The following is a 54,544-nucleotide window of genomic DNA, read 5'->3' on the forward strand; positions in this document are numbered from 1 at the left end:
TTGGCGGCGTTGGCGCTTGCGCCGTGTCCGGTCAGGAGGTTCTGCTTGGCGGCGGTCGCCGGACTATCGCCGTCCAAAGCAGCCGCGACCGAGGTCGCGAGAGCGGAAGCTTGCTGGGCGGTGGTCTGCGTCGGCGTCTGGCCAGGCGTGGGCTGAGGTGTCTGCGCAGCGGTCTGCGCGGGCTGCTGGCCTGGTTGCGCTGTCGGCATGGGGCCGGCGCCGGCGGCGGGTTGGCCGGCCTGCGCGTCGGCGGTCCACAGGGGCGCGCGGCCCTGAACTGCCGGAGCCGCCTCGGGGAATTGGGCCAGCAAGGCCAGAATGGTGCGCGCCGTCGTGCCCAGCGTGGTCGGGGCTGAGGCGGTGGTGTCGCTGCTGGTGACCAGGCCGCGGGCAGCCAGCGCCAGCGCTGCCGCGGTTTTGGGGTCGACGACAGTATTCTGGCGGTCGCCGCGGGCGCCGCCAGTCTGTATGCCTTGCCGCGGGTCGCGCGTCGAGCCGTCCGAGGCGCCGGGCTTTTCCAGGTTGCCGGGCTGGCTGACCGCGTCGGGCCGGGCGCCGGAGACTTGATTGGCGCTGGCGGCGGACATCGTCGTGCCTAGCACGGCGTCCAGCCGCTGCACCAGGACGTTGCCGAGTGCGGCGGGACCTACGCTCATTCTTCAGGCGCCTGGTAGCCGTAGGCGGACAGTAGAGTCTGCTGGCGCTTCATGCGTCCCAGCAAATCGCCCAGACGGGCTAATTGCGGCAGCGCCAGGTCACGAGTGAGCGCGTCGTTCTCCAGGATGCGCACGAGGAGGTCATACTTCATGGCGCGTCCGGCCTCGTCCAGCGGCGCGCTGGCCTCAGCCAATCGCAAGCGTTCAACTTGTTCACAGTACAACTGCCCATGGACCATCGCGGCATCCCAGTCGCCCGACTGAGCGGCCGAAAGCATGTCTGCCGTAATGAGGGCGATCTCCTGATAGTGGTCCAGGATAGGGTGGGTGTACTGGGTCAGGGACGTCATGGAAATCTCGGGCGATCGATGGCTGGCTAAATTCGTGTTTCGTGCCATCAAGGCTGTATCCCGCCGACAGGCCGGTCTATGGATGTCTGCCAAGCCTCGGCCAGGTCTGCTAGGAGGCGGTCGGCTATGTCGAGCTGTTCGGCATCCACCTTCAGGTTCGCCGTCAACAGCGTGCGGATGATGTAGTCATAGAGGCGTGCGAGGTTTCCTGCAATCTCTCCGCCTGCTTCCATGTTCAGTCCGGTCTTCAGCCCTTCGTCGACAATCTTGATTGCTTTCGAGATCGCTGTTCCACGTTCCGTCGTTCTGCCCTCTTGCATGTGAAGGCGCGCCTGTCCGATAGCTGCTCGGGCGCCCATATACAGCAGAGAAATCAGCCGTTCAGGGCTGGCGCCTAGAACTTGTGTCTCCAGGCCTATGTCGGTATATGAACGAACAGAATGGAAGCCGGTTGGGCGGCGCGCGGCGTAGGTCATCAATGCATCTTCTTGAGGTTACTTGGACTTGGCCAAAGCCGCGAACTGTTGTGTCAGGTAGTTGGCCGTAACGGTCTGCTGCGACACAAACTTATCCAATGCGACGAACTGGGTGCGCATCGCGTCCATCGCTGCGACGCTGGTCGCTTTTGCGCGCTCCAGCTGGTCTTGCACGTCTTTAATCGACCTGCTCAGACCTTCCGTGCTGGCCTTGATGGAGCCTTTGTCGCCCAGAATGCCCTTGATGGCGGAGTCAAACTTGGCTGCAAGGCCGTCGGTCGATGCCATCAGGCGTTGAATGTCGGCAGGATTTTCGGCCAGCGCCTTGTCGAGCTTGGTTTGGTCCACCTTCAGTTGACCCGTCTTCGGATCGCTCGAAAAACCCAGGTCTCCCAGCGACCGCAAGGAGCCTTCGCCGGTGACGACCATCAGGGCACTGGACAACGCGGATTGAATGCCGCGCGTGGTGCCATCGCCGGTCAGAGCCTGGTTGGTCTGAGCCTTGGTATCAAATGCCGTCAGTTTGGTGATGGTGTTCTGTAGTGCGTTGTAGGCGTTGACGAAGTCCTGGATAGCCTTGTTCGCCGTCGCTGGGTCGTTTTCCACCTTGAGCGTAACGGACTTGCCGACTTCCGTCTGGGCGGTCAGATTGAGGGTGATGCCGTCAATGGCATTGGAGACATTGTTGCTTCCGCTGGTGACCGTAATCCCGTTGATTTCAAGCTTTGCGTCCACCCCGGCAGTCTGCTGCGTCATTCTGGGGCCTGGGTCGCTAGAGTTTGCGCTGTAGCTCAGTAGGCTCTTGAGTTGCGCATCGCCAGATACGTTGATGGAGGCGACCGCGCCTTTGGAGCCGGACGCCTTTGCGCTGAGCATCAGATAGTTGTTGCCGTTGCCATCGCTAATGATGGTTGCCCGAACGCCGGCCTTGTCGTTGGCGTTGATCGCTTTGGCAATGCCATCCAGGGACGTATCGGCGCTGAGATCCACCTTGGAGGTCGTGCCATCCGCAAGGGTGATGTCAATCGAACCCATCGTGCCATTGGAGGCCTTGCGATCGGTAACGGCGCCAGATCGCAGGGTTTGAGTACTGGCGAGATTTTGCACTTTCAGTGTGTATTCACCCACCGTAGCGCCGTCGCCAGAAACGCTGGCGGTCACGCCGTCTCCGACCACATTGGTCTTTACTGCGCCCAATGTTGACGATTTCCCCAGCGCCGCGGCGGCTTTCTGCAAGGCTTCCACCGCGCTTTGTACCTGCCCGAACGCACTGACGCGAGCCTCATAGCTCGCCTGACGATTCGTGTACAAGCTCAGTTTTTTGTCCTCGGCCGCCTGTAGATCCGTCAGGATCTTTTCGAGGGGCAAGCCGGTGGTCGAGCCGAGGTTGGTGATAGAAGCCATGTGAAATTCCTTTCTAGCGATGCGATTCTGTCAAAAATATGGTGCCGGCGATTGGCCGGGTAAGGGCATAAGGCGGGCCTAATTCGACGCTTCCGGATACATGCTCGCTTCGGGGAGCATTTGAGTCGATTACGGGGCCGGATCAGGCAGAGGTCTTGATGCCGTTTCCTTGCATGTTCACGATCATTTTGGCGATTTTCAGCAATGTTTCACTGGGAATCGTGCGTATGACATCGCCTGATTCCGCATCCACCACAGACACAACGACCTGATGCACGTTCGGGTCTATTTCGAACTTCAGCTGTGTGGACCAGGCTTTCATCTGGTCGTTGATTTCGTCCAGAGCCTTGTCCAGGGGTAGCTTCTGCGAGTCGGACTGATCCGACGTCGCGTTGTCCGAAGCCCCGCTGTTCGTTGCGGCGGCCGTGGGCACGACGCTCACGGCGGGGTCCGGCGCGAGCGGCGCGGGGGCGACCGGCGCTGGCGCAAACGAGGCAGGGGCTATGGGGGTTACGGCCATGATCACTCCAACGGCGATGTGGGCGTCTCGGAGGAACGCGCTGTTTTCAGGGAATTCTCAGCTACGATAACGGCAGGCCCGCAGGGAACTTTAGCCACCGGCGAGCCAGATGTTTCACGTGCTAAACAGTTCGGATCGGGTAATGAGTGTCAAGACGGCGCTGAGAGTTATCGAAATCATCGAAACCTATGCGCGCGAAAAGCGCGCGCTGCCGCTATCGGAGCTGGCCCGGCTGCTGGATGTGCCGGTATCGAGTTGCCTGGCCCTGATCCGTACCCTTACGGGCCTCGGCTATCTGTATGAAACCGGCCGGCGCCAGGGTTACTACCCGACCGGCCGGCTGCTGGCCATGGCGCAGCGCATCGCCCGCGCCGATCCGGTGCTGGATCGGGTCTATCCGAGCCTCACGGAATTAAGGGACGCTACGCGCGAAACGATTGTTTTCGCCAAATTGAGCCAGGAAGGCCGAGTCGTCTACCTGGACGTGCTGGATTCTCCGCATACCATCAGATACGCGCCGGTTGCAGGTGAATTCAAAGACGTTCATGCAAATTCGCTGGGAAAAGCGTTGCTGTCGCTGCTGGATGCGCCAGCCCGCGACGCCATGCTTGTGGGCATGGTCATGACCCGCCACAACGAGCGCACCCTGGTCACGCGCGAGGCGCTGCTCGCGGACCTGGAATTGTCGCGCCAGCGCGGCTGGTTCATGAACAGCGGCGAGTCCATTGCGGACGTGGGCGCGATCGCTTGGCCGGTCACCCTGTCCGGCGAACACTATGCGATTTCGGTGGGCGGGCCGATCTACCGGATCGAGCCGCAGCAGGAAGCCTACGCGCGCATCCTGCGCTCGGCCTGCACGGCGCTGGAGCAGCAGGCCTGACAGGCAGGCCTGGCCGCTGATCAAACGCCGCCGTTCAGTAGGACTTGGGCAGGCCCAGCACTTTTTCCGCGATGAAGCACATGATCAGTTGCGGGCTGACCGGCGCAATGCGGGGAATGAAGCTCTCGCGCAGCAACCGCTCCACGTGGTATTCCTTGGCGTAGCCCATGCCGCCCAGGGTCATGACCGCGGTCTGGCAGGCGTTGTAGCCGGCCTCGGCCGCCAGGTACTTGGCCGAGTTGGCGTAGGGGCCGCAGGGCTTGCCCGCGTCATACAGGCTGGCGGCCTTGAACACCATCAGGTCGGCGGCTTCCAGCTGCATCCAGGCCTGTGCCAGCGGATGCTGGATGCCCTGGTTCTGGCCGATGGGGCGGCCGAACACGGTACGCTCGCCAGCGTATTTCACCGCCCGATCCAGTGCGGCGCGGCCGATACCCACCGCCTCGGCCGCGATCAGGATGCGCTCGGGGTTCAGTCCGTGCAGGATGTATTCGAATCCCCGGCCTTCCTCACCGATTCGGTCGGCCACCGGGATGCGCAGGCCGTCGATGAACAGCATGTTCGAGTCCACCGCCTTGCGGCCCATCTTCTCGATTTCGCGGACTTCTACCTTGTTGCGGTCCAGGTCCGTATAGAACAGCGACAGGCCCTGGGTGGGCTTTGCCACCTCGGACAGCGGGGTGGTGCGCGCCAGCAGCAGCATCTTGTGCGCGACCTGGGCGGTCGAGATCCAGATCTTGCGGCCATGCACCACGTACTCGTCGCCCTGGCGCACGGCGCGGGTGCTGAGCTTGGTGGTGTCCAGCCCGGCGTCGGGTTCGGTGACCGCGAAGCAGGCCTTCTCGCGGCCGGCGATCAGGGGTTCCAACCAGCGGCGGCGCTGCTCGTCGCTGCCGAACACCACGACCGGGTTCAGGCCGAAGATGTTCATATGGACGGCCGAGGCGCCGGTGAAGCCGGCGCCGGAGGCCGCAATGGTCTGCATCATCAGTGCGGCTTCGGTCATGCCCAGGCCGGCGCCGCCATACTCCTGGGGCATGGCGATGCCCAGCCAGCCGTCGCGCGCCAGATCGGCGTGCAGAGGTTCAGGAAAGCCGCCTTCGCGGTCGCGCTCCAGCCAGTATTCGTCCGGATAGCGCTCGCAGATGCGGGCCACGGCGTCCCGCAGCGCCAACTGGTCGGGGGTGAATTCAAAGTCCATCAGTGGTTTTCATCCTGGGTGATGCCGCGGGCCGCCATGGCGTCGATCCGGGCGGGGTCATAGCCGGCCTCGGCCAGCACTTCGCGGCTGTGCTGGCCCAGCCTGGGGGCGGGGCGGCGTAGGGAGGTGGGGGTGCTTTCGTATCTGCCCAGGGGAGCCGTCGTGCGGATCGGGCCTTCGCTGGGGTGGTCCATGGTCCGGATGAAGTTGGTCGCGGCCAGGTGCTCGTCCTGCAGCAGGTCGTCCACGGAATAGAGCGGCGAGGCGGGAATGTCCGCCCGCGCCAGGCCTTCCAGCCATTCCTCGCTGCGGCGGGTGGCGACGACCTCGGCGACAAAGGCGTAGACCTCGCCGATGTGGGCGGCGCGTGCGCCGTGGGAGCTGAAGCGCGGGTCCCGCGACAATTCGGGCCGGCCGATCAGGTCGAAGAAGTTGCGCCAGTGCTTATCGTTGTAGATCAGCAAGCTGATATAGCCGTCGGCCGTGGCGTAGGGGCGGCGGTGCGGCGCCAACAGGCGCGCGTAACCGGTGGGGCCGAGCGGGGGATCGAAGGTGGCGCCGCCAAGATGGTCGCCCAGCACCAGGTGGGCCATGCCTTCGAACATGGGGATTTCCACTTGCTGGCCTAGCCCCGCGCCGCGGGCGTGCAGCACTGCGGACACCAGCGCGATGCCCACGTGCAGCCCGACCGCCCGGTCGGCCAGGGTCAGCGGCGCGTAGCGCGGCACGTCCCCGCTTTGCTGCGCGGAGAGGGCGGCGATGCCGGTCTGGCCCTGGATCAGGTCGTCGTAGGCGGGGCGCCCGGCGTAGGGGCCGGCCTCGCCGTAACCGTAGGCGCCCAGGTAGACGATGCGCGGATTGCGCGCCGCCACCGCCTCGTAGGACAGGCCCAGCCGGGCCATCGCCTGCGGACGGATGTTGTAGAGCAGGGCGTCGCAGCTTTCGGCCAGTGTCAGGCAGGCCTCCAACCCCTCCGGCGTCTTCAGGTCCAGCACGACGGAGCGCTTATTGCGGTTCAGATGTAGATAGATATGCCCCATGCCGGGGTTGCGCATGGGGCCGACGGCCCGCATGTTGTCGCCGGCCGGCGGTTCCACCTTGATGACGTCGGCGCCCAGGTCGGCCAGGACCTGGGTGGCATAGGGGCCCATCACCACCGTGCTCAGGTCCAGGATGCGCACGCCCGCCAACGGGCCGGAGGCCTGCGTGCCAGATTGCGGTGATGCGCTCATTGCTGTTCTATCCCCGCGTCGCGGATCAGTTTGCCCCACAGGTCCAACTGGGCGCCGACGAACTGTGAGAACGCTTGTGGCGTGCTGGAAAAGGCGTCAAAACCGAGGCCGGCCAAGCGCTTTTTCACGTCCGGCTTGGCCACCACCTGATTGATTGCGGCATTCAGCTTGGCCACGATTTCCGGCGGCATGCCGGCCGGGCCGAAGTAGCCGTTCCATGAGTTCAGGTCGAAATCCTGCACGCCGGACTCGGCCATGGAAGGCAGGTCCGGGACAATGGCGCTGCGTTCGGCGGTCGACACGGCCAGCGCCCGCAGCTGGCCCGATTGCACGAAGGGCAGGCCGGAAGCCAGGTCGGTGAACATGAAATCGACCTGCCCGCCGACCACGTCGGTCAGCCCTTGCGGCGTGCCCTTGTAGGGAACGTGCAGGATGTCGATCTTGGCGCGGTTGGCCAGCGTGGCGCCGGCGACGATGCCGGTGCTGTTGCCGCTGGCGTAGGTAATGCGGCCCGGATGCTGGCGCGCGTCGGCGACCAGTTCGCCCACCGTTTTCCAGGGACGCTTCGGATTCACCACCAGGATGAAGGGCAGGTTGCCGCCGCGGGCGATGGCGGTGAAGTCCTTGACCGGATCGTAGGGCACGTTCTTCATCAGCCAGGGCGCCGCCGAATGCGAGGTGTTGGTGGTGACGAACAACGTGTAGCCATCGGGCTTGGCGCGAGCGACGTAATTGGCCGCGATGGTGGCGTTGGCCCCGGGCTTGTTCTCCACCACGACCTGCTGGCCCAGTATGTTGCCGAGCTCGGCCCCGAAGATGCGGCCCACGGCGTCGGTGCCGGATCCGGCGGGAAAGGGGACGATCAGGGTGATGGGTTTGGTGGGGTAATCAGCGGCGTGCGCGGCGGGGCCGGCAGCCAGCGCCGCGCCGCCGATAAGGGCGGCGCCCAGCAGGCTTAGAGGTTTCATGGATTTGTCTCCTGTGTGCTTCGGATCCCGGCGCGGTTTCTGCGTCCGCTGCCCGGGGCTGCGCCGCGTCAAGCGGCTGGGGGTGGCGCCGGAAAGCCGCGTATCACGCGGTCTGGGGATTCTTCATAGGGGGGCGTGTAGATCACCAGCAGGCGGGCGGGCTCGTCGCTGGTGACGGTGAAGACATGCGGAATGTCCGGGGGGAAGTAGCAGCAGTCTCCCGGACTCATGTCGGCCCATTCGTCCTGCACCTGCGCGCGCGCCGTCCCGGACAGCAGGTAGCAGACTTGCTCGATGCCAGGGTGGGCGTGCGGCAGGGCGCCCTTGCCTTTGTCGATTACGCCCAGCAGCACTTCCACGCCTCGGGAGCCCACGGTGTCCGGACCGATCAGGCGGCGGTTCAGGGTGCCGGTGTGGTTGGCGGGGTGATAGCCGGGCACGTCGGCCTCGCGCACCAGCCAGGCTGGGGTCTTGCTCTGCGTCATTTTTGGTCCGTTAAAATTTCCATACGTGAAATTATTTTTATGTATGAGAAAAATATCGGCAAGCAGTTTTTCGATCCGGATACCTTGCCGCTCCCTGGGGGATTAGGGAAAACACCGTGCGCGGACTGCTAAAATCGAACGCTGACTTCACTTCCGGCTTTGTCATGTCTTCTGCCCGCACGCCCGACGTTTCTGCCACCCTGTCCGATTGGCTGCAGTATCTGGAGTCGATCCACGCCACCGCCATCGACATGGGCCTGGACCGGGTGCGCGAGGTCGCTGGGCGCATGGGGCTGGAGCTGTCCGGCGTGAAGTTCGTCGTCGGCGGCACCAATGGCAAGGGCTCCACCTGTGCCATGCTGGAAGCGATCCTGCTGGCGGCCGGCTACAAGGTCGGGCTGTACACCTCCCCGCACCTGATTGATTTCAACGAACGCGCCCGCATCAATGGCCAGATCGCCACGGACGAGGCGCTGATCGCCCAGTTCCAGGCGGTCGAGGCAGCGCGCGGCGACGTTTCGCTGACCTATTTCGAATTCACCACGCTGGCGATCCTGCGTCTGTTCTCGCAGTCGAAGCTGGACGCCGTGGTGCTGGAAGTCGGCCTGGGCGGGCGGCTGGATGCCGTCAACATCGTCGACGCCGACTGCTCCATCGTCACCAGCGTGGATCTGGACCACACCGACTGGCTGGGCGATACGCGCGAAAAAATCGGTTTCGAGAAAGCCCATATCTACCGCAGCGGCCGGCCGGCAATCTGCAGCGACCCCGTGCCCCCGCAATCGCTGCTGGATCACGTTGAGAATATCGGCGCCGATCTGTGGCTGTTCGGCCGTGACTACAACTATTCCGGCGACCGCCAGCAATGGGCCTACGGCGGGCGTGAACAGCGCCGCAATTCGCTGGCCTATCCGGCGCTGCGCGGCGCCAACCAGTTGTTGAATGCATCGGCCGCGCTGGCGGCGCTGGAGTCGGTGCGCGACCGTCTGCCGGTGCCGCAGCAGGCCGTGCGCCTGGGGCTGTTGCAGGCGTCGCTGCCAGGCCGTTTCCAGATCCTGCCGGGCCAGCCCGCGGTCATCCTGGACGTGGCGCATAACCCGCATGCCGCAGCGGTACTGGCGCAGAACCTGGACAACATGGGGTTCCATCCGTACACCCATGCGGTGTTCGGCATGCTGAACGACAAGGACCTGGCCGGCGTCGTCGCCAAGCTCGGGACGCGCATCGACAACTGGTACTGCGCCGGCTTGCCGGGGCCGCGCGGTACGCCTGGCGAAGCGCTGGCGGAGCAAGTCGCCGCGGCGCTGCCGCCCGCGCCTGCAGACGGCGAAAAACCGGGCATCTCCGTGTATGCGGATCCTGCCCAGGCCTTCGCGGCTGCGCGCGAACGGGCAGGGGAGAATGATAGAATCGTGGTGTCCGGCTCGTTTCTCACCGTAGCCTCGGTTTTGCAGGCTCTGGGTCGCAAGGCATAGGCAGCAGCGGGTCAGTCGCGTCCGGCGGCCCGCCGCCATATCGCCGCAAGGAATTCTCCTCCATGGGTTTTTTCAAACGCAAAGATCCTGCCGACCAGGCGCAGCCCTCCAAGCGGGCGGCAGTGCCCAGCGAGGTGCAGGCTGCGGAGCTGCGCGGCCGCGCGCGGCGCAGGCTGGCAGGCGCTGTCGCGCTGGTATTGGCAGCCGTCATCATCCTGCCCATGGTGCTGGATTCGCAGCCCACGCCGGTCGACGACAACATTCCCATCAGGGTGCCGGAACGCAACACGCCGTTCCAGCCGCAAGTGAGCGAACCGCAGGTCGCCACGCCGCAGACGCCCGCGCCGGGCAGCGCTGCGTCGACGGATCCTTCGGCCATCCCTACACCGCCTCCGGTCACGTCCGTACAACCGCCCGCGACGGCAACCCCGACGACGCCCCCGGCGACACAGCCCACGACGCCGCCGGTGACCGCAGCCGTTACGCCGCCCAAGCCCGAGGCCAAGCCGGCCACGCCGCCCAAACCCGAACCCAAGCCGGCGCCCAAGCCCGATACCCGCTCGGATGACGGCGCGCGCGCCCTGGCCCTGCTGGAAGGACGCCAGGCGCCCGCCGCGTCGGCGCCCGCGCCCAAGCCGGCCGCGAAAGGTAATTTCGTATTGCAGATCGCCGCCTACACCACGTCCGAGGACGCCCAGTCGCGGCGCGGCAAGCTGCACCAGGCCGGCGTGACCAACGCATTCGTTGAACAAGCCACCATCAATGGCAAGCAGCAGTACCGTCTGCGGGTGGGGCCGTTCCCCTCGCGCGAGGCGGCGCAGGCGGCCCAGGCGCGGTTGCGCACCCTGGGCTATGACAATGGTTTCATCGCCGCCCAATAGTGACCGGTTTCGACTTCGTCGTGCTGGCCATCCTGGTGGTTTCGGGTGTGCTGGGCCTGGTGCGCGGCCTGCTCAAAGAGGTGCTGTCGCTGGTCGCCTATCTGCTGGCCTTTGTGGCCGCGATATGGTGGGGCCCCACGGTCTATGCCTGGTTGGAGCCCTATATTGAAACAACGCTGCTGCGCATGGGAGTTTCGTACGCGGCAGTGTTCATCATCGTGCTGCTCGGCGTGGGGTTGGTCAATATGACGCTTGCCGCCTTGATCCGCAGTACAGGACTGAGTCCCGCCGACCACGGCCTGGGCGGGATGTTCGGGCTGGCCCGTGGCCTGTTGATCGTGCTGGCGCTGGTCGCCGCCGCAGGCTACACGCCGCTGCCGGAAGAGCCGTGGTGGAAGGACGCCATGTTTTCGCATTCGGCCATCGAGGCCATCAAACATATCAAGACGTGGCTGCCGCCGTCCCTGGCGACGTGGCTGCCGTATTGATTAGCTTTAAATCAACCAGGAAAGCTCACCATGTGTGGAATCGTAGGGGTCATCGGGCGCGGGCCGGTCAACCAGCTGCTCTATGACAGCTTGCTGCTGTTGCAGCATCGCGGGCAGGACGCCGCGGGCATCGCGACGTCGCAAGGCAACCAATTCAATATGTACAAGGCGCACGGCCTGGTGCGCGACGTCTTCCGCACGCGCAACATGCGCGCGCTGCCGGGTACGTCGGGCGTCGGCCAGGTCCGCTATCCCACCGCGGGCTCCAGCGCCAGCGAGGAAGAGGCCCAGCCGTTCTACGTCAACGCGCCGTTCGGCATCATGTTCGCCCACAACGGCAACCTGACCAACTGGCGCGAGCTGCGCGAATCGCTTTACCGCGTGGACCGCCGCCACATCAACACCAACTCCGATTCCGAAGTCCTGCTGAACGTCCTGGCGCACGAGCTGCAATCGTCGGCCAACGGCGTGTCGCTGGATGACGATGCCATTTTCCGCGCCGTGTCGGCCCTGCATAAGCGCGTGCGCGGCGCCTATGCCGTGGTGGCGCAGATCTCCGGCTACGGCTTGCTGGCCTTCCGCGATCCCAACGGCATCCGTCCGCTGTGCATCGGCCGCCAGGAAACCGAAGAGGGCGTGGAGTGGATGGTGGCCTCGGAATCCGTGGCGCTGGAAGGCAGCGGTTTCGCCTTCGTACGCGACGTCGAGCCGGGCGAAGCAGTGTTCGTCGATCTGGACGGCCGCTTCGTCAGCCGCCAGTGCGCCGACAACCCCCAACTGGTGCCCTGCATTTTCGAATACGTGTACTTCGCGCGTCCGGATTCGCTGATCGACGGCGTGTCGGTGTACGACGCCCGCCTGCGCATGGGCGAATACCTGGCCGACAAGGTGGCGCGCAACATGCGCCTGGGCGACATCGACGTGGTCATGCCGATTCCGGATTCTTCGCGTCCCGCCGCCATGCAGCTGGCCGCCCGCCTGAACCTGGACTACCGCGAAGGCCTGATCAAGAACCGCTACGTGGGCCGCACCTTCATCATGCCGGGCCAGGCCGTGCGCCGCAAATCGGTGCGCCAAAAGCTCAATGCCATTGGCATGGAGTTCAAGGGCAAGAACGTGCTGCTGGTGGACGACTCCATCGTGCGCGGCACCACCAGCCGCGAGATCGTGGACATGGCCCGCGCCGCCGGCGCCAACAAGGTGTACTTCGCCTCGGCCGCGCCTCCGGTGCGGTTCCCGAACGTCTACGGCATCGACATGCCCACGCAGAGCGAACTGATCGCCACCGGCCGCAACGACGAGGAAATCGCCCGCGCCATCGGCGCCGACTCGCTGGTCTACCAGGACCTGCACGACATGCAGCAGTCGGTGCGGGACATCAATCCCAAGCTGTCGCGCTTCGAGGCTTCGTGCTTTGACGGTGAGTACGTCACGGGCGACATCACCGCCGAGTACCTGGCTCGGCTGGGTCAGTCCCGCGCCGAACCCGGCGAGGAAGGCGGCGCCAGCGGCTTGCAGTTCAACATGGGCTACGCGGCCAGCGACGCCTGACGCGTCTGCCTGCTGGCAAGAAAAATGCCGTCCTTCGGGACGGCATTTTTTATTGCTGGGCACTTGCCCTGGGAAATCAGGCCGCGCCCTTCCACAAGGTTTCGCGTGTGGCTTCCAGATGTGTCAGATATAGCCGCAAGTCGAATTCGTATTGGTGGTACTGCGGCTCCATGCGCAGGCACAGGTTGTAGAAGGCTTTGTTATGGTCCTTCTCCTTCAGGTGAGCCAGCTCATGCACCGTGATCATCTTCAGGAATTCCGCCGGCACGGTCTTGAATAGCGTCGCCACCCGGATTTCATGCTTGGCCTTGAGCTTTCCGCCCTGCACCCGTGAGATATAGGTGTGCTGGCCCAGCGCATGCTGGATCACGTGGATCTTGCTGTCGAAGGCGACCTTGTTGATCTGGTCGCCGTTGCGCAGGTAGGCGTTCTTCAGGTCCGTCACGTATTGATAGAGCGCCCGGTCGGTGCGGACGTCGTGCGGTCCGGACGGGTAGCGCGCCAGCAGCGCCGCGCCCAGCTTGCCTTGGTCGAGCAGCTTCTGGGCCTGGGTGAGCAGGGATTCCGGATATCCGGTCAGGTATTTCAGGGTGGACATGATCAAGACGAGGGCGCCGGCGGGGGCGCGGTCAGGCTTCCCGGCGTTTGGCCGCCGCCCGCGAGGCCGCGGGCGGCATCGGGATGGGGCAGTTACTGCGACCCGCCGCGCCGGAACACGACCGGCAGCGCCATGAAGAAAATGATGACGAAGAGCGCCAGGCTCCACAAGGCGTACTCGATGCCCAGCACCGGCACTTTGGCGTCCATGCAGGTGGCATAGATGCCGAACAACGGCGGCACGGCGCTTTCCAGGCCGATGCCGGTCATGAAGCGGTCGGCGAAGGTCTGGTCGCAGGAGAGCATGTTGGCGGCCACGCTGTACTGGTACCAGGCGGCGGCAATGCCGCTCAGGGACAGCAGTGCGGCGAGCGCGCCGCACAGGCGCGTCAGGGCGCGTCCGCCGCCGAATCCACCGACCAGCGCGACGACGCCGATCACCAGGTAGATCAGGCGCTGCATGACGCACCAGGCGCAGGGCGGCATGTCGAAGACGTGCTGCGAAACCAGGGCGAGGCCGACGGCGCCGAAGCAGAAGAGGGCGATCAGGCGGAGCAGGCGTTCTGAGCGAGAAGTCATTGTTGCTTTGCAAGGGTTGGAAAAGGGGCCGGACGCGGCGTCCGGCCAGGCTTAGGCCTTGGGAATCGGAATTGGTTGCATCACTTGCTGCAGCACGCCCAGCAGCAATTCGCGCGAACCTTCCCAGAAGATCTGCACGCCCAGGCACAGCATGATGAATGCCGACAGGCGCATGAACACGGCGGTGCCATTGTCGCCCAGGCGGTGCAGCATCTGCGCGGCAAAGCGCAGGCAGATGTAGAGCGTTACCGACACGACGATAATGCCTGGGATGGAGCCGCCCAGGCGCACCAGGCTCAGCACGTGGTTCTGGTCGCGCAGCGACACCCCCACGGTGATGGCGGCGGCGATGGAGCCTGGGCCGCAGCTGATGGGAAAGGTCAGGGGATAGAACGCCCGCGCCTTGGCCATTTCGGGGGTGAAGGACTCGGCCATGCGCGCCACGCGCTCAGTGTCGGCGTCGGGCGAATTCACCAGCCGCCAGGCGCTGGCGATCACGAGCATGCCGCCGCCGACCCGCACGATGGACAGGGAAATGCCGAAGAAACTGAGCAGCACGTTGCCCGCCACCATGGCCACGATCAGCATCAAGCAGACATTGATGGCCACGCGCTTGGCCAGCACCATGCGGGTGGAAGACGACGCCCCTTCGGTCAGCGACAAGAAAATCGGCGCGATCGCGGGCGGGTTCAGGAACGGCAGCAGGGTGGCCAGCGCGAAAAAGAAGCTGGTGCCGAAAACGCGCAGATAATCGTTTAGCTCCATGGGGAGGGTATCGCCTGGCCGAAAACCGGGATTGTATGCGGTCCCGGCGGCGCTGGCGATGCCAGGGGCCTGCCGCGCTCAGGCGGCGCGCTGTTGCGTTTCCTCGCCCGCCAGGGCGTCCAGGATGTCGCGCTCGAATTGCATCTGGCTGCGCGGGCGCGCCAGCGCCGATCCATCGACGATGAACACGTCCTCGACGCGGTCGCCCAGCGTCATGATCTTGGCCATCAGCAGGTTCACCTCGTGGCGGGCGAAGACGCGCGCCAGGGCGTGCAGCAGGCCAGGACGGTCGGTGGCGGTTACCGACAGGCGCCAGGAGGTGCTGCGCTCGTCGGGCTGCAATTCGGCCTGCGGCATGACCGGGAACACGCGCGACACGCGCGACTGGCGGCCCCGCCCGTAGTAGCCGCCACGGGCGGGCTGCTGCTGGGCGGCGGCATGCGGATCTTTCAGGCGTTCGGCGAGTTCATGCTCGACCAGGGTGGCCTGCGCTCGCAGGTCGCTGGCGCCTTCCGGCAGCAGCACGATGAAGCTGTCCAGCGCCCAGCCGTGGCGCGTGGTGTGGATGCGGGCATCCTGAATGGAGAGCGACTTGGCGTCGAAGTAGCCGCAAATCGCCACGAACAGATCGGGCGCGTCGCGGGTGTACACCATGACCTGCAGGCTTTCCCCTTGTTCGATGGGGCGGGCCTTGACGACCGCCTGGGCTGGAGCGACCTGGTGGTACAGATGGCGCGTGTGCCAGGCAATGTCCGAGGCGTCGTGGCGCAGGAAGTACGCCACGTCCAGCTGGTTCCAGAAGGCTTCGCGGGCGTCGTCGCGCAGGCCCGCCAGGCGGGTAAGGCGGGCGGCCTCTTCCTTGCGTTCGGTCAGGACGGTGTGGGCGTCGGCGTGGGCGCCGCCGAGTGCGGCCAGCGTCAGCTTGTACAGGTCTTCAAGCAGCTTGCCCTTCCAGGCGTTCCAGACCTTGGGGCTGGTGCCGCGGATATCGGCCACCGTCAGCAGATACAGAGCGGTCAAGTGGCGCTCGTCCTTCACGGTGGCGGCGAAGTCCTGCACCACGGCCGGGTCGGACAGGTCGCGCTTCTGCGCCACGGCCGACATCAGCAGATGCTGGCGGACCAGGAATTCCACCAGCTTGGTGTCCTCGGGCTCCATGCCGTGTTCTTGCGCGAACTTGCGCACTTCGCGCGCGCCCAGTTCGGAATGATCGCCGCCGCGGCCCTTGGCGATGTCGTGGAACAGCGCCGCCACATACAGCAGCCAGTGCCGGTCCAGGCCGGCGATCAGCTGGCTGGCCAGCGGATACTCCTGGGCATGTTCCGGCATGGTGAAGCGTCGCAGGTTGCGCACCACCGCCAGCGTGTGCTGATCCACTGTGTAGGCGTGGAACAGGTCATGCTGCATCTGGCCGACGATGCGGCGGAACACCGGCAGGTAGCGCGGCAGGATGTTCAGCATGGTCATGCGCCGCAACTCATGCACGATGCCGCGCGGCTGCTGCAGGATCTGCAGGAACAGCTTGCGGTTGACCGGGTTGCGGCGGAACTGCGCGTCGATGCGGTGGCGCGAATGCCAGATGGCGCGCAGCGTCCGCGCCGACATGCCGGTCAGTTCCGGATGCTGCTGCATCACCAGGAAGGCGCGCAGCAGCAGGGTGGGATTGCGTTCGAAGCCGTCGTCGCGAATGATGTCCAGGCGGTCGCGCAGATTGCGGAAATCGTCGTCGATGTCGCGCGCGTCGCTGTCCGGGCGCGGGAACAGCCGTTCCTCGATGTTCTGCACCAAAATGCCGTTCAGCTGCGTCACCAGCCGCGCCGCCCAGTAGTAGCGCTGCATCAACAGCTCGCTGCCGCGGCGGGTGGCGGTGGCGTGAATGCCGTAGACCTCGGCCAGGGCCGGCTGCAGGTCGAACAGCACGCGGTCCTCGCGCCGGTTCGCCAGCAGGTGCAATTCGATGCGCAGACGCTTGAAAGCCTGTTCGGCCTTGCGCAGGTCGCGCGCTTCCGATGAGGTCAGCAGGCCGGCCTGCGCCACGGAACGCCAGCTATTGCCGAAGCCCGCCGCGCGCGCCATCCACAGAATGACCTGCAGGTCGCGCAGGCCGCCGGGAGATTCCTTGCAGTTCGGTTCCAGCGCGTAAGGTGTGTCGTGGTAGCGGGCGTGGCGCTGCTGCATTTCGACCCGCTTGGCGCGGAAGAAGGCGCGCGGGTCCAGGCGGGACTTGGTCGCGGCTTCGAATTGCTTCATCAGCGTGCGGCTGCCGGCCAGCCAGCGGGACTCCAGCAGGGCCGTTTCCACGGTGATGTCGGCGTCGGCCTCGCGTTCGCAGTCCTCGATGGTGCGCACGCTGTGGCCGGGTTCCAGGCCCAGGTCCCAGAGCGAAGCCACCAGCTTTTCGATGGCGGACTCATCGTCGGGCGTGGGAGCGTGCGGCAGCAGGATCAGCAGATCGACATCGGAATGCGGGTAAAGCTCGCCCCGGCCATAGCCGCCCACGGCCGCCAGCGTGGCACCGGCAGGCAGCGGGCAGTGCTTCACCAGGTCGCGCAGGGCGGCGTCGACGATGCGGCGCTGCTCGGACAGCAGGGTGTCCGGCCGCAGGTGCGTGCGGAACTGCGCCACCGCGGTCCGCCGGGCTTCCTGGATGCGTTCGCGCAGGGCGCTGAGGGATGCGGCGGTCATGGTGGCTGGAGCAGGTGCGTCAGAGTGCGGGGATGATGATGGGTTCGGTAATGAAGGCCGGCGGCTGGGGCATGCCCGGCGACAGGGTCAGGACTTCATAGCCGGTTTCGGTGACACAGACAGCATGCTCCCATTGCGCCGACAGGCTGTGGTCGCGGGTGACCACCGTCCAACCGTCGGACAACTGACGGATCTCGCGGCGTCCGGCGTTGATCATGGGCTCGATGGTGAACAGCATGCCCGTGGTCAGCTTCACGCCGGTGCCAGGCTTGCCATAGTGCAGCACCTGCGGGTCTTCATGGAAGCGCTGGCCGATGCCATGGCCGCAGAATTCGCGCACCACCGAAAAGCCGTTGGCCTCGGCATGCTTCTGGATCGCGTTGCCGATGTCGCCCAACGTGGCCCCGTTTTTCACCTGCTGGATGCCTTTCCACATGCATTCGAAGGTGATTTCGGTCAGGCGGCGCGACAATATGGACTGCTCGCCCACCGCGTACATCCGGCTGGTGTCGCCGAACCAGCCGTCCTTGATGATGGTGACGTCGATGTTCAGCGCGTCCCCGTTTTTCAGCACCTTGTCGCCAGGGATGCCATGGCAGACTTGGTGGTTGACCGAAGTACAGATGGCGCCGGGGAAGGGCGGGTAACCCGGGGGCGCATAGCCCACGGTGGCGGACTTCACGCCCAGCTCATCGGTCAGGTATTCCAGGCAGAGACGGTCCAGTTCCCCGGTGGTGACGCCAGGCTTGACATGAGGGGTGATGAAATCGAGGACTTTGGCCGCGTCCTGGCAGGCGGCGCGCATCTTGGCTAGGTCGGCCTGATTGGTAATAGTGCCCATGGAGTCGCTTCGCGATGTCTCGCTTGAATGTCTGCTTGAAAGAATAGTAGAATTATAGGCTTCCCTAAAATTTTGGGGAGCAATCGGGTTACGGCAAAGGCTGAACCCGGCGGGTGTTGGCAGCGGCTTGGTCGCAGGTCAGGCACACCCGGCAGGCACTAGCGGCGGTCCATTCATAGTGATCGGCGGCAGGCTCTGAAGTTTCACCGCAAGCGAAGGTTGTGGAGCGAAATCGGGCAGGTCGTGGATCTTACGAGCGGGGCGCCTGCTGGAGCCAAGTCGGGTTGGGCGTGGCTGGCGGCGTGCAGATGCGGGCGCAAGCTGGGACGCGGCGTGCTTGTAAGCCCGGTCATGTTTTAGAGCGGCGATGCAGGCTCAGGGTTTGGACTCGGTATGGATGTCGGCTTAAGTTCTTGAAAACGTTCGCGTTTTCTTAAGAAATGCCCCGATGGTCTGATGCGCGATCGAACTGAAGCCGGGGCGTAAAGCCCCACGCTTGAACGCGAAGAGCTGGATTTTCCAGAGCTGGATTTCGCCGCCAACAAAACAGGTCCGGGTGCGCTTTCGGGAAACCGCCGGAAACTTCCAGGAAATTCCTGGTGGGTCTGGACAAGCGCCTGCAAGCATGCGGTGCAAGGTTCTTGGTCGTGGCGGCCGTCTGGGTTTATCGCGGCAGCGTAGTAGAAGGCGCCCCAGGCGTCGTAGTTATTGCGGCAGTGATCGGTCGGCCCGGTTAAAATTTTGTCATCCCGCATTTGCGGGAAATCGCGCGCAACACCACCCAGGGTGTCAGCCAGAGGCTGATGCAGGTGCGGCGCAAGAAATCAACCCTTGGAGAAAGTTATGTCTTTGATGCGCGAAATGCTGGAAGCGGGTGTCCACTTCGGTCACCAGACCCGCTACTGGAACCCCAAGATGGCCCCTTACATCTTCGGCCATCGCAACAAGATTCACATCATCAACCTCGAAAAGACGGTTGATAAGTACCAGGAAGCCACCAAGTTCGTGAAGCAGCTGGCTGCTCGCGGCGGCAACATCCTGTTCGTCGGCACCAAGCGCGCTGCGCGCGAGCTGGTCGCCACCGAAGCCGCCCGTTGCGGCATGCCCTTCGTCGACGCCCGCTGGCTCGGCGGCATGCTGACCAACTTCAAGACGGTCAAGACCTCGGTCAAGCGGCTGAAGGACATGGAAGTCGTGGTCGCCGAAGGCGGCGCCGAGCGCATGATCAAGAAGGAAGGCCTGCTGTTCCAACGCGAACTGGACAAGTTGAACAAGTCGATCGGCGGCATCAAGGACATGAACGGTCTGCCTGACGCCATTTTCGTGATCGACGTCGGCTACCACAAGATCGCCATCGCCGAAGCCAAGACGCTGGGCATTCCCGTGGTCGCCGTGGTTGACACCAACCACTCGCCCGACGGCATCGACTACGTCATCCCCGGCAACGACGACTCGGCCAAGGCCATCGCGCTGTACGCCAAGGGCATCGCCGACGCCGTGCTGGAAGGCCGCGAACAGAACCTGAACGGTCTGGTCGAAGAGCTGGGCGAAGGTCAGGAAGAGTTCGTCGAAGTGCAGGACAACCAGGCCTAAGCCTGTTGTCATGTCCGGCGGTTAGCGTCTGGGAGCGGTTCCGAATGCGGGTCCGCTCCCGCCTCGCCGGCAATGCGAAGGTGGGCTCCCATCTTCCTGATCCGCTAGTCGCGGATGTCCCATCGAATCAAACCACTGTCCCGGCCTGCCGGGGCATGTTCTAGCAAATTGGAGCAAACATGGCTGAAATTACCGCTGCCCTGGTCAAGGAACTGCGCGAAAAGACCGACGCCCCCATGATGGAGTGCAAGAAGGCCTTGACGGAAGCCGAGGGCGACCTGGCCCGCGCCGAGGAAATCCTGCGCGTCAAGCTGGGCAACAAGGCCAGCAAGGCTGCCGCCCGCGTCACCGCTGAAGGCCTGATCGGTCTGTTCATCTCCGCCGACGCCAAGAAGGGCGCCGTCATCGAAATCAACTGCGAAACCGACTTCGTTGCCAAGAACGACGACTTCGTCGGCTTCGTGAACAAGCTGGCCGAGCTGGTTGCCACGCAGAACCCCGCCACGGTGGAAGCCCTGTCGGCGCTGCCCTACGGCGACGGCACGGTCGAAACCACCCGCACCGCCCTGATCGGCAAGATCGGCGAAAACATCTCGATCCGCCGCTTCGAGCGCATCGAGACCCCGAACGCCCTGGCCAGCTATGTGCACGGCGGCAAGATCGGCGTGCTGGTCGAATACACCGGCGCGGAAGAAGTGGGCAAGGACCTGGCGATGCACATCGCCGCCACCAAGCCCAAGGCGCTGAACGCCGACGGCGTGAACCCCGCCGACATCGCTGCCGAACGCTCGGTCGCCGAACAGAAGGCCGCCGAATCCGGCAAGCCGGCTGAAATCGTCGCCAAGATGGTCGAAGGCTCGGTCGCGAAGTTCCTGAAGGAAGTCACCCTGCTGTCGCAGCCGTTCGTCAAGAGCGACAAGCACAGCGTTGAGCAGATGCTCAAGGAAAAGGGCGCTTCGATCAGCAAGTTCGTGCTGTTCGTTGTCGGCGAAGGTATCGAGAAGAAGACCAGCGATTTCGCCGCTGAGGTCGCCGCCGCCGCCGCTGGCCGCGCCTGACCCCAGGGTAGTGCTTAAGGGCCGGCGCTAGATTAAATTCTAGTCCGGCCTATTTCTTGTCTTACACTTTCGTCGGATTGTTCTTCGGGATATCACCTATGAGCAGCAGAGCATACAAACGGGTTCTTCTCAAACTTTCCGGCGAGGCGCTGATGGGCGACGATGCATTCGGCATCAACCGCTCCACCATCGTCCGCATGACCGATGAGGTCGCCGAAGTCGCCGCCACGGGCGTCGAATTGGCTATCGTCATCGGCGGGGGCAACATTTTCCGTGGCGTCGCCCCGGGCGCGCAGGGCATGGACCGCGCGACCGCCGACTACATGGGCATGATGGCCACCATCATGAACGCGCTTGCGCTGCAAGACGCGCTCAAGCACAAGGGTGTCGACACCCGCGTGCAATCGGCCTTGAACATCGACCAGGTCGTCGAGCCGTACATCCGCCCGAAGGCGCTGCGCTACCTCGAAGAGGGCAAGGTCGTCATCTTCGCGGCAGGCACCGGCAACCCCTTCTTCACCACGGACACGGCCGCTGCGTTGCGCGGCGCCGAGATCGGGGCGGAGATCGTGCTGAAGGCCACCAAGGTCGACGGCATCTACAGCGCGGATCCCAACAAGGATCCCACCGCCACGCGTTACTCGCGCATCAGCTTCGACGAAGCGATCGTCCGCCGGCTGGAAGTCATGGACGCCACGGCCTTTGCGCTGTGCCGTGACCAGAAGCTGCCGATCAAAGTGTTTTCGATCAATAAGTCCGGCGCCCTCAAGCGGGTCGTCAGCGGCGAAGACGAAGGCACCTTGGTACACGTCTAAAGAAAAGGAAACGCCATGAGCGTCGCAGAAATCCGCAAATCCGCCGAAGCCAGGATGGCCAAGTCGCTTGACACGCTCAAGACCAACCTGGCCAAGATCCGCACGGGCCGCGCCCATACCGGCATCCTGGACCACGTGCAGGTCGAGTACTACGGTTCGCCCGTGCCGATCAGCCAGGTCGGCAACGTGAACCTCGTGGACGCGCGCACCATCAGCGTGCAGCCCTACGAGAAGAGCATGGCCGCCGCCATTGAAAAGGCGATCCGCGAATCGGACCTGGGCCTGAACCCCATGTCGATGGGCGACACCATCCGCGTGCCGATGCCCGCCCTGACCGAAGAGCGCCGCCGCGACCTGACCAAGGTGGTCCGTAGCGAAGGCGAGGACGCCAAGGTGGCCGTGCGCAACCTGCGCCGCGAAGCCAATGAAGCGCTGAAGAAGCTGGTCAAGGACAAGGAAATCTCCGAGGACGACGAGCGTCGTTCGCAGGATGACGTCCAGAAGCTGACCGACCGCAGCGTGGCCGAGATCGACAAGATGGTCACGCAAAAAGAAGCGGAAATCATGACCGTATAATTCCTGGATGCCGCCAGGGTGATAGGCTAGGCCGTATCGCCCTGGCGACCAGGATTTCCTGCCTGAGCGCCGTCCTGTCCATTGGTCCGCAGCGTTGCTGCGTAACGATGGAACGACGGCGCAGGCTTTTCTTCATGTAGTTCCGTTTTCGCCGTTTCACCGCGCGCAGCTCCAGACCAATGGCAACCAGTTCGACCCAGGCGGTTCCCGCTACCCGCGACATTCCCGAGCACGTGGCCATCATTATGGATGGCAATGGCCGGTGGGCGACGAGGCGGCTGCTGCCGCGCACCGCGGGCCACGCCAAAGGCGTGCAGGCGGTGCGGCGCGTCGTCGAGGCCTGCGGCCGCGCCGGCGTGCGCTATCTGACGTTGTTCGCCTTCAGTTCCGAGAACTGGCGGCGTCCCGCCGAGGAAGTGTCACTGCTGATGCGCCTGTTCGTGCAAGCGCTGGAGCGCGAGATCGGCAAGCTGGACGAGCAGGGCGTGCGCTTGCACGTCATTGGCGACCTGTCCGCCTTCGAGCCCCGCCTGCAAGAGCTGATCTTCGCCGCTCAGGAACGCACGGCGCACAACGACCGCCTGCACCTGACGGTTGCCGCCAACTATGGCGGACGCTGGGACATTCTGCAGGCGACCCGCGCCATGCTGGCCGCCGAACCGGGTTTGGCCTCGCAGCCCCAACTGGTGGACGAGGAACGCCTGTCCCGGCACCTGTCCATGGCTTGGGCCCCCGAGCCCGACCTGTTCATCCGCACTGGCGGCGAACAGCGCATTTCCAATTTCCTGATCTGGCAGATGGCTTACGCGGAGTTCTACTTCACGGACCGCTACTGGCCGGATTTCGGCGCCGCAGAACTCGCGGCCGCTTTTGACTGGTATCGCACGCGCGAACGCCGTTTCGGCCGCACCAGCGCGCAACTCAGCCAAGACGGCGCGCAATAAGCGGACGACCAGCGCGTCTTTCCAGGGCAGTACACGAGGAGACCGTCATATGTTGGGCCAGCGTATCGTTACCGCAGTCGTTCTGTTGGCCATTCTGGCTGCCGCAATGATCAGCGCGAACCCCTGGTGGTTCGTTGCCTTGTTGGCGCTGGCTGCCGCCTGCGCCAACTGGGAGTGGCTGCGCCTGACGCTGCCGCAGCCGCCATCCCCCTTTATCGCCGTAGGCGTTGCCGTCCTGCTGTTCGCCGGCATGCTGGCCTTGACCTCCGCCTGGTTGGCGGGTGGCGGCACGGGCATCGCCGATCCCGCCTGGGTGTTGCGCTATCTGGTGCCGGCGGTGGCGGCGGTCTGGCTGTTCGGCGGTCTGGCGGCGGTAGTACGCGGCCGCTCCGACGCGCCTCCCGCCAGCTTGGGCTGGTCGGCTTTCTCCGTGCCTGCCGCATTCGCCGCCTGGGCCGTGCTGGCGCAGATGTTCGTGGCCCATGGCCCCGGTTTCGTGGTGTCGCTGCTGGCGCTGGTCTGGGTCGCCGATATCGCCGCATATTTTGCCGGCAGAGCGTTCGGCAAGCGTAAACTGGCGCCGCGGGTCAGCCCGGGCAAGACGATCGCAGGCGCGGTCGCCGGCGTATTGGGGGCGGTGGTCTGGATCGGTCTTTCCAGCCTCTGGGAGGGCACTTACGGGCACGCGCTGGTCGAGCGCTGGAGCTTCTGGCTGGCCCTGCCCATCGCTGCACTGCTGGGCGTGGTGTCGATCGTGGGAGACCTGTTCGAGTCGCTGCTCAAGCGGCGCGCCGGCCGCAAGGATTCCAGCACGCTGCTGCCGGGCCACGGTGGGGTCTATGACCGCATTGACGCGATTCTCCCGGTCGCGCCGTTTGCGCTACTTTTGTCTGGAGTGTTGTTTTGACGGCTTTTCAACGCGTCGTCGTGCTGGGATCGACCGGTTCGATCGGTGAAAGCACGCTGGATGTGATCGCCCGCCACCCCGAGCGGCTGGCGGTGTATGCCTTGTCGGCCTACAGCCAGATGGCGCGCCTGGCGGAGCAGGCGCAGGCCAGCCGCGCAGCAGTCGTGGTGGTGCCCGACGCGGCGGCCCGCAAGAAGTTCGCCGCGGCCTGGGCGGGCGGGCGGCCCATGCCGGAGATCCGGGTGGGCGCGCAGGCCTTGGCGGATACCGCCGCCGATCCCCAATGCGACTCGGTCATGGCGGCCATCGTAGGCGCCGCGGGCCTGCCCGCCGCCCTGGCGGCCGCCCGCAGCGGCAAGCGCGTGCTGCTGGCCAACAAGGAAGCGCTGGTGGCGGCTGGCTCGCTCTTCATGCAGGCCATACGCGATAACGGCGCCGAACTGCTGCCTATCGACAGTGAACATAACGCTATTTTCCAATGCCTGCCCCATGGTGGGCGTGCTACGGCGCCGGAAAGCCCGGCGCCGGGCGTGCGCCGCCTGCTCCTGACTGCTTCCGGCGGCCCGTTCCGCGGGCGCGACCTGGAAGATCTGCACGAAGTGACCCCGGCCCAGGCCTGCGCCCACCCCAACTGGAGCATGGGCCGCAAGATTTCGGTGGATTCCGCCACCATGCTCAACAAGGGCCTCGAGGTGATCGAGGCGCATTGGCTGTTTGCCATGCCCGCCGACCGTATCGAAGTGGTGGTGCACCCCCAAAGCGTGGTGCATTCCATGGTGGAGTACGACGACGGGTCGGTGCTGGCACAGCTCGGCCAGCCGGATATGCGCACCCCCATCGCCTACGGCCTGGGATTTCCTGAACGCCTGGACAGTGGCGTCGGTCCGCTGGATCTGACTCGCCTGGGGCGGCTGGACTTCGAGAAGCCCGATCTGGCGCGTTTCCCATGCCTGGCGCATTCCTTCGCGGCGCTGCGGGCCGGGCAGGGGGCCTGCGTGACCCTGAATGCCGCCAACGAGATCGCCGTGGAGGCTTTCCTGGGCGGGCGCCTGCCGTACACCTGGATTCCGCGGGTTATCGAGGCTTCCTTGGAGTGGCAGGCACGGCAAGCATCTGTTACGCTCAACAGTCTTGACGACGTGCTCGCCCTTGACTCCGACGCGCGCGTCTTCGCGGGCAGCCTGGGCCTGGCCTGATACAGGTCATCGTCGTCGCTCGCCAGCCTCTGATTTTCTAGATTTCTCCGACCTCGATGCTTTTCACCCTGTTGGCCTTTGCGGTTGCGCTTGGCTCCCTGATCATCTTCCATGAACTGGGGCACTATTGGGTGGCCCGCCTGTGCGGCGTGAAAGTGTTGCGCTTCTCGGTGGGGTTCGGCAAGGTCATCCTGCGTCGCACCGACCGCCACGGCACGGAATGGGCTGTCTCGGCCCTGCCGCTGGGCGGCTACGTCAAGATGCAGGACGATCCTCCTGCTGGCGCGAGCCCGGCGGAAGTCGCGGGCGCTTTCAACAGCAAGCCCGTCGGCCAACGCATTGCCATCGTGGCCGCTGGCCCCATTTTCAACCTGATACTCGCGGTGTTCCTGTACGCCGGCCTCAACATGGCCGGCACCGAAGAGCCCGTGGCCGTCATCGCCCAGCCCGCCGCTGGCACGCCGGCGGCGCAGGCGGGCCTGCTCTCGGGCGACCACATCCTTGCCATCGACGGCGAAGAAGTCGCCTCCTGGTCGGACGCGCGCTGGCGTCTGATGGACGTCATGGCCACTGGCGGCAGCGCCCGGATCGAGGTCAAGACCCCCGCGGGCGCGGTGCAGCAGCGTGAACTGATCCTGCCGTCCAACAGCATGGACCCGGCGGGCGGCGACCCGTTGGCGGCGGCCGGCGTGCGGCTGGCCCAGCCCAAGCCCGCCGTGCGCGTCGTCAACGATGGCGGCGAAGGGCAGGCGGCCGGCTTGCGCGCAGGCGACCTGGTGCTGGCCGTGAATGGCGTGCTCACGCCGGATACCGGGGCCCTGGTCCGGCAGATCCAGGAAAGCGCCGGCAAGACCCTGGCGCTCACGCTGGCGCGCGACGGCGCCAATATTTCGCTGAACGTCACGCCGCGCGCCGAGACCGTCAACGGCCAGGTGATCGGCCGACTGGGCGTCCAGCTGGGCGGCGACATCCCCATGGTGACTGTGCGCTACGGCGTGTTAGAGAGCCTGTGGAAAGGCGCGGTCCGCACCTGGGACACGGCCTGGTTCTCCCTGCGCATGATGGGCCGCATGGTGACGGGCGACGTTTCCTGGCGCAATGTCAGCGGCCCGGTGACCATCGCGGATTACGCCGGCCAGACCGCCAGAATCGGAATTGTTGCGTATATCGCCTATATCGCCTTGATCAGCATCAGCCTGGGCGTACTAAATTTGCTGCCTATTCCCATGCTGGACGGTGGCCATCTGCTGTACTATCTCGTCGAAATTGTGCGGGGTAGCCCGCCGCCAGCAAGGTGGATCGATATCGGACAGCGCGCCGGCATAGGTTTATTGGCAAGCCTGATGGGGCTTGCGCTGTTCAATGATTTCACGCGTTTGTTCACTTGAACGCGATTTAGCATAAAATCCCCCGCCATTTGCACGACCGAGGATACTCAAGGATGTCTTTTCGCCGGATGTTTCATCACAAAAAGGGTGTACTGCCGGGTTTGATCGCCGCACTGCTGGTTCCGGCCATCGCCCACGCCTTCGACCCTTTTGTCGTGCGGGATATCCGCGTAGAGGGTATTCAACGGACTGACGCCGGCACCGTCTTCGGCTATCTCCCCGTCAAGGTGGGCGAAAAGTTCACCGAAGAAGAAGCCACCGAAGCCATCCGCCGCTTGTACGGCACCGGCTTTTTCACCGACGTGCAGATCCAGACGGACAACAATGTCGTCGTGGTGGTCGTGCAGGAACGTCCCACGATCGCGTCGGTGAACTTCAATGGCATGCGCGAGTTCGACTCCAAGGCCATTACCACCTCGCTGGCGCAAGTGGGCTTCGCCGAAGGCCGCATCTTCGACCGCTCCATGCTCGAGCGCGCCGAATACGAACTGAAGCAGCAGTACCTGTCCAAGGGCAAGTACGGCATCGAAGTGACTTCCACCGTGACCCCGCTGCCCCGCAATCGCGTGGGCGTGAGCTTCGACGTGTTCGAAGGCTCGGTCGCGCGCATCCAGGAAATCCGCTTCGTCGGCAACAAGGCCTTCTCCGAAAGCGATCTGCTCGACGAATTCAAGCTGACCACGCCGGGCTGGCTGACCTGGTACACCGATACCGACAAGTACTCGCGTGAAAAGCTCGAGGGCGACCTGGAGCGTCTGCGCTCGTTCTACCTGGATCAGGGCTATCTGGAATTTTCGGTCGAGCCGCCCCAGGTCACGATTTCGCCGGACCGCAAGGACATCCGCATCACGATTACTGTCCACGAAGGCGAGCCCTACAAGGTGCGCAGCGTGAAGCTGGCCGGCAATCTGCTGGGCCTGGACAAGGAAATCAACGCGCTGGTCGAAATCAAGCCGGAAGAGACGTTCTCGGCCGCCAAGGCCAACGGCTCGGCCAAGGCCATTACCGACTACCTGGGCGAACTGGGCTATGCCTTCGCCAACGTCAACCCGAACCCGCAGCTGGATCGCGCCAAGCATGAGGCCGACCTGACGTTCTACGTCGACCCCAGCCGCCGCGTGTACGTGCGCCGCATCCAGATCGGCGGCAATACCCGCACGCGCGACGAAGTGGTGCGCCGCGAAATGCGCCAGCAGGAAGCTGCCTGGTACGACGCCAAGGACATCAAGACCTCGCGCGACCGCGTCGACCGCCTGGGCTATTTCAGCGACGTCAACGTCAAGACCGATCCGGTTCCGGGCTCTCCCGACCAGGTCGACGTCAACGTGGACGTCAAGGAAAAGCCCACCGGCATGATCAACCTGGGCGTGGGTTACGGCTCGTCCGAAAAGGCCATTCTGTCGGCCGGTATCAGCGAAGACAACGTCTTCGGCAGCGGCACCAACCTGACCCTGCAGCTGAACACCAGCAAGACCAACCGTGCCATCGTGCTGTCGCACACCGATCCGTACTGGACCAAGGACGGCATCAGCCGCACCACGTCCGCCTACTATCGCGTGACCGAGCCCTGGAACAACAACGACGGCGACTACCGCGTCAAGGCCATGGGCCTGGGCATGAACTTCGGCGTGCCGATCTCGGAATACGACCGCATCATGCTGGGTGCGAACGTCGAACGCAACCAGATCGACCTGTTCAACAACTCGCCGGCGGCCTATGAGAAGTTCGTCAGGGACTACGGCGATGCGACCAACTCGGTGATCTTCACCACCGGTTGGACGAAGGACACGCGCGACAGCGGCTTGGCCCCGACCAAGGGCGGCTACACCCGCCTGAAGGCCGATCTGTCGACCATCGATCTGCAGTACACGATGTTGACGGCGCAGCAGCAGTACTTCGTGCCGCTGGGCGGCTCCTATACCCTCGCCTTGAATGGCATGGTCGATTGGGGGCAGGGCTACGGCAGCAAGGATTACCCGATCATCAAGAACGTCTATGCCGGCGGTATCGGCACGGTGCGCGGCTACGAAGGCTCGTCGCTGGGTCCGCGCGATTCGAAGACGGGCGACTACCTGGGCGGCACGCGGCGCGTCATCGCCAACGCGCAGCTCTATCTGCCGTTCCCGGGCGCGTCGAAGGACCGCACGCTGCGCTGGTTCATTTTCTCGGACGCCGGCCAGGTATCGGCGGGCAGCGGCCAGAGCTGCACCGGCGGCAAGCCCGGCAGCGAGGTCGAGGATCCGTGCGGCTGGAGGTTCTCGGCCGGTATCGGCCTGTCGTGGCAGTCGCCGATGGGGCCGTTGCAGTTGTCCTACGCCCGTCCGCTCAATTCGAAGTCGGGCGACGACAAGCAGAGTTTCCAGTTCCAGATCGGAACGGGTTTCTAAGCGCGTCGTTACGCTTGAAAACAAGGGGGAGGGGCGCTCAGCCGGCTCCCTTGCTGTTTAGTGGCACAATACACACTTTGGCTTTGCCTTACTGGAAGGTGAGATTTTCATGATGTCTGATTCCGCACTTAAATCCTCGAATTCGCTGCGCGCCAAGCGCCGCGGCAAGCTGGGCGGCTCGATTGCCCTGGTAGGTGCGCTCATTCTCGGTTCGGCTGCAGCGATTCCCGCGCAGGCCCAAGGCACGAAGATCGGTTTCGTCAATACCGAGCGGATCCTGCGCGAGTCGGGTCCGGCCAAGGCAGCGCAAAGCAAGATCGAAGCCGAATTCAAGAAGCGCGACGACGAGCTCCAGCGCCTGAATAACAGCCTGCGTTCGCAAGCCGAGAAGTTCGACAAGGACGCTCCCGTTCTGTCCGAGTCCGACCGCGTCAAGCGCCAGCGCGAACTGTCCAACCTGGATACCGACCTGCAGCGCAAGCGCCGCGAGTTCCAGGAAGACTTCAACCGCCGCCGCAACGAAGAGTTCTCCGGCATCGTGACGAAGGCCAATGACGCCATCAAGCGCATCGCCGAACAGGAAAGCTACGACCTGATCATTCAGGACGCCGTCACGGTCAACCCGCGCATCGACATCACCGACAAGGTGATCCAGAGCCTGGGCAAGTAAGCAGCACCTGTCAAGCTATGCCGGTTTTACTGGATCTTGCCCGCGCGCCAACGCTGGAAACACTGTTGAGCGCCGCCAACACCCAGGGAATGGACTGGCGTATCAGTGCGGTTCCAGGTGCAGACCCCATGCGGGTCTGCGGCATCGGAACCCTGTCATCGGCGGGTCGGCAGGAAATCGCTTTCCTGGCCAACCCCCGCTACCAGAGTCAGCTAGGCGCCACGCAAGCAGGGGCGGTCATCGTCTCGCCCGACGTGGCCCAGGCTCTGGAAGCCGAAGGCCACGCCCGGCCGCCGTTCGCGCTGGTCGTCTGTCAGCATCCCTATCTGCTTTACGCCCGTTTGGCGCAGTGGTTCGACGCCGCCAGGCGCCCCGCGCTGCCCGCGTCCACGCATCCCTCCGCGGTTGTCGCCGCTGACGCCATCATCGAAGAGGGCGTGCGTATCGGCCCGAATTGCGTTGTCGAATCCGGCGCCCGCATCGGCCGCGATACCGTGCTCGGACCTGGCTGCGTCATCGGCGCCGGCTCGTCCGTTGGACCCGGCAGCCGCCTGTACGCCCATGTCACCCTGTATGACGGGGTGAAAGTGGGCGCGCGCGCGATCATCCATAGCGGCGCCGTGCTGGGCGCGGACGGCTTCGGCTTTGCGCCGGACCCGACGCTGGGCAAGGGCGCCTGGGGCAAGATTCCCCAGCTCGGCGGCGTGACCGTCGGTGACGACGTCGAGATCGGCGCCAACACCACCGTCGACCGCGGGGCGCTGGAGGACACCGTCCTGTCCGATGGCGTGAAGCTGGACAACCAGATCATGGTCGCCCACAACTGCCGGATCGGCGCGCATACCGCCGTTGCGGCTTGCGTCGGCGTGGCCGGGTCGACCACCATCGGCGAGCGCTGCACCATCGGCGGTGCGGCCATGCTGTCGGGACACCTGACGCTGGGCGACGATGTGCATATTTCCGGAGGCACAGCGGTGACCTCCAGCATTTCGAAGCCTGGCCGCTATACCGGGGTCTTCCCGTATGCGGAACATGGCGAATGGCAGCGCAACGCCGCCGTGATACAACAGTTGGCGCAGTTGCGCCGGCGCGTGCGGACGCTGGAAAAAGACTAGGGCGCATTGCCGCCCCTGGCGCGTCCGCGCCGCACGATTACTTTACTTCGCAGGAAAGCATAGAAAAATGGAACTCGACATCAAGGGGATCATGGAGAGACTGCCGCATCGTTATCCGATGCTGCTGATTGACCGCGTCGTCGAAATGGTGCCCGGCAAGTCCATCGTGGCCATCAAGAACGTCTCGATCAATGAACCGTTTTTCAACGGCCATTTCCCGCACCACCCGGTGATGCCGGGCGTGCTCATCGTGGAAGCCATGGCTCAGGCCTCCGCCCTGTTCTCGTTTACGGACGAGAACGGCGGCCTGAAGTGCGAAGGTTCCAAGACCGCGTATTACCTGGTCGGCATCGACGGCGCGCGTTTCCGCCGTCCCGTGGTGCCGGGCGACCAGTTGCGCATCGAGGTGGAAGCCGAACGCCTGAGCCGCAGCATCTGTAAGTACCAAGCGCGCGCGACGGTGGACGGCCAGGAAGTCGCCTCGGCCAAGCTGATGTGCGCGATTCGCAGCCTGGAAGAGTAAATGGCAGGAAACATTCACCCCACCGCCGTCGTTGATCCGGCGGCCAAGCTCGACCCGACCGTCGTCGTGGGTGCGTTCGCGACCATCGGTCCCAATGTGACCATCGGCGCGGGCACCGAGATCGGCCCGTACTGCATGGTGGACGGGGTGACGACCATCGGCCGCGACAACCGCTTCTACCGCTATTGCTCGGTCGGCGGCATGCCGCAGGACAAGAAGTACCAGGGCGAGCCTACGCGCCTGGAAATCGGCGACCGCAACACCTTCCGGGAATTCGTCACGCTCAACACGGGTACCGTGCAGGACGGCGGGGTCACGACGATAGCCGACGACAACTGGGTCATGGCGTACGTGCACGTGGCGCACGACTGCCACATTGGCAGCAACACCATTCTGGCCAATTCGGTGCAGCTGGGCGGCCACGTCCACGTCGGCGATTGGGCCATCGTGGGCGGCCTGACCGGTGTGCACCAGTTTGCGCGCATTGGCGCGCACAGCATGACGGGCGGCAACAGCTCCCTCATGCAGGACACGCCGCCTTTCGTGCTGGCCGCGGGCAATCCTTGCCGCCCGGTGGGCGTCAACGTCGAAGGCCTCAAGCGCCGCGGCTTCACGCCCGCCGCCATTTCGGCCCTGCGCGACGCCTACAAGCTCATTTACCGCCGAGGCCTGTCGCTGGACGCGGCGCGCGCCGAAATGCGTGCCCGCCAGCAGGCGGAGCCCGAGGTCGCCCCGCATCTGCAAACCCTGCTGGACTTCCTGGACGTCGCGAGCCGCGGCATCATCCGTCCATGAGCACGCGGATCGGCATGGTGGCCGGCGAGCCTTCGGGCGACTTGCTGGCCGGTCGCATCATTGCCGGTCTGCAAGCGCGCGACGCCGGCATCCGCTGCGAGGGCATAGGCGGGCCGCAGATGCAGGCGCGCGGCTTCGATGCCTGGCATCCCATGCACGCCTTGACCGTGTTCGGCTATGTCGACGCGCTCAAGCGCCTGCCCAGCCTGCTTGGCACCTATCGGAACGTCAAGCAGCGCTGGCTGGCGGAGCCGCCCGCCGTATTCGTCGGCATCGACGCGCCGGACTTCAACCTGCGCCTGGAGCACCAATTGCGCCAGGCAGGCACGCCCACGGTGCATTTCGTCGGACCGTCGATCTGGGCCTGGCGCTACGAGCGCATCCACAAGATCCGCGAGTCGGTGTCGCACATGCTGGTGCTGTTCCCGTTCGAGGAAGAGATCTACCGCAAGGAAGGCATTCCGGTCACTTACGTGGGTCACCCGCTGGCCGGGGCCGTGCCCATGCAGCCGGACCGCGCCGCGGCGCGCGAGCGTCTGGGCATCGATCAGAACGCCCGCGTGCTGGCGATCCTGCCGGGTAGCCGTTCGTCCGAGATCCGTCTGTTGGCGCCGCGTTTCCTGCAGGCTGCCCAGATCCTGCTGAAGAAAGATCCGGCGCTGCAATGCGTGGTGCCCATGGTCAATGACCAGCGGCGCGCGGAGTTCCAGGCCATCCTGGCCCAGTACCCCGTGCCAGGGCTGCGCTGCGTCACCGCGAACGATCTGCACGGCGAGGGCGGAGAGCGCCAGGCGCCGGTGGCGTGGACCGTCATGGAGGCCGCCACGGCGGTGCTGGTGGCCAGCGGCACCGCCACGCTGGAAACGGCTCTGTATAAGCGTCCCATGGTGATTTCCTACGTGCTGTCGCCCTGGATGCGCCGCATCATGGCCTGGAAGTCCGGCCAGCAGCGGCCCTACCTGCCCTGGGTCGGCTTGCCGAACGTGCTGCTGCGCGATTTCGCCGTGCCGGAACTGCTGCAGGACGACGCAACCCCCGAAAAGCTCGCGGAAGCGACCTGGACGTCCCTGACCGACGACGCGGGCCGGACGCGCATCGAGGCGCGCTTTACGGCTCTGCATCAGGAGCTGCTGCGCGACACGCCCGCGCTGGCCGCCCAGGCGATCCTGGAGGTGGCAGGTGGAGCAGCCTGAGCTGTTCGCGGCGCCAGAGCAGCCAGCCATGGTCACGGCGGGCGTCGACGAGGCGGGCCGCGGCCCGCTGGCGGGCGCCGTCTACGCGGCTGCCGTCATCTTGAATCCGGCGCGGCCCATCGCCGGCCTGGCGGATTCCAAGGTGCTCAAGGCGGCCACGCGCGAGGCGCTGGCGCTTGAAATCCAGGAATTCTCGCTGGCCTGGTGCATCGCCAGCGCCAGCGTCGCCGAGATCGACAGCATGAACATCCTGCGCGCCACGATGCTCGCGATGCAGCGTGCCGTGCAGGGCTTGTCCACGATGCCGCAACTGGCGCTGGTGGACGGCAACCAGGCTCCCAAGCTGGGCTGCACGGTGCAGACCGTCATCAAAGGCGATGCCCTAGTGCCCGCGATTTCCGCGGCCTCGATCCTCGCCAAGACGGCGCGCGACGCGGACCTGCTGCGTCTGCATGCCCTGTATCCCCAGTACGCCTTCGACCAGCACAAGGGCTATGGCACCGCGCTGCATCTGGAGATGCTGCGCGAGCACGGCCCCTGCGCCGAACACCGGCGCAGCTTCGCTCCCATCAAGGCCTTTAGCCTGAGCTTATGAAGCACATCAGTTCCCGCGACAATCCCGCGGTCAAGGCGCTGGCCAAGCTCGCCGTCACGGCGGGCAAGCGCGGCGCGCCGGTGCTGCTGGAGGGCGTGCACCTGTGCCAGGCCTGGCTGCAGCATCACGGCGCGCCCGATCAGGCGATCTTCGACGTGGAACGCTTGTCCCAGCCCGATATCGCGGCGCTGGCGGCCGCCGTGCCGGACCGCGACTGCCTGGCCCTGGACGCGCGCCTGATGCAGTCCCTGGCAGCCGTCGAAAGCGGGCAGGGCGTGGCTTTTCAGGTGACGCCGCCGGTCCTGGACCTGCCCGATGCCGTGGATGAGAACTGCGTGCTGTTCGACCGCATCCAGGATCCCGGCAACGTCGGCACGCTGCTGCGCACCTGCGCGGCGGCGGGCGTGAAGCGCGTCTTCCTGGCGACGGGCACCGCCGCCGCCTGGTCTCCCAAGGTGCTGCGCAGCGGCCAGGGCGCCCATTTCGCGCTGGCTATCCACGAGCATGTCGATCTGGCCGCCTTGCTGCCCCGGCTGCAGATACCGCTGGTGGCGACCGCGCTGGACGGGGCGCGCGACCTGTACGAAGGCGTGCTGCCGCAACGCTGCGCCTGGGTGTTCGGCCATGAGGGCCAGGGCGTGGCCGCGGAACTGCTTGCCGCCGCGCGCCTCAAGGTGCGCATACCGCACGACATGGCGGCGGTGGAATCGCTCAATGTAGGCGCCGCAGCCGCGATCTGCCTCTTCGAGCAGCGGCGCCAAGCCTTGCGCGGCACTCCGGGCTGAAGGCCGAGCAACCCGGCGTTTCGCCGTTTTTCCGCCGATTGAAGGCACCGTCCCCTCTTTATACTGCCCCGTTTGCCTGAACGAGGTGGCCTTGAGCCGCTCGGCCGGGCGCGACCGGATCAAGGACGGGACATGAAAAGCTGGATCAAATCGAGTCTTGCCGCGCTGGGCGTGGCGCTGTTGCTAGCCGCTTGCGCCGGCCCCCGGTATGGCGACGTGGCGGACCGCATTCCGGCGCTGGAAGCTGCCGAAGGCCGGATCTACTTCTACCAGCCCGCGACGCCCAACGGCGACAAAGTCGCGCAGCCCGCAATCCTGGTCGATGGCCGCAAGGTCGGGCGTTCCAAATCCGGCCGCTTTTTCTTCGTGGACCGCGCGCCAGGCGAGTTGGAAGTCATTACCGCCACCGACCGCAAGGAGCGCAAGGATGCACTCAAGGTCCCCTTGGCCGCGGGGCAGACCCAGTACCTGCGGGTGGATATCGCGGGCGGGCGGCAGGTCCTGCGGCTGGAGGCCTCCGCTGACGAAGCCCTGCAGGCCATGAAGGACCTGCGTTATTGGGGCGCAGGCCGGCGCGAGCGCGAGCCGCTGCGCTACGAGTAAAATTACAATATGTATGTTTTAGATTTATATATATACCTGTTCGCACCGGGCCGTAGCGTTGATGGCCTGCGAGGCAGGCAAACCGGAGAAGACGGAATGAAGCGCAGGTTCAAGTTGGTGGCTGCCGCCGTGCTGGGCGCGGCCCTGTTGGCGGGTTGCAGCGGTCCTCGGTACAAGGAGGTTGCCAGTTCCATTCCCATGATGGTGCCGGAAACGGGCCGCATCTACTTTTACCAGCCGCCGGCGCCGGTTGGCGTGGTGTCGGCCCAGCCGTACCTGCGCGTGAACGGCCTGAAGGTCGGCCGCTCCAAGCCGGGTAGCTTCTTCTATGTGAACCGGCCTGCTGGCCAGTACGTGGTCGACACTTTGCGCGACGACGAGAAACTGTCGTTCACGCTGGCCCCGGGCCAGACCCGCTACGTGCGCTTGAGCATCGAAGGCGTAAGTGGCAATTCGTCCAACATGGGCCGCCAGGACATGCGCCTGGAAGAGTCGGAGGCAACCGCCCAGCGGGAAATGGGGCCGCTGCAATATTGGGGCGCCGGGTCGCGCGAGCGCGTCAAGCTGCGCCCCTGATCTGGGCCATGTTTTAAAGGAGGGCGCGCCATCGGCGCGCCCTTGCCATTTTCAGCCCCGGTCCAGACCCACTTCCTGCAACACCGTCGTGGCGATTTCCTCGATCGATTTGGTGGTGCTGGACAGCCAGGAAATGCCCTCCCGGCGCATCATGCGCTCGGCCTCGGCCACTTCGTAGCGGCACTGTTCCAACTGCGCATAGCGGCTGTTGGGGCGGCGCTCGTTGCGGACTTCGGCCAGGCGTTCGGGCTGGATCGACAGGCCGAACAGCTTGCCGCGGTGCGGGGCGATGGTCGAGGGCAGGGTGCCGCGCTCGAAATCGTCCGGCGTGAGTGGGAAGTTGGCCGCCTTGATGGCGTACTGCATGGCCAGGTACAGGCTGGTGGGCGTCTTGCCGCAGCGGGACACGCCGACCAGGATCACGTCCGCCTGGTCCAGCTGGTTCACGAACTGGCCGTCGTCATGCGCCAGGCTGAAATTGATGGCGTCGATGCGGTTGCGGTACTTTTCCGAATTGGCCTGCATGTGCGAGCGGCCGATGGAGTGGCTGGACTTCAGGCCCAGGGCCTGCTCGATATGGCTGACGAAGGTGCCGAACAGGTCCAGGAAAACCCCGTTCGCCTGACGAACGCGCGCCAGGATGTCGGGATTGACCAGGGTGCTGAACACGATAGGGGGAACGCCAGCCTCCAGGGCGCTGCGGTCGATCCGCATGGCCACTTCCGCAGCCTTTTCCAGCGTGTCGACAAAAGGCAGGCGGACAGGCTTGAAATTGACCTCTTCAAACTGCGAAAGCACTGACTGGCTGAAGGTTTCTGCGGTGATGCCGGTACTGTCGGAAACGATGTATACCGTGCGTACGATCGGGGTAGATGTCATGTGTAAAAAATTCCAACCAGGCAGATAGCCGGATGCACTCCACCGAGTACAATCAGGCCCCTATAAGTCACCCCAAGGGCGGTCCAAGGCCAGTTTGGTCAGCGCGTAAATTGGGGCTGTGATCCGGTTGTGATCCAGCTTCCTGATGCATTGACCAAACTCGCTTTCATTCCATTGTAAAAGGTGACTTCAATGTCGTATGTTGTTTTGTTCGAGCAGCTCCGCATGACGGATGTGGACTCGGTAGGAGGCAAGAACGCATCACTAGGCGAAATGATCAGCCAGCTGTCTGGCGCGGGCGTCCGCGTACCGGGCGGCTTTGCCACGACCGCTGACGCCTTCCGCGACTTCCTCAAGGCCTCTGGCCTGGACAAGCGCATCGCCGAACGCCTGACCACGCTGAACCCCGAAGACGTGCGCGAACTGGCCAACGCCGGCTCGCAGATCCGCCAATGGATCATCGACGCGCCGTTCTCGTCCGAATTCGAATCGCAGATCCGTACCGCCTTCGCCAAGCTCGACGCTGACGGCAAGGGCTCGTTCGCCGTGCGCTCCTCCGCCACCGCCGAAGATCTGCCCGACGCCTCGTTCGCCGGCCAGCAGGAAACCTTCCTCAACGTCGTCGGCATCGATGACGTGCTGGACAAGATCCGCCACGTGTTCGCGTCGCTGTACAACGACCGCGCCATTTCCTATCGCGTGCACAAGGGCTACGCGCACGCCGACGTCGCGCTGTCGGCCGGCATCCAACGCATGGTGCGCTCCGACAAGGGCAGCGCCGGCGTCATGTTCACCATCGACACCGAATCCGGCTTCCAGGACGTGGTGTTCATCACCTCGTCCTATGGCCTGGGCGAAACCGTGGTGCAGGGCGCGGTCAATCCCGACGAGTTCTACGTCTTCAAGCCGACGCTGGCCCAGGGCCACTATCCGATCGTGGGCCGCCGCATCGGCTCCAAGCTGATCAAGATGGAGTTCGACCCCGAGCGCCCCGAAGGCCGTGCCGTGCGCACGGTCGACGTGCCGGTGTCCGAGCGCAACCGCTACTCGCTGACCGACGACGAGGTCAACGAGCTGGCCCGCTACGCCGTCATCATCGAGAAGCACTACCAGCGCCCGATGGACATCGAGTGGGGCCGTGACGGCATCGACGGCAAGATCTACATCCTGCAGGCGCGCCCGGAAACGGTGAAGTCGCAGCAGGGCGTCAACGACGTGCAGCAGCGCTACCGCCTGAAGGCCACCGGCCAGGTCCTGATCACCGGCCGCGCGATCGGCCAGAAGATCGGCGCGGGTCCGGTGCGCGTGGTCGGCGACATCTCCGACATGGACAAGGTCCAGCCGGGCGACGTGCTGGTCACCGACATGACGGATCCCAACTGGGAACCCGTGATGAAGCGCGCCTCCGCCATCGTCACCAACCGCGGCGGCCGCACCTGCCACGCGGCGATCATCGCGCGCGAGCTGGGCATTCCGGCGGTCGTGGGCTGCGGCAACGCGACCGACCTGCTGAAGGAAGGCCAGGCCGTGACCGTGTCTTGCGCCGAGGGCGACGAAGGCCGCATCTATGACGGCTTGATCGAAACCGAAGTGGAAGAAGTGCGCCGCGGCGACATGCCCCCCATCGATCTGAAGATCATGATGAACGTGGGCAACCCGCAACTGGCCTTCGACTTCGCCCAGATCCCGAACGGCGGCGTGGGCCTGGCGCGCCTGGAATTCATCATCAATAACAACATCGGCATCCACCCCAAGGCGGTGCTGGACTACCCGAACGTCGACGGCGAACTGAAGAAGGCCGTGGAATCGGCCGCCCGCGGCCATGCCAGCCCGCGTGCCTTCTTCGTCGAGAAGATGGCCGAAGGCGTGGCGACCATCGCGGCCGCTTTCTACCCCAAGCCCGTCATTGTGCGCATGTCGGACTTCAAGTCCAACGAGTACCGCAAGCTGGTCGGCGGTTCGCGCTACGAGCCCGAGGAAGAGAATCCCATGCTGGGCTTCCGCGGCGCGTCGCGCTACATCGCCGAGGACTTCGCCGAGTGCTTCCGCATGGAATGCGAAGCGCTGAAGAAGGTGCGCGATGAAATGGGCCTGACCAACGTCGAAATCATGGTGCCTTTCGTGCGCACCCTGGGCCAGGCGTCCAAGGTGGTGGACCTGCTCGCCAAGCACGGCCTGGCGCGCGGCGAGAACGGCCTGAAGCTCATCATGATGTGCGAAGTGCCGTCCAACGCCATCCTGGCCGACGAGTTCCTGCAGTACTTCGACGGCTTCTCGATCGGCTCGAACGACATGACCCAGCTGACGCTGGGCCTGGACCGCGATTCCGGCATGGAGTTGCTGGCTGCCGACTTCGACGAACGCGACGAGGCCGTGAAGTTCATGCTGCGCCGCGCGATCAAGGCTTGCCTGGCCGCCAACAAGTACGTGGGCATCTGCGGCCAAGGCCCCAGCGACCATCCGGACTTCGCGCAATGGCTGAAGGACGAGGGCATCCTGTCGATGTCGCTCAACCCGGATACCGTTGTCGATACCTGGCAGCGCCTCGCCAAGAACTGATCGGCTTGCTGATGTGAAAACCCCGCGTCCGAGAGGACGCGGGGTTTTTTTATTCGGGTTTTTGCTGGCTCACATGGGGCTTGGCAAGCCCGAGTCCGGGTAGGACAATCTTTGCCATTACCGGCTTGCGCAGTCCGCCGGATCCGTAAATGCTGAATTTGGCCGTGGCAATGCCACGAAAAGGGGAAAGCATGAAAACGGCATCTGTAGTTGCTGCGCTTTGCCTGGGAGCGTCGCTGCTGGGGGACTCTGCCTTGGCAGCCGATGTTTCAGGGGGCGCGACCATCGTGCCCATTGCTGGCGGCCTGCCGGCGGGATCTTTCGATATCAAGACCGATGCGGCGTCAATCTTCCTGGAGCGTGCCGTCCTGTTCAAGGAAAACGGATGGTTCACCAAGGACAAAGAGGTGGCCATTACGGCGAAGATGAGCATAAATTCCAGGAAACGGAATAGTTCATCCACGACGCTGACCATTAGCCGCGTCTACAAATTCGACGTTAAGACCTATGACGATGGACGGGTCGAAATCCCGATCAAGAGTCTCCCTCTGTTGGATACTTTCAACTTGAGCGGGGAAGATTATCTGGTGACCAGCATCGTGATGGATCTCTTTCTCAGCAAGAAAAAGGAAAAGACCGATTTCACCAAGACGCTGGAAACCGTTATTGAGGTCAGCAAGAGAATCCCCATTCCTGTCAATCCGTACGCGGAGTACGCATCTGTCTTCGGCGATTCATTCAGTCAAGTCGTCGAGCGCGCAATTCAGGAGGGAGCGGATACGGTGCCGTTCGCGAGTTTCGGGTTGCGCTTTCTGCAGGGAAGCACATCCGCTGCCTATACTGAAAAACCGGGTATTCATGCCATCGTGATTGCGGGCAAGGCGCAGGAGCCGGGGGTGCTGCCGCTGGAAAAACTCGACGGCAAGAGCCTGGCTTACGACGAGATCGCCGGATTGTCCTACGCAGGAAATCGGGTCAAGAACAATCACATCATCGTCAGGGTCACGGCCAGCACCGACCCCTGGAAATCCCTGGCGTCTTCCAAAGACACATTGGAACGGCTGTATGCCGAAGGCAAAGGCGCGCTCGATTTTTCGAAAGCGCAGGGCATATCGGCACCGAACCTGGCGGCGATCATCAAGCGCCAGGACGCGTCGGACACTTTCATACTGTCCTCGGCCGAGACGGCGCAGTTTGAATCCGCGATCAAGGAATTCAACAACATTCGTGCATCTTCGGTGTTTCAGTTTTGACGACTGTCGCCAAGGATGCCGAGGGCGCTGGCAGGCTTCATGCCGCCAGCGCTTCGCGCGCGATCAATTCGCGCTTGCGGTCTATGCCCCAGCGGTAGCCGGCCAGCGAGCCGTCGGTGCGGACCACGCGGTGGCAGGGAATGGCCAGCGCGATGTTGTTGGTGGCGCAGGCGCGCGCCACGGCCCGCACGGCGCGCGGCGAGCCTATGCGTTCGGCGATGTCGGTGTAGGTGGCGGTCTCGCCCACGGGGATCTCGCGCAGCGCTTGCCACACTTGGCGCTGGAAGGCCGTGCCGCGCACGTCCAGCGGCAGGTCCAGGCCGCGCGAGGGGTCTTCGACGAAGCCGACCACGGCCGCGACCCAGCCTTCGAATTGCGCGTCGGCGCCGATCAGGCGGGCGGCCTTGAAGCGGTCCTGCAGGTTGCGCACCAGTTGCTCGGGATCTTCATGCAGGGCGATTTCGCAGATGCCGGTGTCGCTGGCCGCCACCAGCAGCGCGCCCAGCGAGCATTGCGCCACCGCGAAGCGGATTTCCACGCCCTGGCCGTTCTTGCGGAAGGCGGTGGGCGTCATGCCCAGGATGGCGGGGGCGGCTTCGTAGAAGCGGCCGCTGGAATTGAAGCCCGCGTCATACATGGCGTCCGTGACGCTGGCGCTTTGCTTGAGCTGCTGCCGGGTACGGCCGGCGCGCAGGGCGTCGGCGTAGGCCTTGGGGGTGATGCCGGTGGCCGCCTTGAAGACGCGGTGGAAATGGAAGCGGCTCATGCCGGCCTGCTCGGCCAACGTGGACAGATCCGGCGGCTGCTCGGCTTCCAGGGCGCGGCAGGCGCGTTCGATGGCGGCGGCGTGCTGTTTGCTCAGGGCGGCGGCTTGGTTCATGGAAAAGCTCCTGTTGCGCGTGGATTTGCGCGCTTGGACCCATCGTCTCAAAAGCCTGCCGCCGCCGCACTCCGTATATTGCGCGGCGGCCGCGCGGGGCGGCTACGCGGGCGCGTAGGCGTCGAGGAAGCGCCGCAACAGGCCGCCGGCCACGGGGGTGGCGCGGACATTGGCGGACAGCCCCGGGACGTCCAGGTTTTCAGCCGCGTAGCGGCGGCCGAAGCGTTCCAGGTGGGCGCGGATGAAGTCGGGACCGAATTCGGGATGGAACTGGGTCGAGAACACGTTGCGGCCGATGCGGATCATCTGGTGCTCGTCCAGGTCCGACCGCGCCAGTACGGCGGCGCCGGGGGGCGGTTGCAGCACGGTCTGCGCGTGCAGCATCTGGGCGGGAAAGGTGGGCGGCAGTCCCGCCAGCAGCTTGTCGCCGGCGGCGGGCGGCAGCAGTTCGACCGTCTGGGTGCCGACCTCGCGTCCGGCGGGGTTGTAGCCGACCTTGCCGCCCAGCGCGTAGGCCAGGAGCTGGTGGCCGTAGCACACGCCGAACATGGGCAGGCCGGCCGCGGCGGCTTCGCGCAGCCAGGCGGCGGTGTCCTCGCTCCAGGGTTCCTTGTCGGTCACCATGGCGGGCGAGCCCGTGATCAGGGCGGCGCGATAGCGGGCGGGGGCCTGCGGCCGCTTGCCTTCGTGCACGGGCACGATTTCCATGGCCTCGGCGCTCAGGCCGGCGGCCTGCGCGAGTTGTTCGGCATAGCCGCCGAACTGGCTTTTGAGCGTATCGTCCGGATCGCCGGTATGCAGGATCAGGACGGGTAGAGCGGAGGGTATTGCAGCGGTCATTGGAGGCTTGTGCGTAAAGGATGCGGGCGCCGGGTTCCACAGGGATTTCCACCGCCAGCGCACATCATAATCCAGCGCTCCGGTCCGCGACTCAAGCGCCTTTCCCGTTCCGTCCCGGAAATACGTACAATTCCGCTCACATACTCATCCTTTCGGGCGAACAAAGACTATGTGGATCTGGCTGGGACTGGCCGCGCTGGCCCTGATCGGGGAACTGGCGACGGGGACTTTCTATCTGCTGCTGGTGGCCCTGGGCCTGGCGGCAGGCGGCGTGGCCGCATGGTTGGGCGCGGGCCTGGAGTGGCAACTGGTGGGCTGCGGCATCGTGCTGCTGCTGGGCCTGCTGGTCCTGCGCAAGACCCGCGTGCTGAAAAAGCGCGAGGTCGATTCCGCCCGCAATGCCGATGTGAACCTGGACATCGGCCAGACCGTGTCGGTCGAGGCCTGGTCGGACCAGGGCACCGCGCGCGTCTGGTACCGCGGCGCGCACTGGCAGGCGGAGCTGGCCCAGGGCCAGGCGCCGGTGGCTGGCGAACAAACCATCATCGAAATGCGCGGCTCGATTCTGGTGCTGGCCCCCAGGGGCACGCCGGGATCGGCCTGATCAGCGCCGACCCGCCGCGGGCGGGGCCGGCAGCGGGCGTCCGTGTTTTCGGGCTATTCCCGCGAGTGTATTTACCAGAAGGAGAGGCTCCGAATCATGATGATCGATACATCCACCATCGTCCTGCTTGTCATCGTCGCGTTGGCGATACTGATAGTCATCAAGGCCATCGCCATCGTGCCCCAGCAGCACGCCTGGGTGGTCGAGCGCCTGGGCAAGTTCGACCGGGTCTTGTCGCCCGGCGCGGGCTTTGTCATCCCGTTCATCGAGCGCGTGTCGTACAAGCATTCGCTCAAGGAAATCCCGCTGGACGTGCCCAGCCAGGTTTGCATCACGCGCGACAACACGCAGCTGCAGGTCGACGGCGTGCTGTACTTCCAGGTGACCGACCCGATGCGCGCCTCCTACGGTTCGTCGAACTACATCTCGGCCATCACGCAGCTGGCGCAGACGACCCTGCGTTCGGTCATCGGCAAGATGGAGCTGGACCGCACCTTCGAAGAGCGCGATTCCATCAACAGCAACATCGTCGCTTCGCTGGACGAGGCGGCGCTGAACTGGGGCGTGAAGGTGCTGCGCTACGAGATCAAGGACTTGACCCCGCCCAACGAGATCTTGCGTTCGATGCAGGCCCAGATCACCGCCGAGCGTGAAAAACGCGCCCTGATCGCGGCCTCCGAAGGCCGCCGCCAGGAGCAGATCAACATCGCCACCGGCGAGCGCGAAGCCGCGATTGCCCGTTCCGAAGGCGAAAAGCAGGCGCAGATCAACCAGGCGCAGGGCGAGGCCGCTGCGGTGTTGGCGATTGCCGAGGCCACCGCCAAGGCCATCACCCAGGTGGCCGACGCCGTGCGCCAGCCCGGCGGCATGGAAGCCGTGAACCTGAAGGTCGCCGAGCGCTACGTCGAGGCGTTCGGCAACGTCGCCAAGGAAGGCAACACGCTGATTCTGCCGGCGAACCTGGCGGATGTGGGCGGCATGATTGCTTCCGCCATGACCATCGTGAAGTCCACCCGCAACAGCTGATAACCGCGTCTGGCGGCGCCTGGCGATGATCGCTCCCGTGAACTTGCTTTTGATAGCGGCATTGGCGGGAGTGCTTGCGCTGTGCGTGCTGGGGTCCCTGGCCCGCAGCGGCATGGCGGGCATCAAGGAGGCGATACGCGCCAACCTGCTGACGCTGGCAGCGTTCGGGCTCTATGCCTTCCAGGTCACCGAGGCGCCGTTGTGGGTGTCGGTGATCGCCAGCAATACCGCCGTGGTCCTGGCGCTATGCGCGTACTACACGGGATTGCGCCGGCTGGTGGGCCTTACCGTGCCCAGGCGCCTCATGGCGCTGGCTTCCAGCGCAACGTTGCTGGTGCTGGCGTTCTACACCTACATCGAACCCGAGGTCGGACCTCGCATGGTGGTCATGTCCGGGCTGATGTTCGGGTTCATGGCGGCCATCGCCATGACGGTCAAGCGCGGCATGCCGATGAACCGGTCCCGCTACAGCTACCATTTCGTGCGCGTGGTGGCGCTGGTGTCCGCGGCGGTGTGCGCGGCGCGCGCCGCCGTCTACCTGTTCGATATCGCGACGGCGCAGGCCCTGCTGCAGCCCACGGCGTGGAACATCGCGTTCATGACGCTGGGCGTGCTGACGATGCCATGCCTGACCCTGGGCACCATCATGATCATCCACGACCGGATGCTGGCGGACCGCGAACAGGAGGCCAGCACGGATTTCCTGACGGGCCTGATGTCGCGCAAGGCGTGGTGGCTGCAGGCCGAGCGCTATTGCGCCCAGGCCTTGCGCACGCGGCGGCCGCTGACGCTGCTGTTGCTGGACATCGACTATTTCAAACGCATCAATGATACTCACGGCCATGCGGCCGGCGACGCGGTGCTGCGGCATTTCGGCCTGCTGGCCACCGCCACGCTGCGCACCGGCGACCACGTCGGGCGGGTCGGCGGCGAGGAATTCGCGGTGCTGTTTCCCGACATGCGCAGCGATGCGGTGATGGACGTGGCGGAGCGCCTGCTGGATTCGGTGCGGCGCACGCCCTGTGCGCACGGTGGCAGCACTATTTCCTATACCTTCAGCGCCGGCGTGGCGGACTGGATGCCCGGGGAGAGCCTGCAGGCATTTTTCGAACGTGCCGACCGCAAGCTGTATGCGGCCAAGGCTGCAGGGCGCAACCGCATCACGGGCCCGGGGCAGGAGGCTGAGCGCCAGCCGTTGCCCGAGGCCGCCTGAATCAATCGTCCTTGCTCTTGCGCGGGGCGCGGGTGTCGTGCTTCATGATGCGTTCCTTTTCGCGCTGCCAGTCTTTTTCGCGCGCGGTGTCGCGCTTGTCGAACATCTTCTTGCCGCGGCCCAGCGCGAAGTCCAGCTTGATGCGCCCGTTCTTGTAATGCAGGTTGAGCGGCACCAGCGTGTAGCCGCGCTGCTCGACCTTGCCGATGAGCTTGCTGATTTCCTCGGCCTTGAGCAGCAGCTTGCGCGTGCGCATGGCATCGGGGTGGATATGGGTGGAGGCCGTGGGCAGGGGGCTGACGTGCATGCCCAGCAGGTACAGCTCGCCGTCGCGCACGATGACGTAGCTTTCCTTGAGCTGCACGCGGCCATCGCGGATCGCCTTGACTTCCCAGCCTTGCAGCACCAGGCCGGCCTCGTAGCGGTCTTCGATGAAATAGTCGTGCGTGGCCTTGCGATTGTCGATAATGCTCATAAAGCCCTTGTGCCTGGGTGCCGCAGCCTGCCGCGAGGCGTGTTCTGGCCCCAGGTCGTGTTGTGCCGGTAAAATCGTGCCATTCTAGCCATTTGCGATAGTCGATGCACAAAGTACAACGATCCGTCCTGGTGCCTTACAGCGCCGCCCAGATGTTCGATCTGGTCGCCGACGTGGAGAAGTACCCCGAGTTCATGCCCTGGTGCGGCGGCGCCGAGGTGCAGACCCGCGACGAGCACGGCATGCAGGCCTCCATCCTGATCAGCTTCGCGGGCATGAAGCAGCGCTTCACCACGCGCAACACCCATGTCTATCCCGACCGGATCGACCTGGAGCTGGTCGATGGCCCGTTCTCCAGCCTGGTGGGACACTGGGAGTTCCAGCCCCTGGCCGAAGACGCCTGCAAGGTCCTGTTCACCATGGAGTACGCGTTTTCCAACCGGGCGTTGGAAATGGTGGTGGGGCCGGTCTTCAACCGCATCGCCACCAGCTTCATCGATTCCTTCACCAAGCGCGCGCAGGCCAAGTATGGCGAATGAGCCGTCCGTGGCGCAGATCGGCGTCAGCGTCTGTTATGCCTTGCCGGGCCACGTCTGGCTGCGTGAATTGCGCCTACCCGATGGCGCCACCGTGGCCGATGCGCTGGCGGCCAGCGGCTTCGCCCAGGCCTTTCCGGTGGTGCAGCCCTGGACCCGGGGCGTGGGCATTTTCGGCCACGCCACCGAGCCGCAGGCCAGGCTGGCCGACGGCGACCGCGTGGAAATCTACCGCGGCCTGAGTTTCGATCCCAAGGAATCGCGCCGCCGCCGCGCCGAACACCGCCGCGCCAAGACGGCGAAGAACGGCAGGGTCCGCCCGGCCGGGCTGCTGTAGGGCAGCGCTCCGAGGGGCGGCGTGCCGCCCCGCACAATGTCGCAAATAGGACAAATTCTGCTGCCGCTTCCGGCGTAACATAAACATCGTCACGCATTTACGTTTACGTCAACGTCATGTCAAAATCGACGGGCTGGCGTTCACGAGACGGCAGCAACGCCAACAGACAATACTCAGTACAACAGGAGACAGGCTGTGGACTTGGAACTGACCGACGAGCAACGCGCTTTTGCGCAGGCGGCGCGCGACTACGCCGAGGGCGAACTGGCGCCCAACGCGGCGCGCTGGGACGCCGAGGGCATCTTCCCGCGTGAAGCCTTCGCGCGGGCGGGCGAGATGGGCTTTTGCGCCATCTACGCCAGCGAGGACATCGGCGGCCTGGGGCTGCCGCGCCTGGACGCCACCCTGGTGTTCGAGGAAATGGCGGCGGTGGACCCGTCGACCACGGCCTTCCTCACGATCCACAACATGGCTACCTGGATGGTCGGCAACTGGGGCCAGCCCGCGCTGCGCGAGGCTTGGGGACCCTTGCTGGCCAGCGGCCAGAAGCTGGCCTCCTACTGCCTGACCGAGCCGGGCGCGGGTTCGGACGCCGCGTCCCTGTCGACCCGGGCGCAGCGCCAGGGCGATGACTACATCCTCAACGGCGCCAAGGCCTTCATTTCTGGCGGCGGCGACACCGACCTGCTGGTGGTCATGGCGCGCACCGGCGGCGAGGGCGCGGGCGGCATCAGCGCGTTCGCCGTTCCGGCCGACAGCGAGGGCATAGGCTACGGGCGCAAGGAAGAGAAGATGGGCTGGAACAGCCAGTCCACCCGTCCCATCACCTTTGAAAACGTGCGCGTGCCGGCGGCCAACATGCTGGGCCAGGAAGGCGAGGGCTTCAAGATCGCCATGAAGGGCCTGGACGGTGGCCGCATCAATATCGCCACCTGCTCGGTGGGCGCGGCGCAGGGCGCGCTGGACGCCGCCCGGCGCTACATGGACGAGCGGCGCCAGTTCAACCGCCGCCTGGCCGAGTTCCAGGCCCTGCAGTTCAAGCTGGCCGACATGGCGACGCACCTGGTGGCGGCGCGCCAGATGGTGCGCCTGGCGGCCTGCAAGCTGGACGCCGGGGCGCCCGACGCGGCGACCTACTGCGCCATGGCCAAGCGCTTCGCCACCGACATGGGTTTCCAGATCTGCCTGGATGCGCAACAAATCCACGGTGGCTACGGATACCTGCGGGACTATCCCTTGGAGCGTCTGGTGCGCGATACTCGCGTTCATCAGATTCTGGAAGGGACCAACGAGATCATGCGCGTGATCATCGCCCGCCAATTGTTGGAAAAAGGAGCCGACATAAGATGAATGCACCGGTGCTGTTCGAAGAAAAAACCGCTGCCAATGGAGTACGGTTCGGGATCGCGACGCTGAATTCGCCGCAGACCCTGAACGGCCTGTCGCTGGAAATGGTGGACCTACTGGCCGAGCGGCTGGATGCCTGGGCACGCGATCCCGGCGTGGCCCTGGTGGTGCTGCAGGGCGCGGGCGAAAAGGCCTTCTGCGCGGGCGGCGACCTGCACGGCCTGTACCGCAGCATGACTGAAAACGCCGGCAAGCCGGGCTGGAACAACGCCTACGCGCGCCGCTTCTTCGAGCACGAGTACCGCCTGGACTACCGCATCCACACCTATCCCAAGCCGGTGCTGTGCTGGGGCCATGGCATCGTCATGGGCGGGGGCATCGGCCTGATGATGGGCGCCAGCCACCGCGTGGTCAGCGAAGCCTCCCGGCTGGCGATGCCGGAGGTCACCATCGGCCTGTTCCCGGACGTGGGCGGCAGCTGGCTGCTGAACCGCATGTCGGGCCGCCTCGGCCTGTTCCTGGCGCTGACCGGCGCGCAGTTGGGCACGTCGGACGCGATTTTCGCCGGTCTGGCGGACTTCCGCCTGGACCACGCGGATTGGCCCAAGCTGCTGGCCTCGCTCGAGGAGCAGCCCTGGGCTGGCCAGGGGGCGGACGCGGCGGAGGACGCCATTCCCCCGCGCGCGATCAACGACGGCCTGCTGCGCCGCGCCCTGACGGCGCTGGAACCCAAGACGCCGCTGGCGCCGGGCAGCCTGCGTCATCACTCGTTCCTGATCAACAGTCTGTGCAACGGCAACCGCCTGGACGACATCTACGAAGAACTGGCCGCGCTGAAGGACCACGAGGATCCGTGGCTGGCGCGCGCGGCGCAGACCATGCTGGCCGGCTCGCCCGGATCGGTGCGCCTGTCGTTCGCGCTGCAGCAGCGGCTGCGCCTGCGTTCGCTGGACGACGTGTTCCGTGCCGAATACATCGCGGCGCTGGCCTGCACCGGCCATGGCGACTTCGCCGAAGGCATCCGCGCCTTGCTGATCGACAAGGACAAGAAGCCGCGCTGGAATCCCGCCGTGATCGACATGGCGACCGACGCCTGGGTGCAGAAATTCTTTGACGAGCCCTGGCCCGAGGGCGAACCCCATCCGCTGGCGGACCTGGGACAGGAAGGGCGCTAGGGCCCGCGGCGGCGGATCCGCCGCCGCCCGCCGGCACGGCAACGCAGTACACGATGGTTTCACACCTATAGCAATAGCAACAGGAGACAAGACATCATGAGCAGCATCGCGTTTATCGGTTTGGGCAATATGGGCGCGCCCATGGCATTGAATCTGGTCAAGGCCGGCCATAGTGTGACGGTCTTCGACCTGATGCCGGCGGCCGTGAAGATCCTGACGGACGCCGGCGCCAAGGCCGCCGCGTCCGCTTCGGAAGCGGTCAAGGGCGCCGAGGTGGTGGTCTCGATGCTGCCGGCCAGCAAGCACGTCGAAGGGCTGTACCTGGGCGAGGACCTGCTGGGCAAGATCCCTTCGAGCGCGCTGGTCATCGAGTGCAGCACCATCGCGCCGGACTCGGCGCGCAAGGTCGCGCAGGCAGCCGAGGTACGCGGCATCGCCATGATCGACGCCCCGGTTTCCGGCGGCACCGGTGGCGCGGCCGCGGGCACGCTGACCTTCATCGTCGGCGGCCAGGCCGCGGCGCTGGAGCGCGCCCGTCCCGTCCTCGAAAAGATGGGCAAGAACATTTTCCACGCCGGTCCGGCCGGCGCCGGCCAGGTGGCCAAGATCTGCAACAACATGCTGTTGGGCATCCTGATGGCAGGCACCTCCGAAGCGCTGGCGCTGGGCGTGGCCAACGGCCTGGATCCCAAGGTGCTGTCGGACATCATCGCCAAGAGCTCCGGCCGCAACTGGGCCACGGAACTCTACAACCCCTGGCCCGGCGTGATGGAGCATGCGCCGGCCTCCAAGGGCTATGCGGGCGGTTTTGGCGTGGACCTGATGCTGAAGGACCTGGGCCTGGCGGCCGAGGCCGCCTTGTCGGCGCGGGCCTCGATCCCGCTGGGCGAACTGGCGCGCAATCTGTATTCGCTGCACAGTTCCGGCGGTTCGGGCAAGCTGGACTTCTCCAGCATCGTCAACCTGGTCAAGCGCGAGCAGGACTGACATGGCGCCATCGCAAGCGCAGCTGGACCCGGCCGCGCGGGTCCAGGAGAGCTTCGCCCGGCAGAGCATCATGACCTTGCTGGGCGCGGCGCTGGACGTGGTCGAGCCGGGCAGGGTGGACATCGTGCTGCCTTACCGCGCCGACCTGTGCCAGCAGAACGGCTTTCTGCATGCGGGCATTTCCACGACCATCGCCGACAGCGCCGGCGGCTATGCCGCCTATACGCTGTTCGCGCCGGGCGAGGACGTGCTGACCTCGGAGTTCAAGATGAACTTCCTGGCGCCCGCCAAGGGTAGCCGCTACGTCGCCAGCGGCCGCGTGGTCAAGCCTGGCAAGCGCCTGTCGGTCTGCCAGGTCGAGGTGCATGCCTACGACGGCGAGCAGGCCACGCTTTGCGTGATAGGCTTGCTCACCGCGGTGCGCGTGACGCCGCGTTGAATTCCGCGCGCTGCGGGTCCTGCCTGGTCGGCGGATCCGCGGCGCGTTCATCGCGCGGTGCATGGGTTTCTGGCAATGCCTCCAAAAGAACATCATCGGATTTTCCGCAGCAACTGGCTGCGCGCGGCCGTGCTGGGCGCAAACGACGGCATCGTGTCCACCGCCAGCCTGATTACCGGCGTGGCGGCGGCCCAGGCCACGCATGACGCCATCCTGACTTCGGGCGTGGCCGGGCTGGTGGCCGGGGCGCTGTCGATGGCGGCGGGCGAGTACGTGTCGGTGCGGTCGCAGGCCGATACCGAGGCCGCGGACCTGCGCCTGGAGCAGCGCTCACTCAAGCGCAATTCCAGCGAAGAACTGGCCGAACTCATCGACATCTACGTGGCGCGCGGCCTGACCCGCGAGCTGGCCGAACAGGTGGCGCGGCAATTGACCAGCCACGATGCGCTGGATGCGCATGCCCGAGACGAGCTGGGCATATCAATGCATAACCGCGCCCGTCCGGTGCAGGCCGCCGTGGCGTCGGCGGCATCGTTCGCCGGCGGCGCGGCGCTGCCGCTGGCCGTGGCGGCGACGGCGCCCATGCCGCAATTGATCGTCTGGGTCATTGGCGCGTCGGTCGCCTGTCTGGCCGGCCTGGGCGCCCTGGCGGCGGGCGCGGGCGGCGCGCCCAAGGGACCGGCCGCGTTGCGGGTGACGATCCTGGGCGGTCTGGCGATGGCGGCGACGGCGGGCGTGGGCGCGCTGTTCGGCGTGGCGGTCTAGTACCAGCCAGCGCGAGCGCGCGCCGGCAGGGGCGCGCCGCGACGGCTTGGGAACCGCGCCAGCGCGGCCTCGCGGACCGTGGGCTTACGGCGTGATGGAATAGGGCAGCGGAACCGCCCCAATGCGCGGACCGTCCGCGGCGCCCAGGCGCAGGTCGCCTTCGGGCAGCGCCGCCAGCGTGGTTTCGAACAGCACCGATACAAGGCCGTGTTCGCCGGCCGCGTCCACGACGCGTCCGATGGGCTCGCCGGGCTGCGTGGCGTCATAGACGTCCACGCCGGCCAGCGCCTGATCCTGGACGGCAGTATCCGCGATGGTGCCGTAAGCCATGCGCCGCTTGACCGTGCCGCGATAGTGGCTGCGCGCCACCACTTCCTGGCCCGGATAACAGCCCTTGGTGAAGCTGACGCCCTGGATCAGGTCCAGGTTGACCGTTTGCGGGATGAATATGTCCTGCGTGGCCGCTGTGATCCACGGGATGCCCGCGGCCAGGTCGGCGGTATGCCATTGCGCGGCTGGCGCCAGGCCGAGCGCGCCGGCCAGTGCGGCCGACTGGGCCAATTGTTCGTCGGAGGCGATCCACCACCAGCGCAGGCGCGCATCGGCGGACGGCGCGGCGATCCAGGTGCCGGACGGCAGATCGACGCGTTGCCAGGGCGCACGCGGCAGCGCGCCGGCCGCGGCTTCCAGCGCGGCGGCTTCGGCGGCCGAGGCCGTCACGCCCGCCACATGCAGCGGCGTGGCGGCGAGCTTGGCCTTGGCGCGCAGCACGAACATCGACAGACGCTTGAGCAGCGCCTGGGACAAGTCCTGGCGCACCAGGCCGTAGAGTTGGGGCGCATCGTCCGCGCCGCCGGGGGCGCCGCGCCACATCACCAGGGTGGCCAGCAGGCGGCCCTTGGCGGTGCAGTAGCCGGCCAGGCGGGCGGCGTCCTGGGGCAGCCCGGTGACGTCCTGCGTGAGCTGGCCGTGCAGGAAAGTGAGCGCGTCCGCGCCGGTAGCCGCGAAGATCAGGAAATCGTCCAGCGGCGCGACTTGCGCGCAACCTTCCGCGCGGGCGGGAATCGAAGAATGGAAAGCGTGCATGGAGGCGGTGTTATCGCGTCATCAAAGTGCTGATGATAGCCGTGTTCCCCTCCGGGCTGGGCCATGTCCCCGCCGCGCGCAGGGGCGCGCACGACGTTCTGCCCCTCTTTAGCCGCGACAGGTCCGCGCGATCAATTAAACTTCCGACACTTATGAAGAAGCGACTCTTTTTTTTCGTCCTGTGGTTCTCCCTGTTGATCGCGCTGGCTGCCGCCGCAGCCGTGGGCGGCGCCTGGTATTGGGCGCACAAGCCCATGCAGCTGAAAGCCGACAGGATAGATTTCGTGGTGGATCCGGGCAGCAGCCCGCGCACGGTCGCGCGGGCGCTGAACGAGGCCGGCGTGCCGGTCTGGGAACCCGGTTTCATCTGGATGGCGCGCCTGTCCGAACGCGACAAGCAGATGAAGGCCGGCGGCTACCAGGCCATCAATGGCGACTCGCCCTGGCAGCTGCTGGAACGCCTGGCGCGCGGCGACATGACGCAGCGGCAGATCACCTTCCTGGAGGGCTGGACCTACCGCCAGATCCGCCAGGCGCTGCGCGCGAATCCCGACGTCAAGCAGACGCTGGGCGAGACCACCGATGAAGAATTGATGGAACGCCTGGGTTCCGACATCAAGCAGCCGGAAGGGCTGTTCTTCCCGGATACCTACATTTTCACGCCGGGCAGCACCGATTACGACCTGTTGCGCCGCGCCTACCAGGAAGGCCAGCGCATCCTGCAGGACACCTGGGCCAAGCGCCAGCCGGACCTGCCGGTGACCACGCCCTACGAGGCCCTGGTGCTGGCTTCCATCGTGGAAAAGGAAACCGGCCACGGCCCGGACCGCCGCCGCGTGGCCGGCGTGTTCACCAACCGCCTCAAGATCGGCATGCTGCTACAGACCGATCCGACGGTGATCTACGGCATGGGCGACGGCTACCAGGGCCGCATCCGCAAGCGCGACCTGCAGACCGACACGCCCTGGAACACCTACACGCGGCCGGGCCTGCCGCCCACGCCGATCGCGGCGCCGGGCCGCGCGGCGCTGCTGGCGGCGGTGCAGCCCGAGACGCACAAGTTTCTCTTTTTCGTTTCCCGCGGCAACGGCACCAGCGAGTTCTCGGTCAATCTGAACGAGCACAACCGCAACGTTTCCCGCTATATCCTGGGCCAGGGCCAGAACGCCGCGCCCAGCCCGGCATCGGGCCGCGGCGCAGCCAATGGCAATCCGGCCAACGGCACGCCCGCAGCCGCGCCGAGCGCAAGCCCGGCGCCGACGCCGGAAGCCGCGCCCGAGCCGGACCAGGCACAAGCACAAGGACAAGACCAATGACCACGCGCGGACGCTTTATCACGCTGGAAGGCGTGGACGGCGCGGGCAAAAGCACGCATACCGTCTGGATCGCCGATTTCCTGCGCGCGCAGGGGCTGGACGTGGTATCCACCCGCGAACCCGGCGGCACGCCCCTGGGCGAGAAGTTGCGCGGCTTGCTGCTGACCGACCCCATGGGGCTGGACACCGAGACGCTGTTGATGTTCGCCGCCCGTTGCGAACACCTGCATCAAGTCATCGAACCGGCGCTGGCGCGCGGCGCGTGGGTGGTCTGCGACCGTTACACCGACGCCACCTACGCCTACCAGGGCGGCGGCCGCGGCCTGGGCGCCTCGCGCGTGGCCGCGCTGGAAGACTGGATGCAGGCCGGCCAGCCCGACCGCACCTGGCTGTTCGACGTGCCGCTGGAAGTCGCGCGCGCCCGGCTGGCCGACGCGCGCGAACCCGACCGCTTCGAGCGCGAGGGGGCGGCTTTCTTCGAACGCACCCGCGAGGCCTACCATGCGCGCGCCGCGACTGATCAGAAGCGCATCCGCATCGTCGATTCGACCCAATCCATCGCCCAGATCCGCGTGGAACTCGAGGCGGGGCTGCTGGAACTTCTAGGGCAGCAGGCATGAACGCGACCCGCGCCGCCAAAGAGGAGGACGCCACGGCGTCCAACGCGCCGCAATTCCTGCCCTGGCAGGCGGAGACGGCGCTCACCTGGCTGGGTAACCGCGACCGCTTCGCCCACGCCTGGCTGATTCACGGACTGGCCGGCATCGGCAAGCTGGACTTCGCGGTCGCCGCGGCAGCCAGCCTGCTGTGCGAGACCCCGGACAACGGCCTGGCCTGCGGCCATTGCGCCGCCTGTGCCTGGTTCGCCAGCGGCAACCATCCCGACCTGCGCCGCATCCGGCCCGAAGCCGTGGCCGTGGAGGAGGGGGCGGACGCCGCCGAACCGTCGGAAGACGCCGAGCCGGCCACGGGCACGGCCAAGCGCGCGCCGTCCAAGGAAATCCGCATAGACCAGATCCGCTCGCTGGAATCCTGGTTCAACACCGCCACGCACCGCGGCGGCTGGCGCGTGGC

Annotated in this window: 57 protein-coding genes (2 of these 57 only partly in view); 38 read left to right on the plus strand and 19 right to left on the minus strand. The window is 65.4% G+C overall.

From position 1 onward, the window contains the following. The 5 genes from AXYL_RS13830 to AXYL_RS13850 form a co-directional block, all read right to left on the minus strand. On the minus strand, nt 1–656 hold the 5' portion of the coding sequence (locus AXYL_RS13830; RefSeq protein ID WP_013393419.1) for a flagellar hook-length control protein FliK. Its footprint begins 706 nt before the window's first position; 656 of the gene's 1,362 nt are visible here — the first part of the coding sequence; the start codon lies at nt 654–656; its stop codon lies off the left edge, out of view. After that, nucleotides 653–1,006 carry a flagellar protein FliT gene (locus AXYL_RS13835; protein ID WP_013393420.1) on the minus strand — a complete coding sequence of 118 codons (354 nt, stop codon included), beginning with the start codon at nt 1,004–1,006 and terminating at the stop codon, nt 653–655. Before AXYL_RS13835 ends, AXYL_RS13830 begins: the two co-directional genes overlap by 4 nt. A 47-nt stretch (nt 1,007–1,053) precedes the next feature. Beyond that, the gene (gene fliS / locus AXYL_RS13840) at nt 1,054–1,482 is read right to left on the minus strand and encodes a flagellar export chaperone FliS (RefSeq protein ID WP_013393421.1); all 429 of its coding nucleotides are present in this window, start codon (nt 1,480–1,482) and stop codon (nt 1,054–1,056) included. A gap of 18 nt (nt 1,483–1,500) precedes the next feature. Further along, nucleotides 1,501–2,886, minus strand: a complete 1,386-nt coding sequence (gene fliD, locus AXYL_RS13845; RefSeq protein ID WP_013393422.1) for a flagellar filament capping protein FliD — start codon at nt 2,884–2,886, stop codon at nt 1,501–1,503. A gap of 142 nt (nt 2,887–3,028) precedes the next feature. After that, the gene (locus AXYL_RS13850) at nt 3,029–3,406 is read right to left on the minus strand and encodes a flagellar protein FlaG (protein WP_013393423.1); all 378 of its coding nucleotides are present in this window, start codon (nt 3,404–3,406) and stop codon (nt 3,029–3,031) included. Nucleotides 3,407–3,548: 142 nt separating this feature from the next. Here AXYL_RS13850 and AXYL_RS13855 point away from each other — a divergent pair, with 142 nt between their 5' ends. After that, on the plus strand, nt 3,549–4,286 hold the full coding sequence (locus AXYL_RS13855; RefSeq protein WP_013393424.1) for an IclR family transcriptional regulator: 738 nt from the start codon (nt 3,549–3,551) through the stop codon (nt 4,284–4,286). Nucleotides 4,287–4,320: 34 nt separating this feature from the next. On the opposite strand, the gene AXYL_RS13860 is transcribed toward AXYL_RS13855, so the two are convergent. The 4 genes from AXYL_RS13860 to AXYL_RS13875 form a co-directional block, all read right to left on the minus strand. Continuing rightward, nucleotides 4,321–5,487, minus strand: coding sequence for an acyl-CoA dehydrogenase family protein (locus AXYL_RS13860; protein WP_013393425.1), 1,167 nt, complete (start codon nt 5,485–5,487; stop codon nt 4,321–4,323). Then, entirely contained in the window at nt 5,487–6,719 is a 1,233-nt protein-coding gene (locus AXYL_RS13865; protein ID WP_013393426.1) for a CaiB/BaiF CoA transferase family protein, read from the minus strand. Before AXYL_RS13865 ends, AXYL_RS13860 begins: the two co-directional genes overlap by 1 nt. Continuing rightward, on the minus strand, nt 6,716–7,687 hold the full coding sequence (locus tag AXYL_RS13870) for a Bug family tripartite tricarboxylate transporter substrate binding protein (protein ID WP_013393427.1): 972 nt from the start codon (nt 7,685–7,687) through the stop codon (nt 6,716–6,718). The genes AXYL_RS13865 and AXYL_RS13870 overlap by 4 nt, the downstream gene beginning before the upstream one ends. Nucleotides 7,688–7,755: 68 nt before the next feature. Continuing rightward, nucleotides 7,756–8,172: a cupin domain-containing protein gene (locus AXYL_RS13875; protein WP_013393428.1), complete on the minus strand. Its 417-nt coding sequence runs from the start codon at nt 8,170–8,172 to the stop codon at nt 7,756–7,758. A gap of 164 nt (nt 8,173–8,336) precedes the next feature. Here AXYL_RS13875 and folC point away from each other — a divergent pair, with 164 nt between their 5' ends. The 4 genes from folC (at nt 8,337) to purF (ending at nt 12,567) form a co-directional block, all read left to right on the plus strand. Further along, complete coding sequence (folC, locus tag AXYL_RS13880; RefSeq protein ID WP_041653461.1) at nt 8,337–9,647, plus strand: bifunctional tetrahydrofolate synthase/dihydrofolate synthase; 1,311 nt, start codon at nt 8,337–8,339, stop codon at nt 9,645–9,647. A 62-nt stretch (nt 9,648–9,709) separates the two neighbouring features. Further along, a complete protein-coding gene (locus AXYL_RS13885; protein ID WP_013393430.1) occupies nt 9,710–10,528 on the plus strand; it encodes an SPOR domain-containing protein in 819 nt (272 codons plus the stop codon). Then, entirely contained in the window at nt 10,528–11,016 is a 489-nt protein-coding gene (locus AXYL_RS13890; protein ID WP_013393431.1) for a CvpA family protein, read from the plus strand. The genes AXYL_RS13885 and AXYL_RS13890 overlap by 1 nt, the downstream gene beginning before the upstream one ends. Before the next feature lie 30 nt (nt 11,017–11,046). After that, a complete protein-coding gene (purF, locus tag AXYL_RS13895) occupies nt 11,047–12,567 on the plus strand; it encodes an amidophosphoribosyltransferase (RefSeq protein WP_013393432.1) in 1,521 nt (506 codons plus the stop codon). 76 nt (nt 12,568–12,643) lie between these two features. Here the strand turns inward: purF and AXYL_RS13900 are convergent, their stop codons facing one another. The 5 genes from AXYL_RS13900 to map form a co-directional block, all read right to left on the minus strand. Beyond that, nucleotides 12,644–13,165 carry a M48 family metallopeptidase gene (locus AXYL_RS13900; protein ID WP_013393433.1) on the minus strand — a complete coding sequence of 174 codons (522 nt, stop codon included), beginning with the start codon at nt 13,163–13,165 and terminating at the stop codon, nt 12,644–12,646. 92 nt (nt 13,166–13,257) lie between these two features. Next, complete coding sequence (locus AXYL_RS13905; RefSeq protein ID WP_013393434.1) at nt 13,258–13,743, minus strand: disulfide bond formation protein B; 486 nt, start codon at nt 13,741–13,743, stop codon at nt 13,258–13,260. A 51-nt stretch (nt 13,744–13,794) separates the two neighbouring features. Beyond that, nucleotides 13,795–14,508 (minus strand): MarC family protein, encoded by a 714-nt coding sequence (locus AXYL_RS13910; protein WP_013393435.1) that lies wholly within the window; start codon nt 14,506–14,508, stop codon nt 13,795–13,797. 78 nt (nt 14,509–14,586) lie between these two features. Further along, nucleotides 14,587–17,193: a [protein-PII] uridylyltransferase gene (locus AXYL_RS13915; protein WP_013393436.1), complete on the minus strand. Its 2,607-nt coding sequence runs from the start codon at nt 17,191–17,193 to the stop codon at nt 14,587–14,589. Nucleotides 17,194–17,212: 19 nt separating this feature from the next. Next, complete coding sequence (gene map / locus AXYL_RS13920) at nt 17,213–18,034, minus strand: type I methionyl aminopeptidase (protein WP_013393437.1); 822 nt, start codon at nt 18,032–18,034, stop codon at nt 17,213–17,215. 843 nt (nt 18,035–18,877) lie between these two features. Here map and rpsB point away from each other — a divergent pair. The 18 genes from rpsB to AXYL_RS14010 all read left to right on the plus strand — a co-directional run bounded on the left by rpsB (nt 18,878) and on the right by AXYL_RS14010 (nt 35,753). Next, complete coding sequence (rpsB, locus tag AXYL_RS13925; RefSeq protein WP_013393438.1) at nt 18,878–19,627, plus strand: 30S ribosomal protein S2; 750 nt, start codon at nt 18,878–18,880, stop codon at nt 19,625–19,627. A 179-nt stretch (nt 19,628–19,806) separates the two neighbouring features. Next, on the plus strand, nt 19,807–20,685 hold the full coding sequence (gene tsf, locus AXYL_RS13930; RefSeq protein WP_013393439.1) for a translation elongation factor Ts: 879 nt from the start codon (nt 19,807–19,809) through the stop codon (nt 20,683–20,685). Between the two features lie 98 nt (nt 20,686–20,783). Beyond that, nucleotides 20,784–21,500, plus strand: a complete 717-nt coding sequence (gene pyrH / locus AXYL_RS13935) for a UMP kinase (RefSeq protein WP_013393440.1) — start codon at nt 20,784–20,786, stop codon at nt 21,498–21,500. Between the two features lie 15 nt (nt 21,501–21,515). Continuing rightward, nucleotides 21,516–22,076 (plus strand): ribosome recycling factor, encoded by a 561-nt coding sequence (gene frr / locus AXYL_RS13940; protein ID WP_013393441.1) that lies wholly within the window; start codon nt 21,516–21,518, stop codon nt 22,074–22,076. A 179-nt stretch (nt 22,077–22,255) separates the two neighbouring features. After that, the gene (uppS, locus tag AXYL_RS13945; RefSeq protein ID WP_013393442.1) at nt 22,256–23,020 is read left to right on the plus strand and encodes a polyprenyl diphosphate synthase; all 765 of its coding nucleotides are present in this window, start codon (nt 22,256–22,258) and stop codon (nt 23,018–23,020) included. A 49-nt stretch (nt 23,021–23,069) separates the two neighbouring features. Continuing rightward, nucleotides 23,070–23,927, plus strand: coding sequence for a phosphatidate cytidylyltransferase (locus AXYL_RS13950; RefSeq protein ID WP_013393443.1), 858 nt, complete (start codon nt 23,070–23,072; stop codon nt 23,925–23,927). After that, on the plus strand, nt 23,924–25,123 hold the full coding sequence (locus AXYL_RS13955) for a 1-deoxy-D-xylulose-5-phosphate reductoisomerase (protein ID WP_013393444.1): 1,200 nt from the start codon (nt 23,924–23,926) through the stop codon (nt 25,121–25,123). The genes AXYL_RS13950 and AXYL_RS13955 overlap by 4 nt, the downstream gene beginning before the upstream one ends. A gap of 56 nt (nt 25,124–25,179) precedes the next feature. Further along, nucleotides 25,180–26,511: an RIP metalloprotease RseP gene (rseP, locus tag AXYL_RS13960; RefSeq protein ID WP_013393445.1), complete on the plus strand. Its 1,332-nt coding sequence runs from the start codon at nt 25,180–25,182 to the stop codon at nt 26,509–26,511. A gap of 53 nt (nt 26,512–26,564) precedes the next feature. After that, complete coding sequence (gene bamA, locus AXYL_RS13965) at nt 26,565–28,898, plus strand: outer membrane protein assembly factor BamA (protein ID WP_013393446.1); 2,334 nt, start codon at nt 26,565–26,567, stop codon at nt 28,896–28,898. Between the two features lie 109 nt (nt 28,899–29,007). After that, nucleotides 29,008–29,568: an OmpH family outer membrane protein gene (locus AXYL_RS13970; protein ID WP_013393447.1), complete on the plus strand. Its 561-nt coding sequence runs from the start codon at nt 29,008–29,010 to the stop codon at nt 29,566–29,568. Between the two features lie 17 nt (nt 29,569–29,585). Continuing rightward, nucleotides 29,586–30,683 carry a UDP-3-O-(3-hydroxymyristoyl)glucosamine N-acyltransferase gene (gene lpxD / locus AXYL_RS13975; protein WP_013393448.1) on the plus strand — a complete coding sequence of 366 codons (1,098 nt, stop codon included), beginning with the start codon at nt 29,586–29,588 and terminating at the stop codon, nt 30,681–30,683. Between the two features lie 67 nt (nt 30,684–30,750). After that, complete coding sequence (fabZ, locus tag AXYL_RS13980; RefSeq protein ID WP_008167730.1) at nt 30,751–31,206, plus strand: 3-hydroxyacyl-ACP dehydratase FabZ; 456 nt, start codon at nt 30,751–30,753, stop codon at nt 31,204–31,206. Beyond that, nucleotides 31,207–32,001: an acyl-ACP--UDP-N-acetylglucosamine O-acyltransferase gene (gene lpxA / locus AXYL_RS13985; protein WP_013393449.1), complete on the plus strand. Its 795-nt coding sequence runs from the start codon at nt 31,207–31,209 to the stop codon at nt 31,999–32,001. It abuts the gene before it with no gap. Further along, on the plus strand, nt 31,998–33,194 hold the full coding sequence (gene lpxB / locus AXYL_RS13990) for a lipid-A-disaccharide synthase (RefSeq protein ID WP_013393450.1): 1,197 nt from the start codon (nt 31,998–32,000) through the stop codon (nt 33,192–33,194). The genes lpxA and lpxB overlap by 4 nt, the downstream gene beginning before the upstream one ends. Further along, complete coding sequence (gene rnhB, locus AXYL_RS13995) at nt 33,181–33,789, plus strand: ribonuclease HII (RefSeq protein ID WP_013393451.1); 609 nt, start codon at nt 33,181–33,183, stop codon at nt 33,787–33,789. Before lpxB ends, rnhB begins: the two co-directional genes overlap by 14 nt. Further along, nucleotides 33,786–34,574 (plus strand): TrmH family RNA methyltransferase, encoded by a 789-nt coding sequence (locus AXYL_RS14000; protein ID WP_013393452.1) that lies wholly within the window; start codon nt 33,786–33,788, stop codon nt 34,572–34,574. The genes rnhB and AXYL_RS14000 overlap by 4 nt, the downstream gene beginning before the upstream one ends. A 132-nt stretch (nt 34,575–34,706) precedes the next feature. Further along, nucleotides 34,707–35,177, plus strand: coding sequence for a DUF2846 domain-containing protein (locus tag AXYL_RS14005; RefSeq protein WP_013393453.1), 471 nt, complete (start codon nt 34,707–34,709; stop codon nt 35,175–35,177). A 96-nt stretch (nt 35,178–35,273) separates the two neighbouring features. Next, nucleotides 35,274–35,753, plus strand: a complete 480-nt coding sequence (locus AXYL_RS14010; RefSeq protein WP_013393454.1) for a DUF2846 domain-containing protein — start codon at nt 35,274–35,276, stop codon at nt 35,751–35,753. 51 nt (nt 35,754–35,804) lie between these two features. Here the strand turns inward: AXYL_RS14010 and AXYL_RS14015 are convergent, their stop codons facing one another. After that, nucleotides 35,805–36,632, minus strand: a complete 828-nt coding sequence (locus tag AXYL_RS14015) for a pyruvate, water dikinase regulatory protein (protein WP_013393455.1) — start codon at nt 36,630–36,632, stop codon at nt 35,805–35,807. Between the two features lie 192 nt (nt 36,633–36,824). On the opposite strand from AXYL_RS14015, the gene ppsA reads away from it, so the two are divergent. After that, nucleotides 36,825–39,191, plus strand: a complete 2,367-nt coding sequence (gene ppsA / locus AXYL_RS14020; protein WP_013393456.1) for a phosphoenolpyruvate synthase — start codon at nt 36,825–36,827, stop codon at nt 39,189–39,191. Between the two features lie 149 nt (nt 39,192–39,340). Beyond that, complete coding sequence (locus AXYL_RS14025; protein WP_013393457.1) at nt 39,341–40,444, plus strand: hypothetical protein; 1,104 nt, start codon at nt 39,341–39,343, stop codon at nt 40,442–40,444. A 37-nt stretch (nt 40,445–40,481) separates the two neighbouring features. Here the strand turns inward: AXYL_RS14025 and AXYL_RS14030 are convergent, their stop codons facing one another. Further along, complete coding sequence (locus AXYL_RS14030; protein ID WP_013393458.1) at nt 40,482–41,324, minus strand: bifunctional transcriptional activator/DNA repair enzyme AdaA; 843 nt, start codon at nt 41,322–41,324, stop codon at nt 40,482–40,484. Nucleotides 41,325–41,426: 102 nt separating this feature from the next. Beyond that, nucleotides 41,427–42,164, minus strand: a complete 738-nt coding sequence (locus AXYL_RS14035) for a glutamine amidotransferase (RefSeq protein ID WP_013393459.1) — start codon at nt 42,162–42,164, stop codon at nt 41,427–41,429. Between the two features lie 169 nt (nt 42,165–42,333). On the opposite strand from AXYL_RS14035, the gene AXYL_RS14040 reads away from it, so the two are divergent. From AXYL_RS14040 to AXYL_RS14050, 3 genes are all read left to right on the plus strand, one after another. Continuing rightward, nucleotides 42,334–42,768 carry an NfeD family protein gene (locus AXYL_RS14040; RefSeq protein WP_013393460.1) on the plus strand — a complete coding sequence of 145 codons (435 nt, stop codon included), beginning with the start codon at nt 42,334–42,336 and terminating at the stop codon, nt 42,766–42,768. Nucleotides 42,769–42,867: 99 nt separating this feature from the next. Further along, nucleotides 42,868–43,794 carry an SPFH domain-containing protein gene (locus AXYL_RS14045; RefSeq protein ID WP_041655510.1) on the plus strand — a complete coding sequence of 309 codons (927 nt, stop codon included), beginning with the start codon at nt 42,868–42,870 and terminating at the stop codon, nt 43,792–43,794. A 25-nt stretch (nt 43,795–43,819) separates the two neighbouring features. Beyond that, nucleotides 43,820–45,007, plus strand: a complete 1,188-nt coding sequence (locus AXYL_RS14050) for a GGDEF domain-containing protein (RefSeq protein ID WP_013393462.1) — start codon at nt 43,820–43,822, stop codon at nt 45,005–45,007. Between the two features lies 1 nt (nt 45,008). Here the strand turns inward: AXYL_RS14050 and smpB are convergent, their stop codons facing one another. Continuing rightward, nucleotides 45,009–45,482, minus strand: coding sequence for an SsrA-binding protein SmpB (smpB, locus tag AXYL_RS14055; RefSeq protein WP_013393463.1), 474 nt, complete (start codon nt 45,480–45,482; stop codon nt 45,009–45,011). 104 nt (nt 45,483–45,586) lie between these two features. On the opposite strand from smpB, the gene AXYL_RS14060 reads away from it, so the two are divergent. From AXYL_RS14060 to AXYL_RS14090, 7 genes are all read left to right on the plus strand, one after another. Then, nucleotides 45,587–46,021 carry a type II toxin-antitoxin system RatA family toxin gene (locus AXYL_RS14060; protein ID WP_006223413.1) on the plus strand — a complete coding sequence of 145 codons (435 nt, stop codon included), beginning with the start codon at nt 45,587–45,589 and terminating at the stop codon, nt 46,019–46,021. Then, the gene (locus AXYL_RS14065) at nt 46,011–46,355 is read left to right on the plus strand and encodes an RnfH family protein (protein WP_013393464.1); all 345 of its coding nucleotides are present in this window, start codon (nt 46,011–46,013) and stop codon (nt 46,353–46,355) included. The genes AXYL_RS14060 and AXYL_RS14065 overlap by 11 nt, the downstream gene beginning before the upstream one ends. 195 nt (nt 46,356–46,550) lie before the next feature. Further along, nucleotides 46,551–47,705, plus strand: coding sequence for an acyl-CoA dehydrogenase family protein (locus AXYL_RS14070; RefSeq protein ID WP_013393465.1), 1,155 nt, complete (start codon nt 46,551–46,553; stop codon nt 47,703–47,705). Continuing rightward, nucleotides 47,702–48,877 carry an enoyl-CoA hydratase/isomerase family protein gene (locus AXYL_RS14075; protein ID WP_013393466.1) on the plus strand — a complete coding sequence of 392 codons (1,176 nt, stop codon included), beginning with the start codon at nt 47,702–47,704 and terminating at the stop codon, nt 48,875–48,877. Before AXYL_RS14070 ends, AXYL_RS14075 begins: the two co-directional genes overlap by 4 nt. Before the next feature lie 93 nt (nt 48,878–48,970). Next, nucleotides 48,971–49,864 (plus strand): 3-hydroxyisobutyrate dehydrogenase, encoded by an 894-nt coding sequence (gene mmsB / locus AXYL_RS14080; RefSeq protein WP_413772872.1) that lies wholly within the window; start codon nt 48,971–48,973, stop codon nt 49,862–49,864. A 1-nt stretch (nt 49,865) separates the two neighbouring features. Beyond that, a complete protein-coding gene (locus AXYL_RS14085; protein ID WP_013393468.1) occupies nt 49,866–50,303 on the plus strand; it encodes a PaaI family thioesterase in 438 nt (145 codons plus the stop codon). A 75-nt stretch (nt 50,304–50,378) separates the two neighbouring features. Then, nucleotides 50,379–51,068: a VIT family protein gene (locus AXYL_RS14090; protein ID WP_013393469.1), complete on the plus strand. Its 690-nt coding sequence runs from the start codon at nt 50,379–50,381 to the stop codon at nt 51,066–51,068. An 84-nt stretch (nt 51,069–51,152) separates the two neighbouring features. Here the strand turns inward: AXYL_RS14090 and AXYL_RS14095 are convergent, their stop codons facing one another. After that, complete coding sequence (locus AXYL_RS14095; protein ID WP_013393470.1) at nt 51,153–52,154, minus strand: YgfZ/GcvT domain-containing protein; 1,002 nt, start codon at nt 52,152–52,154, stop codon at nt 51,153–51,155. Between the two features lie 152 nt (nt 52,155–52,306). On the opposite strand from AXYL_RS14095, the gene mltG reads away from it, so the two are divergent. The 3 genes in view from mltG to holB are tightly spaced (each overlapping or abutting the next) and all read left to right on the plus strand, a layout consistent with a single transcriptional unit that may run on beyond the window. Next, nucleotides 52,307–53,470 carry an endolytic transglycosylase MltG gene (gene mltG, locus AXYL_RS14100; RefSeq protein ID WP_013393471.1) on the plus strand — a complete coding sequence of 388 codons (1,164 nt, stop codon included), beginning with the start codon at nt 52,307–52,309 and terminating at the stop codon, nt 53,468–53,470. Then, on the plus strand, nt 53,467–54,090 hold the full coding sequence (gene tmk / locus AXYL_RS14105; protein ID WP_013393472.1) for a dTMP kinase: 624 nt from the start codon (nt 53,467–53,469) through the stop codon (nt 54,088–54,090). Before mltG ends, tmk begins: the two co-directional genes overlap by 4 nt. Next, nucleotides 54,087–54,544 carry the start of a DNA polymerase III subunit delta' gene (holB, locus tag AXYL_RS14110; protein ID WP_013393473.1) on the plus strand. 634 nt of this gene lie beyond the right edge of the window, so the window shows 458 of its 1,092 coding nt (coding positions 1–458); it begins with the start codon at nt 54,087–54,089; the stop codon falls past the right edge of the window. Before tmk ends, holB begins: the two co-directional genes overlap by 4 nt.

This window comes from Achromobacter xylosoxidans A8 (assembly GCF_000165835.1).
GTDB classification, from domain to species: domain Bacteria; phylum Pseudomonadota; class Gammaproteobacteria; order Burkholderiales; family Burkholderiaceae_B; genus Achromobacter; species Achromobacter xylosoxidans_B.

What these genes read in the sequence shown, in the direction of transcription:
- AXYL_RS13905 (WP_013393434.1), bottom strand. Translation starts at nt 13,743, where the DNA reads ATGACTTCTCGCTCAGAACGCCTGCTCCGCCTGATCGCCCTCTTCTGC.
- AXYL_RS14005 (WP_013393453.1), top strand. Translation starts at nt 34,707, where the DNA reads ATGAAAAGCTGGATCAAATCGAGTCTTGCCGCGCTGGGCGTGGCGCTG.
- AXYL_RS13855 (WP_013393424.1), top strand. Translation starts at nt 3,549, where the DNA reads ATGAGTGTCAAGACGGCGCTGAGAGTTATCGAAATCATCGAAACCTAT.
- AXYL_RS14050 (WP_013393462.1), top strand. Translation starts at nt 43,820, where the DNA reads ATGATCGCTCCCGTGAACTTGCTTTTGATAGCGGCATTGGCGGGAGTG.
- AXYL_RS14015 (WP_013393455.1), bottom strand. Translation starts at nt 36,632, where the DNA reads ATGACATCTACCCCGATCGTACGCACGGTATACATCGTTTCCGACAGT.
- AXYL_RS13970 (WP_013393447.1), top strand. Translation starts at nt 29,008, where the DNA reads ATGATGTCTGATTCCGCACTTAAATCCTCGAATTCGCTGCGCGCCAAG.
- purF (WP_013393432.1), top strand. Translation starts at nt 11,047, where the DNA reads ATGTGTGGAATCGTAGGGGTCATCGGGCGCGGGCCGGTCAACCAGCTG.
- smpB (WP_013393463.1), bottom strand. Translation starts at nt 45,482, where the DNA reads ATGAGCATTATCGACAATCGCAAGGCCACGCACGACTATTTCATCGAA.
- AXYL_RS14075 (WP_013393466.1), top strand. Translation starts at nt 47,702, where the DNA reads ATGAATGCACCGGTGCTGTTCGAAGAAAAAACCGCTGCCAATGGAGTA.
- rseP (WP_013393445.1), top strand. Translation starts at nt 25,180, where the DNA reads ATGCTTTTCACCCTGTTGGCCTTTGCGGTTGCGCTTGGCTCCCTGATC.
- rpsB (WP_013393438.1), top strand. Translation starts at nt 18,878, where the DNA reads ATGTCTTTGATGCGCGAAATGCTGGAAGCGGGTGTCCACTTCGGTCAC.
- mltG (WP_013393471.1), top strand. Translation starts at nt 52,307, where the DNA reads ATGAAGAAGCGACTCTTTTTTTTCGTCCTGTGGTTCTCCCTGTTGATC.
- fliD (WP_013393422.1), bottom strand. Translation starts at nt 2,886, where the DNA reads ATGGCTTCTATCACCAACCTCGGCTCGACCACCGGCTTGCCCCTCGAA.
- AXYL_RS13950 (WP_013393443.1), top strand. Translation starts at nt 23,070, where the DNA reads ATGTTGGGCCAGCGTATCGTTACCGCAGTCGTTCTGTTGGCCATTCTG.
- lpxA (WP_013393449.1), top strand. Translation starts at nt 31,207, where the DNA reads ATGGCAGGAAACATTCACCCCACCGCCGTCGTTGATCCGGCGGCCAAG.
- fliS (WP_013393421.1), bottom strand. Translation starts at nt 1,482, where the DNA reads ATGACCTACGCCGCGCGCCGCCCAACCGGCTTCCATTCTGTTCGTTCA.
- fabZ (WP_008167730.1), top strand. Translation starts at nt 30,751, where the DNA reads ATGGAACTCGACATCAAGGGGATCATGGAGAGACTGCCGCATCGTTAT.
- AXYL_RS14090 (WP_013393469.1), top strand. Translation starts at nt 50,379, where the DNA reads ATGCCTCCAAAAGAACATCATCGGATTTTCCGCAGCAACTGGCTGCGC.
- AXYL_RS13910 (WP_013393435.1), bottom strand. Translation starts at nt 14,508, where the DNA reads ATGGAGCTAAACGATTATCTGCGCGTTTTCGGCACCAGCTTCTTTTTC.
- AXYL_RS14060 (WP_006223413.1), top strand. Translation starts at nt 45,587, where the DNA reads ATGCACAAAGTACAACGATCCGTCCTGGTGCCTTACAGCGCCGCCCAG.
- AXYL_RS13870 (WP_013393427.1), bottom strand. Translation starts at nt 7,687, where the DNA reads ATGAAACCTCTAAGCCTGCTGGGCGCCGCCCTTATCGGCGGCGCGGCG.
- AXYL_RS14025 (WP_013393457.1), top strand. Translation starts at nt 39,341, where the DNA reads ATGCTGAATTTGGCCGTGGCAATGCCACGAAAAGGGGAAAGCATGAAA.
- folC (WP_041653461.1), top strand. Translation starts at nt 8,337, where the DNA reads ATGTCTTCTGCCCGCACGCCCGACGTTTCTGCCACCCTGTCCGATTGG.
- frr (WP_013393441.1), top strand. Translation starts at nt 21,516, where the DNA reads ATGAGCGTCGCAGAAATCCGCAAATCCGCCGAAGCCAGGATGGCCAAG.
- map (WP_013393437.1), bottom strand. Translation starts at nt 18,034, where the DNA reads ATGGGCACTATTACCAATCAGGCCGACCTAGCCAAGATGCGCGCCGCC.
- AXYL_RS13875 (WP_013393428.1), bottom strand. Translation starts at nt 8,172, where the DNA reads ATGACGCAGAGCAAGACCCCAGCCTGGCTGGTGCGCGAGGCCGACGTG.
- AXYL_RS14000 (WP_013393452.1), top strand. Translation starts at nt 33,786, where the DNA reads ATGAAGCACATCAGTTCCCGCGACAATCCCGCGGTCAAGGCGCTGGCC.
- bamA (WP_013393446.1), top strand. Translation starts at nt 26,565, where the DNA reads ATGTCTTTTCGCCGGATGTTTCATCACAAAAAGGGTGTACTGCCGGGT.
- AXYL_RS14065 (WP_013393464.1), top strand. Translation starts at nt 46,011, where the DNA reads ATGGCGAATGAGCCGTCCGTGGCGCAGATCGGCGTCAGCGTCTGTTAT.
- uppS (WP_013393442.1), top strand. Translation starts at nt 22,256, where the DNA reads ATGGCAACCAGTTCGACCCAGGCGGTTCCCGCTACCCGCGACATTCCC.
- AXYL_RS14040 (WP_013393460.1), top strand. Translation starts at nt 42,334, where the DNA reads ATGTGGATCTGGCTGGGACTGGCCGCGCTGGCCCTGATCGGGGAACTG.
- AXYL_RS14045 (WP_041655510.1), top strand. Translation starts at nt 42,868, where the DNA reads ATGATCGATACATCCACCATCGTCCTGCTTGTCATCGTCGCGTTGGCG.
- ppsA (WP_013393456.1), top strand. Translation starts at nt 36,825, where the DNA reads ATGTCGTATGTTGTTTTGTTCGAGCAGCTCCGCATGACGGATGTGGAC.
- AXYL_RS13860 (WP_013393425.1), bottom strand. Translation starts at nt 5,487, where the DNA reads ATGGACTTTGAATTCACCCCCGACCAGTTGGCGCTGCGGGACGCCGTG.
- AXYL_RS13835 (WP_013393420.1), bottom strand. Translation starts at nt 1,006, where the DNA reads ATGACGTCCCTGACCCAGTACACCCACCCTATCCTGGACCACTATCAG.
- AXYL_RS14035 (WP_013393459.1), bottom strand. Translation starts at nt 42,164, where the DNA reads ATGACCGCTGCAATACCCTCCGCTCTACCCGTCCTGATCCTGCATACC.
- AXYL_RS14085 (WP_013393468.1), top strand. Translation starts at nt 49,866, where the DNA reads ATGGCGCCATCGCAAGCGCAGCTGGACCCGGCCGCGCGGGTCCAGGAG.
- pyrH (WP_013393440.1), top strand. Translation starts at nt 20,784, where the DNA reads ATGAGCAGCAGAGCATACAAACGGGTTCTTCTCAAACTTTCCGGCGAG.
- lpxD (WP_013393448.1), top strand. Translation starts at nt 29,586, where the DNA reads ATGCCGGTTTTACTGGATCTTGCCCGCGCGCCAACGCTGGAAACACTG.
- AXYL_RS14030 (WP_013393458.1), bottom strand. Translation starts at nt 41,324, where the DNA reads ATGAACCAAGCCGCCGCCCTGAGCAAACAGCACGCCGCCGCCATCGAA.
- AXYL_RS13885 (WP_013393430.1), top strand. Translation starts at nt 9,710, where the DNA reads ATGGGTTTTTTCAAACGCAAAGATCCTGCCGACCAGGCGCAGCCCTCC.
- AXYL_RS13915 (WP_013393436.1), bottom strand. Translation starts at nt 17,193, where the DNA reads ATGACCGCCGCATCCCTCAGCGCCCTGCGCGAACGCATCCAGGAAGCC.
- lpxB (WP_013393450.1), top strand. Translation starts at nt 31,998, where the DNA reads ATGAGCACGCGGATCGGCATGGTGGCCGGCGAGCCTTCGGGCGACTTG.
- AXYL_RS13865 (WP_013393426.1), bottom strand. Translation starts at nt 6,719, where the DNA reads ATGAGCGCATCACCGCAATCTGGCACGCAGGCCTCCGGCCCGTTGGCG.
- AXYL_RS14095 (WP_013393470.1), bottom strand. Translation starts at nt 52,154, where the DNA reads ATGCACGCTTTCCATTCTTCGATTCCCGCCCGCGCGGAAGGTTGCGCG.
- AXYL_RS14010 (WP_013393454.1), top strand. Translation starts at nt 35,274, where the DNA reads ATGAAGCGCAGGTTCAAGTTGGTGGCTGCCGCCGTGCTGGGCGCGGCC.
- tmk (WP_013393472.1), top strand. Translation starts at nt 53,467, where the DNA reads ATGACCACGCGCGGACGCTTTATCACGCTGGAAGGCGTGGACGGCGCG.
- tsf (WP_013393439.1), top strand. Translation starts at nt 19,807, where the DNA reads ATGGCTGAAATTACCGCTGCCCTGGTCAAGGAACTGCGCGAAAAGACC.
- AXYL_RS13850 (WP_013393423.1), bottom strand. Translation starts at nt 3,406, where the DNA reads ATGGCCGTAACCCCCATAGCCCCTGCCTCGTTTGCGCCAGCGCCGGTC.
- AXYL_RS13900 (WP_013393433.1), bottom strand. Translation starts at nt 13,165, where the DNA reads ATGTCCACCCTGAAATACCTGACCGGATATCCGGAATCCCTGCTCACC.